The 48,029-nt window shown below is 45.8% G+C and carries 28 protein-coding genes and 1 tRNA gene; 17 read left to right on the top strand and 12 right to left on the bottom strand.

The window, feature by feature from the left end; genetic code table 11:
- Window positions 1-81 precede the first annotated feature (81 nt).
- The 4 genes from A4R26_RS28535 (at window position 82) to A4R26_RS28520 (ending at window position 5,237) form a co-directional block, all read left to right on the top strand.
- Window positions 82-1,164, top strand: coding sequence for a glycoside hydrolase family 76 protein (locus A4R26_RS28535; protein WP_081169948.1), 1,083 nt, complete (start codon window positions 82-84; stop codon window positions 1,162-1,164).
- A gap of 91 nt (window positions 1,165-1,255) precedes the next feature.
- Entirely contained in the window at window positions 1,256-2,683 is a 1,428-nt protein-coding gene (locus A4R26_RS28530; RefSeq protein ID WP_081169947.1) for a glycoside hydrolase family 125 protein, read from the top strand.
- A 285-nt stretch (window positions 2,684-2,968) separates the two neighbouring features.
- Window positions 2,969-3,964 carry a T9SS type A sorting domain-containing protein gene (locus tag A4R26_RS28525; RefSeq protein ID WP_165760447.1) on the top strand — a complete coding sequence of 332 codons (996 nt, stop codon included), beginning with the start codon at window positions 2,969-2,971 and terminating at the stop codon, window positions 3,962-3,964.
- Between the two features lie 112 nt (window positions 3,965-4,076).
- On the top strand, window positions 4,077-5,237 hold the full coding sequence (locus tag A4R26_RS28520; protein ID WP_165760446.1) for a tail fiber domain-containing protein: 1,161 nt from the start codon (window positions 4,077-4,079) through the stop codon (window positions 5,235-5,237).
- 163 nt (window positions 5,238-5,400) lie between these two features.
- Here the strand turns inward: A4R26_RS28520 and A4R26_RS28515 are convergent, their stop codons facing one another.
- Window positions 5,401-6,441, bottom strand: coding sequence for a DUF6528 family protein (locus tag A4R26_RS28515; RefSeq protein WP_081169944.1), 1,041 nt, complete (start codon window positions 6,439-6,441; stop codon window positions 5,401-5,403).
- A 266-nt stretch (window positions 6,442-6,707) separates the two neighbouring features.
- Here A4R26_RS28515 and A4R26_RS28510 point away from each other — a divergent pair, with 266 nt between their 5' ends.
- Window positions 6,708-9,335: a glycoside hydrolase family 78 protein gene (locus A4R26_RS28510; RefSeq protein WP_081169943.1), complete on the top strand. Its 2,628-nt coding sequence runs from the start codon at window positions 6,708-6,710 to the stop codon at window positions 9,333-9,335.
- A 145-nt stretch (window positions 9,336-9,480) separates the two neighbouring features.
- On the opposite strand, the gene A4R26_RS28505 is transcribed toward A4R26_RS28510, so the two are convergent.
- Both A4R26_RS28505 and A4R26_RS28500 read right to left on the bottom strand, forming a co-directional pair.
- Window positions 9,481-10,254 (bottom strand): response regulator transcription factor, encoded by a 774-nt coding sequence (locus A4R26_RS28505; protein ID WP_207625842.1) that lies wholly within the window; start codon window positions 10,252-10,254, stop codon window positions 9,481-9,483.
- Between the two features lie 5 nt (window positions 10,255-10,259).
- Entirely contained in the window at window positions 10,260-13,358 is a 3,099-nt protein-coding gene (locus A4R26_RS28500) for a ligand-binding sensor domain-containing protein (protein ID WP_165760445.1), read from the bottom strand.
- A 247-nt stretch (window positions 13,359-13,605) separates the two neighbouring features.
- On the opposite strand from A4R26_RS28500, the gene A4R26_RS28495 reads away from it, so the two are divergent.
- The 5 genes from A4R26_RS28495 (at window position 13,606) to A4R26_RS28475 (ending at window position 23,617) form a co-directional block, all read left to right on the top strand.
- Window positions 13,606-16,791 (top strand): SusC/RagA family TonB-linked outer membrane protein, encoded by a 3,186-nt coding sequence (locus A4R26_RS28495; RefSeq protein ID WP_081169940.1) that lies wholly within the window; start codon window positions 13,606-13,608, stop codon window positions 16,789-16,791.
- 24 nt (window positions 16,792-16,815) lie between these two features.
- Window positions 16,816-18,711, top strand: a complete 1,896-nt coding sequence (locus A4R26_RS28490) for a RagB/SusD family nutrient uptake outer membrane protein (RefSeq protein ID WP_081169939.1) — start codon at window positions 16,816-16,818, stop codon at window positions 18,709-18,711.
- Between the two features lie 57 nt (window positions 18,712-18,768).
- Window positions 18,769-19,461, top strand: a complete 693-nt coding sequence (locus A4R26_RS28485) for a DUF3823 domain-containing protein (protein ID WP_081169938.1) — start codon at window positions 18,769-18,771, stop codon at window positions 19,459-19,461.
- Window positions 19,462-19,605: 144 nt separating this feature from the next.
- Window positions 19,606-21,450, top strand: coding sequence for a glycoside hydrolase family 2 protein (locus tag A4R26_RS28480; RefSeq protein WP_081169949.1), 1,845 nt, complete (start codon window positions 19,606-19,608; stop codon window positions 21,448-21,450).
- 136 nt (window positions 21,451-21,586) lie between these two features.
- Window positions 21,587-23,617 (top strand): beta-L-arabinofuranosidase domain-containing protein, encoded by a 2,031-nt coding sequence (locus tag A4R26_RS28475; protein ID WP_081169937.1) that lies wholly within the window; start codon window positions 21,587-21,589, stop codon window positions 23,615-23,617.
- 123 nt (window positions 23,618-23,740) lie between these two features.
- Here A4R26_RS28475 and A4R26_RS28470 read toward each other — a convergent pair whose 3' ends face one another.
- Window positions 23,741-25,513 carry an alpha-L-fucosidase gene (locus tag A4R26_RS28470; protein ID WP_081169936.1) on the bottom strand — a complete coding sequence of 591 codons (1,773 nt, stop codon included), beginning with the start codon at window positions 25,511-25,513 and terminating at the stop codon, window positions 23,741-23,743.
- A 198-nt stretch (window positions 25,514-25,711) separates the two neighbouring features.
- Between A4R26_RS28470 and A4R26_RS28465 the strand changes: the two genes are divergently transcribed.
- Window positions 25,712-27,136, top strand: a complete 1,425-nt coding sequence (locus A4R26_RS28465) for a polysaccharide lyase 6 family protein (RefSeq protein ID WP_081169935.1) — start codon at window positions 25,712-25,714, stop codon at window positions 27,134-27,136.
- A 109-nt stretch (window positions 27,137-27,245) separates the two neighbouring features.
- Here A4R26_RS28465 and A4R26_RS28460 read toward each other — a convergent pair whose 3' ends face one another.
- The 4 genes from A4R26_RS28460 to A4R26_RS28440 all read right to left on the bottom strand — a co-directional run bounded on the left by A4R26_RS28460 (window position 27,246) and on the right by A4R26_RS28440 (window position 30,268).
- Window positions 27,246-27,632 (bottom strand): hypothetical protein, encoded by a 387-nt coding sequence (locus tag A4R26_RS28460; RefSeq protein WP_133054812.1) that lies wholly within the window; start codon window positions 27,630-27,632, stop codon window positions 27,246-27,248.
- Window positions 27,633-27,924: 292 nt separating this feature from the next.
- Entirely contained in the window at window positions 27,925-28,296 is a 372-nt protein-coding gene (locus A4R26_RS28455) for a helix-turn-helix domain-containing protein (protein ID WP_081169933.1), read from the bottom strand.
- Window positions 28,297-28,516: 220 nt separating this feature from the next.
- Window positions 28,517-28,930 (bottom strand): helix-turn-helix domain-containing protein, encoded by a 414-nt coding sequence (locus A4R26_RS28450; RefSeq protein WP_081169932.1) that lies wholly within the window; start codon window positions 28,928-28,930, stop codon window positions 28,517-28,519.
- Window positions 28,931-29,341: 411 nt separating this feature from the next.
- Entirely contained in the window at window positions 29,342-30,268 is a 927-nt protein-coding gene (locus A4R26_RS28440) for a CE1 family esterase (RefSeq protein ID WP_081169930.1), read from the bottom strand.
- A 207-nt stretch (window positions 30,269-30,475) separates the two neighbouring features.
- On the opposite strand from A4R26_RS28440, the gene A4R26_RS28435 reads away from it, so the two are divergent.
- From A4R26_RS28435 to A4R26_RS28425, 3 genes are all read left to right on the top strand, one after another.
- Window positions 30,476-32,752 carry a PA14 domain-containing protein gene (locus A4R26_RS28435; protein WP_081169929.1) on the top strand — a complete coding sequence of 759 codons (2,277 nt, stop codon included), beginning with the start codon at window positions 30,476-30,478 and terminating at the stop codon, window positions 32,750-32,752.
- A 111-nt stretch (window positions 32,753-32,863) separates the two neighbouring features.
- On the top strand, window positions 32,864-33,652 hold the full coding sequence (gene xth, locus A4R26_RS28430; RefSeq protein ID WP_081169928.1) for an exodeoxyribonuclease III: 789 nt from the start codon (window positions 32,864-32,866) through the stop codon (window positions 33,650-33,652).
- A gap of 6 nt (window positions 33,653-33,658) precedes the next feature.
- Window positions 33,659-34,564, top strand: a complete 906-nt coding sequence (locus A4R26_RS28425; protein ID WP_081169927.1) for a glycoside hydrolase family 43 protein — start codon at window positions 33,659-33,661, stop codon at window positions 34,562-34,564.
- Window positions 34,565-34,634: 70 nt separating this feature from the next.
- On the opposite strand, the gene A4R26_RS28420 is transcribed toward A4R26_RS28425, so the two are convergent.
- Window positions 34,635-34,705, bottom strand: a tRNA-Gln gene (locus tag A4R26_RS28420).
- Window positions 34,706-34,853: 148 nt separating this feature from the next.
- On the opposite strand from A4R26_RS28420, the gene A4R26_RS28415 reads away from it, so the two are divergent.
- Window positions 34,854-36,170 (top strand): aminotransferase class V-fold PLP-dependent enzyme, encoded by a 1,317-nt coding sequence (locus A4R26_RS28415; RefSeq protein ID WP_081169926.1) that lies wholly within the window; start codon window positions 34,854-34,856, stop codon window positions 36,168-36,170.
- Window positions 36,171-36,231: 61 nt separating this feature from the next.
- On the opposite strand, the gene tyrS is transcribed toward A4R26_RS28415, so the two are convergent.
- Window positions 36,232-37,509: a tyrosine--tRNA ligase gene (gene tyrS / locus A4R26_RS28410; RefSeq protein ID WP_081169925.1), complete on the bottom strand. Its 1,278-nt coding sequence runs from the start codon at window positions 37,507-37,509 to the stop codon at window positions 36,232-36,234.
- Between the two features lie 329 nt (window positions 37,510-37,838).
- Here tyrS and A4R26_RS28405 point away from each other — a divergent pair, with 329 nt between their 5' ends.
- Together A4R26_RS28405 and porU2 are read left to right on the top strand one after the other, a co-directional pair.
- Window positions 37,839-38,948: a putative type IX sorting system protein PorV2 gene (locus A4R26_RS28405; protein ID WP_081169924.1), complete on the top strand. Its 1,110-nt coding sequence runs from the start codon at window positions 37,839-37,841 to the stop codon at window positions 38,946-38,948.
- Between the two features lie 37 nt (window positions 38,949-38,985).
- Entirely contained in the window at window positions 38,986-44,100 is a 5,115-nt protein-coding gene (porU2, locus tag A4R26_RS28400; RefSeq protein ID WP_081169923.1) for a putative type IX secretion system sortase PorU2, read from the top strand.
- Between the two features lie 253 nt (window positions 44,101-44,353).
- Here the strand turns inward: porU2 and A4R26_RS28395 are convergent, their stop codons facing one another.
- The gene (locus A4R26_RS28395; protein WP_081169922.1) at window positions 44,354-46,045 is read right to left on the bottom strand and encodes an LIC_10190 family membrane protein; all 1,692 of its coding nucleotides are present in this window, start codon (window positions 46,043-46,045) and stop codon (window positions 44,354-44,356) included.
- Window positions 46,046-46,055: 10 nt separating this feature from the next.
- The gene (locus A4R26_RS28390) at window positions 46,056-47,795 is read right to left on the bottom strand and encodes a DUF8201 family protein (protein ID WP_081169921.1); all 1,740 of its coding nucleotides are present in this window, start codon (window positions 47,793-47,795) and stop codon (window positions 46,056-46,058) included.
- Window positions 47,796-48,029 lie beyond the last annotated feature (234 nt).

Genomic DNA, 48,029 nt, shown 5'->3' with positions numbered 1-48,029 from the left:
AACCACAAACCATAAACCACAAACCATAAACAGGCATCCGTTTTTGCTAAACACCGATCTTCGATCCATAAATACTTGCCCATGGATCGCTACCTCAAACTCACGCTCCTCATTATGCTGTGCAACTGCACAACGCTCAGGTCACAATACAACTGGTCGAAAGCTGCCGATAGCGCACAACTGGCGCTAACCACACAATACTGGTCGGCAGAAGAGAAATACTACACACACGATAATGAAAAGAATACCGCCTTCGACTACTGGTGGAATGCGCATGCTCTCGATGTACTGGTAGATGGTTATATCCGTACAAAAGATGCTGCGTATAAACAACGCATGGACGAACTGCTCACCGGAATGCATAAAAAGAATGGCGACAAATGGGAGAACAACTACTACGACGATATGGAGTGGCTTGCCATGGCATGTATTCGTGCATATGACGCCACCAAAGACAAAAAGTATAAAGACCTCGCCCAAACCTTATGGGAGATGATAAAAACCGGCTGGACCGATGTGCACGGCGGTGGCGTGATGTGGGCTAAAGATCACCCGAATTCGAAGAACGCCTGTTCAAACGGGCCGGCCTGCATTATTGCTGCACGGTTATACCGGCTTAATAAAAATAAAGATGATCTCAACTGGGCAAAAAAAATATATCAATGGCAAAAGGCCAATCTTATCGATTCCACCCGAGGTGTGGTATGGGATGGCGTTGGCAATAAAAAAGAAAGTGCAACCTATACCTATAATCAGGGAACATGGGTGGGCAGCGGTATAGAACTCTACACTATTACCCGCGACGCTCAATATTTATCAGATGCCGTGCGTACCGCCAGTTACGTGGTCACTGACAGAAACAGGTTCTCGCCCAATGGGATCTTAAAAGGCGAGAACAGCGGCGACGGCGGTCTGTTCAAAGGCATTTTTATCCGCTATCTTACCCAACTGCTACGCGATGGCAGGCTCAAAGCGGATATAAAATCGCTATACACCAGCTATCTTAAAACAAACGGTGAAAGCGTGGTGTCGAAAGCTATCCTGCGCCCGGTTTATCTGATCGGCACAAACTGGGTAACACCACCGGCAACGGATAAAATGGATTGTTCTATTCAGCTCAGCGGAATTATGTTACTCGAAGCGCTGGCGCAGTTAAAACTTTGAATTTTGAGTTAAGGGTTTTTCAAAAAATATACACCCGGTATTTATTATTAGCTAAACAAGTAGCTTTACAATTCAAATTAAACTTGCTAGAATGAAAAGGCGGAACTTTATACAGCAGACCACCCTGGCAGGAGCCGGCTTGTTACTTACTAACATGCGTGGCTTTTCTGCAACAAATAATACGCTTCAGTTCCCGGTAGTTCGTACCCCGGCAGATAAAAGAAATTTTACCAGTGAAGCGGTTGAAAAAGCCATCAAAGAATTCCAGGCAAATGTAAAGCAACCCGAGCTGGCCTGGTTGTTTGAGAATTGTTTTCCCAATACACTCGATACCACTGTATTTCATACAACGCAGAACGGCCGCCCCGACACTTATGTGATCACCGGTGATATCGATGCCATGTGGCTGCGCGACAGCAGTGCACAGGTATGGCCCTATCTGGCGTTTATGTCGCAGGATAAACCCCTGCAACAACTGGTTGCCGGTGTTATCAATAAACAAACGGCCTGCATTTTGAAAGATCCCTATGCCAATGCGTTCTTTAACGATCCGCAGAAAAAAAGTGAATGGGAAAAAGACCATACAGAAATGAAACCCGGTGTGCATGAGCGCAAATGGGAGATCGACTCATTGTGTTACCCCATCCGCCTTGCTTACCGCTACTGGAAACTCACCGGCGATACGTCGCCTTTCGATGCGCAATGGCAGCAGGCCATCAAAGCTACCTACACCACCTTCCGCGAACAGCAACGCAAGAACGGTCATGGCCCGTACAAATTCCAGCGTACCACGCCATTTGCAACCGATACATTGCCAATGAACGGTTATGGATATCCTGTAAAACCGGTTGGACTGATCTGCTCTGCATTCCGCCCAAGCGATGATGCAACGGTGTATTCATTCCTCATTCCTTCAAACTTCTTTGCAGTAGTGAGTTTGCGTCAGGCCGCTGAAATGCTCACAGCAATTGCAAAAGATACAGCCACCGCCGCACAACTAACCGCACTGGCCAGTGAAGTAGAGAAAGCATTGCAGCAACACGCCATTGTTGCGCATAAGACATTTGGTAAAGTATATGCGTACGAAGTGAACGGTTTCGGCAGTTATAACCTGATGGATGATGCCAATGTGCCCAGTTTACTCGCGATGCCTTACCTCGGTTCGGTAAAAGCAACTGACCCGGTTTATCAAAACACACGCAAACTGGTATTGTCGGCTGAGAACCCGTTCTTCTTTAAAGGAACAGCCGGTGAAGGTATTGGCGGGCCGCACGTAGGTTATGATATGATCTGGCCCATGGCCATCATCATGCGGGGGCTTACCAGCAGCAGCGATGCAGAGATCAAAAGCTGTATTCAACTGTTGCAAAAAACACATGCCGATACGGGTTTTATGCACGAAGCATTTCATAAAGACGATCCCAAAAAGTTCAGCCGTAAATGGTTCGCATGGGCAAATACGCTGTTCGGTGAGTTCCTTTGGAAAACGTATAAGGAGAAACCGGCGTTGATAGGTTAACCGGGTGAAATTAAATAGGCAAGTTATTTTATATGTAAAATACTGTATTTGTATTTATAACATTCCCTCCTGTTTCTTTAATGAAAACAGGAGGTTTTTTTTTGCTTTATTGAGACTGGCTATTAATTTCGTGTGCCTGATACAATTAATTCAGTGCATAACATAGTATAACATTAATGGATATGTTCATAAGTGTTATCGATTTAACTGCATCCTTTATCCGTAAAAGAAAGACTGTTTACCCTTGTAATGATAAACCGTTTCAACCCTGTTTTACCAGGCCTTATGCTGGTTATTTCGTGGCTGTGTGGAAATAATGCAGTGTACGCGCAGCTTACCGTTGGCCCAACCGGCATGTTTATTAAAGGCGCCACAACCATTTCTGTCGACAGCCTCGTATTACAACCTTCAGCAGATGTTACATTAGCCAATCTGAGTATAACGCATACAGCTACACCGGTAGGTGGCATAGGAGGCAATAGCATCCGGCGGGTATATACTTTCAGTCAGCCGTTTTCCTTTACCGGAACAGTGGGGCTGCATTATGCAGAAAGCGAACTGAATGGAAATACAGAGCCGGTACTGGCTTTCGCTTACAAGCGCGCTTCCGATGGAGTATGGATAACCACCACCGGCAGTGCAGTCGATACAGACGGCAACTATATCACCGAAACACTCGCCGCACCCCCCATTCTGATGATCACTGCCACCAGCAGCAGTGTTACATTGCCCATCGTTTTACGGTTTTACAATGCAAGGGAAGAGGCCGGTAAAGTTAGGCTTGAATGGCAAACATCCCTTGAGCAGGATGTAGACCGTTTCGAGGTTGAACGATCTGAGGATGGCCGGAACTTCTCACATCTTACTTCTGTAAAAGCCGCCAATGTTGCTACCGGCTGGCAGTATACGGCATACGATAACCATCCTGCTACAGGTTATAATTATTACCGCCTGTTGCAATACGACCTCAGCGGAGATAAAAAAGACCTCGGTATCAGAACGGTATGGTCAGGCGCCGGTAATAATATGGAGGTTACAGCCTATCCTAACCCGGCTACCCAGGCGATCAGCCTGCGTTTGCGACCTTCAGGCGAAGAACCGCTGCATGTGATGCTATTCACAGCACAGGGCGCTTTGGTTTATTCCGAAGATATTCAGCTGCAACCCGGCCAAAGCAACTATCCGCTGCAAATAAGGACCATGCCGCCGAAGGGTGAATATTTTCTCAGGATCACCTCCGGTAAAGGGTTTAACCGCGTGTTGAAAGTAAGTATACAATAAACAAACAGGAGTCTTCATTCAGGCATAGTAATGCACTTGTGCCAGACATCTTTTTTTGAACTCAATGAAACAGTACAATATGAGAATATATCTTATTTTATCCGCAATATGTATGGCTTCTTTGGTAAATGGCCAGGTGGGTATTGGAACCAATACGCCGCTTGCCCGTTTACATGTTGTAGACAGCAGTGTATTATTTTCTGCACCAAACGACGTGCCTGCCACGCCAACAGCACCGCCGGTCAATGGCGCAGGGCGCCGGATGATGTGGTATGCCGATAAAGCTGCTTTCCGTGCAGGATATGTAGGAAGTTTTGGAAGCACCTATTGGGATATGGCCAATGTAGGTAAATACTCATTTGCTGCAGGATACAATACGCGGGCAAGCGGTGAGAATTCATTTGCCATGGGCAATGGTAATACTGCCAGCGGTAATTCGTCAGTCGTATTAGGCATGAATGCTACAGCGTCTGGGGAGCGATCTTTTGCTATGAACGGTATTGCTACCGGAACAGGTGCTACTGCCCTTGGCAGCAACTCACAGGCCGGAGGAGAGGAGTCTGTGGCACTGGGAGCTTCTTCCATTGCCCTCGGTCTTTATTCCACTGTGATCGGGCCCAGTATTGCAGTCGGAGATTTTGCCACTGCCATTGGTTTACAAAACCGCGCCGGGGGACGATATTCTTTGGCTATGGGTAAGAATGCCCGTACCATTCACCAGGGCGCCTGTGTTATCGGCGATGCCAGTGCGCAATTCACCAGCGACAGTGTATACAGCACCGCGAGTAACCAGATGACCATGCGGTTTGTAAATGGTTTTCGCTTCTTTACCTCTATGAATCTTTCTGGTGGCGTAGAAGTGTACGCGGGCGGAGGCTCATGGTCTTCCTTAAGCGATAAACGCAAAAAGGAAAATTTTAAAGAGCTCAATAAAGAAGAAGTGCTAACCAAAGTAGCAGCCCTTCCTGTAACCACCTGGAATTACAAAAGCCAGCCTGCCGATCAACGGCATATTGGCCCCATGGCGCAGGATTTTTATGCCGCCTTTCAACTCGATGGCGTAGGCAACGATACTACCATCAACACGGTAGATATCGATGGCGTGAACATGGTTGCCATACAGGCCCTGGAAAAAAGAACTACGCTGTTACAGCAGGAAAACGAGCAACTGAAGAAACAACTGGAAATGATGAACCAGCGTTTCGAGGCTTTGGAGAAAATGATCAGCAATCAGGGCAACCCTAAAAATAAAAAGGCGCCAGTTACAAAGTAACTGGCGCTCTGATGGTATAAAAGCGGTTACGTTACTTGCTTATCAGGAGTTGGTAATTAGGAAATCGGGAATCAGGAAAATCATAAAAGATGAGCCCTTTGCAAAATAGCGAAGGGCTCGTCTTTTTAATTGTATTCCATTATCGAATTATCACATTTGCAAATTAAGGATGCGTGCATTCATGAAACGAATCACCCGCCGGATAACTGAATGAATTTACCAGTTTCCACCTGGCCTTATACATGCCAAAGCTGGTGTTTTTGAATACAGTGGCTCCGTTCAGGTCAGTGATCACATCTGTACGCCAGGTTTCACCACCCTTGCCGTTGGCCGCGTCGATGATGGTAGTATAACCAGCCGGCCCGCTGCTGATAGATTTTACTTTCGAGATATTGGCGCCCGCTGAATTCTTAATTAACGTAAACACACCGGTATTTACATTGACCCTATATACATGATTGCTGTTCGATAACCACAGATCGGTAGTACTACCGTGCACCGGAAACAGATCGTGCGCATTACCCTGGGGCATGGTATAGGTTTTCTTCAAGGTGAGGGTCGGACTGCCGCAACTGTTATTATAACTGAAGGCTTTCAGCTTATCCTTTCCGGCGGCCCACAACAGTTTATTGGTGCGGTCCCACACTACGTTGTGCACATCTTCGAACATTACCTTACCACCCTGTTTGCTGTCATCATTGATATAAGAATCAACGGTAAAGATCAGTAAGTAGCCGCCCGTGGTGGATGCAGTTACTACATTGCCATTCGGCAACAATTCGGCAGAATGCGTATTGCCGCCGGCATAATCGTACCAAATGGCTTTTTTGGTTGACACATTGATAATAGCAACGCCGCCACCGGACGCGGTGGCCAGAATGTATTTGCCGCTGTATACAGGTTTGGCTTCGCTAAGATTGCTGAACCAGCCCTGCGCGCCGGAGCGGATCATGGCATAGGAGGCGGTAGGTTTCCACTCCCAGGTGATCTTATTGCCATTGGCCACATCGACCATTACAATGCGGGCATTTTTCTGATCGCAAATGATCATTTCTTTGGCGGTCGCTTCTTCACTGGCGACTACTTCTGTGGTGAGCAGTTCACCGGCATCATCGCTAGCAGGCGGCCGCTGCGACATTTCCCGGCTACAACCCAATGTAATTAAGAGGGAAATGAACAGCGAAAAGGAAAAGATTCTTCTCATGGATAATCGTTTAATAAATAAAAAGGTTATAACTTAAAATAGTGCCAACCGGAACGAAATGTGAATTAAAGATTTACACAAAAACAATGTTGTTGTAGATTCATGTTATACGTATAGGTATTTATCTAATAATAGTAAAATCAACATAACGCATAAACTCGCATTCTGGAAGCTGTATTCCATTATCTAATTATCGAATTGTCAGATTATCACATTGAGGTTCCCTGCTAAATCTTTACTTTTCGATTTAAACTACGTTGCCAATAATGACTACTCATGCTTACCGGCTAACTTTTCTGATGCTGTTACCCGCCATAATTTCTGTTGCCCAACCGGTTTGTTTGCCGGTTGACCTGCAATGCGAATACCTGAAAAACCCATTGGGCATCGATGCAATGCATCCGCGTTTGGTGTGGAAACTGAAAGATGCCCGCAAAGGTGCGGCGCAAACTGCGTATCAACTCGTTGTGGGTACAGATTCACAGGCTGTGAGCAGGGGCGCCGGCAATTACTGGCAAACCGGAAAGGTAAACAGTGCATCACAACTGGTTGCTTACCACGGAAAGCCGCTGCAGCCTTTTACTAAATATTATTATTCGGTAAAAGTGTGGGACCATAGCAAACAGCCGTCGCCATCTTCAACCGTAAATAGTTTTGAAACGGGTATGATGGGCATGGGTAACTGGAAGGGCGAATGGATCAGCGACAGCCACGACGTAACCGTAAAACCGGCGCCGTATTTCAGAAAGGCGTTTACGATCAAAAAGAAGATCAAAACGGCCCGCGCTTATATTGCCGTAGCCGGTTTGTATGAATTATATTTCAATGGATCGAAGATCGGGAACCACCGCCTCGATCCCATGTATACGCGGTTCGACCGTAGAACCCTTTATCTTACACATGATGTCACTCCACAACTAAGAAGCGGAAAAAACGCCATCGGCGTATTGCTGGGCAATGGGTGGTACAATCACCAGTCGACAGCGGTATGGGATTTTCATAAGGCGCCCTGGCGAAACCGCCCGGCATTTTGTATAAACGTACGTATCACTTATGAAGATGGCAGTATTGAAACCATCAGCACCGATAAGGACTGGAAGACCTCATTGAGCCCTGTCATCTTCAACAGCATATACACTGGTGAACATTACGATGCACGGCTGGAACAGACCGGCTGGAGCACACCTGGGTTCGATGATTCTAAATGGAACGCCGTCGCAGATCGTGCAGCGCCCTCTCAGAATATTGTAGCGCAGGTACTGCAACCCATTCGTGCAGTAGAAACCATTCCCGCGAAAGCGGTACGGGTATTTAACGATACAAACTATGTGTTTGATCTTGGCCGCAATATTTCGGGTGTGAGCCGGATAACATTAAAAGCCCCTGCCGGCACTGTTATCAGGTTGAAACATGCCGAACGGTTGTTGCCGAACGGGCATGCCGATCAATCGAACATCGATGTGCATTACCGGCCTGTTGGTACCGATGACCCGTTTGCTACGGATATTTTTATTACCAGCGGCAAAGGGGAGGAAAGTTTTACACCCCGCTTCAATTACAAAGGGTTTCAGTATATCGAGGTCACCAGCAGTGCACCGGTTGCATTGAGCAAAAACAACCTGACCGGTTATTTCCTTCACAGTGATGTGCCGCCGGCAGGCACAGTAGCAACTTCAAACCCCACCATCAATAAAATTTGGCAGGCTGCCAATAATTCCTACCTGTCGAACTTATTCGGCTATCCAACCGATTGTCCGCAACGCGAAAAGAATGGCTGGACGGGCGACGCCCACATTGCCAGCGAAACGGGTTTGTACGGTTTTGACGCCATTACCATTTATGAAAAATGGCTGGCCGATCACCAGGACGAGCAACGCAGCAATGGCGTGTTGCCTTCTATCATCCCCACCGGTGGCTGGGGCTACGAATGGGGCAACGGGCCCGACTGGACAAGCACCATCGCTATCATTCCCTGGAATATTTATTTATTCTATGGCGATACCACCCTGCTTTCCCGCTGCTATAATAACATCAAACTGTACGTTGATAATATCGACCGGCAATACACAACCGGTTTAACCACCTGGGGGCTGGGCGACTGGGTGCCGGTAAAATCAAAAACGCCGGTTGAGCTCACTTCTTCGGTGTATTATTATGTCGACGCAGACATTCTCGCCAAAGCGGCGCATTTGCTTGGCCGTACGCAGGATGCTGAAAAGTATACCGCTCTTGCCACAAAGGTCAGGAATGCCATCAACGGTAAATACCTTAACCCCGATACCGGCATCTATGGCAACGGCGTACAAACCGAATTAAGCGTGCCGCTTTGCTGGGGCATAGTGCCCGATTCCTTACGGAGTAAAGTAGCTGCCAATCTTGCGAAACGTGTACAGGCCGACAACAATCATCTCGATGTAGGATTATTAGGCACCAAAGCCATTCTGAATGCATTGAGTGAAAATGGGTATGCCGATCTGGCGTATACAGTGGCTGCGCAGGAAACGCTGCCATCATGGGGGTGGTGGATCGTAAATGGAGCCACTACCTTATATGAGAACTGGCCCATCGATGCCAAGAGTGATATTTCGCTCAATCATATTATGTTTGGTGAAGTTGGCGCCTGGTTCTACAAATCATTTGGCGGCATAAAACCCGATGCCGGTGAACCCGGGTTTAAACATATTTTATTACAACCGTATTTCGTAACCGGGCTGAACCATGCTGAGGTAACCCATCGTTCACCGTATGGCACTATCGTTTCTTCGTGGAAACGGGTGGGGAAGAAGATCGTTTATACGGCGGTAATACCGGCTGGATCCACCGCCACTCTTATACTGGGTGATAAAAAAGAAGATCTGGTGGCGGGGAAGTATGTTTTTGAAATTAAAAATTAAAAATGAAGAATGAGAAATGAAAAAGTGAATGTGGTAAAACCGAAGAATATCGAATATCCAATGTAGAATGCCGAAGTGAAAACCAGATAAAGATTTGTATTTCACTTCGACATTCAATATTCAATATTCAGCATTCGACATTATATCAGTGTTCCCTGTTTTTCTGAATAGCATAGTCGGTAGGGGTTACGCCAAACTGTTTATGAAAGTTACGCGCGAAATTGCTTTGTGAGCTAAAGCCCGTCATGGCGGCGATCTCATACATTTTGAAGTCGCCCGATGCCAGCAGTTCGGCGGCTTTCTTTAAACGCGTAATATTGATAAGCTCGATGGGAGTAAGATCGGAAATGGCTTTTATTTTCCGGTAAAGGGTAACCCGGCTCATATTCATATGACGCGCCAGTTGCTCCACATCCAGTTCTACTTCTTCAATATGCTCGATTATCGTTTCATGCAGGGATGCCAGGAAACTTTCATCGGCTTTTGTATGTGCAATACTATTGATATGTACCAGCGGCGTACTGGCAAAATATTCGCGGATCATATTGCGGTTAGCGAGCAAACTGGCGATCTGTGCCAGTAAATGTTCTTTTGAGAAAGGTTTTTCTATATATGCGTCGGCGCCCAGCTCGAGGCCCTGTACCTTCGATTGAATGGTGTTCTTTGCCGTTAGTAATATTACCGGTGTATGGGAATATTCAACATTCGATTTAATCAGCGAGCACAGTTCAAACCCATCCATCCCGGGCATCATTACATCGCTGATGATCAGTGAAACGGCATGGGCGCCCAGCGCATGCAGGGCCTCCTCACCGTTATTTGTTTTAAGTACGGCATATTTATGTTGTAAGATCCGCTCCAGGAATTCGAGGATCTCTTCTTCATCATCGACAAGCAGTATAAGTGGTAAAGGGTTCATCAGGTTTATTTCTTTTTAGCTGGCGGTTGCAGAGGTAATTTAAGTATAAATGTGTTTAGCACAATGGTATCTTCTTTTACGTACAACTGGCCCTGGTGCAGCAGCGTCAGCGAACGCGCCAGGGTAAGACCGATACCGGTTCCTTTTTGCCTTATATTCTCTTTTATACGATAAAATGGTTCAAAGATCTGCTCGCGCATAGCGGCCGGTATTTGTACGCCATCGTTCGATATTTCAAAAATAAAATGCGCATCATCCTTTTGCACCGGGTACAATTGCGCCGTTATCTGGCTGTCGGCATATTTTACCGCATTGCTGAACAGATTGCTGAGGATCTTATTTAATGCGTCCTCATCAACAAGGGCAACCACCGGTGCATCGGGCAGTATCAGGTTATATTGCAGGTTCCGTTTTTTCGCCAGCGGTTGAAAGTTCGAATATACGTCCTGCAACAGGTCGGTAATATTCACTTTTGTAAAATCAAGACTGAACCCTTTGGCTTCCGTTTGGCGAAAGTCGAGGATCTGGGTGATCAGCGTCATCAGCCGGTTGGTATTTCTTTCCATCATGTTCACATCTTCTTTAATATCGGGCAGCGCAGGAATTTTTTCTATCAGGTTTTCCACCGGCCCCTTTATGAGCGTAAGCGGCGTTCTGATTTCATGCGCCACGTTGGTAAAGAATTCAAATTTGGCCTCATAGATCTCTTTTTCTTTTTTCTCCTGCGAGCGTTTGTGATAATGCTGAATGATGAGGTATACCAGCCCGATAACCACAGCCGTATAGAACAGCCGGGCCCACCAGGTGTTCCAGAACGGTGGGGTAATGCTGATCTGCAAAACTTTCTCTTTGCTCCAGCGGCCGGTGGTAGCGGCCATTATGCGAAAGGTATATTGTCCCGGCGCCAGGTTGGTGAAATACACTTTGCGGTTGGTTGAGAGGTACGTCCAGCTTTTGTCGAGCCCCTGCATCATGTATTTGTATTCCGTGATCTCCGGGCTTGTATAACTTAACGCGGCAAAGTCGATACTGAACGACGATTTGTCATAAGGCAGGGTTATGCTGTTGGTATACAAAATAGATTGCTTTAACGGCGAATTATCTTTTTCGATCATCAATTCTTTATTATGCACCTGGAACCCGGTGACATAAACTGAAGGAACGATCCTGCTGCTGTCGAAGTCTTCGGGCCTGAAAGAGATCATGCCCTTGATAGAACCGAAATACAGTTTCCCCGAAGCGTCTTTATAACCGCTGTTATAGTTGAACTGATCGTATAACAACCCGTTGGCTTTTGTGTACAACGTCATTTGTTGCGTAACGGGGTTAAGCCGCACGAGGCCTTTCGATGTGGTTATCCATAATTGCTGGTAATCGTCTTCCACTATCTTGAAAACGAAATTACTCGGCATCCCGTTTTGCGTGGTAAAGCGTTTTATATGTTTACGGCCGGCATCCAGTTTGCACAGTCCGCCCCCTTCGGTAGCGATCCAGATATTGTGATTACTGTCCTCACAAACGGCATTGATATCGTTTATGGATAAACTATTTGTATCGGCCGGGTTGTTCTGCAAACTGCCCCAGTGCCGGGTGAGCGGGTCATAATATAAAAGCCCTTTTGCATGTGTACCGGCCCAGATGATGCCGGCATGGTCTTCAAAAAGACAACTGATAAATTGTCCATCGGGTGTTTCCTTCAGCCATTCAAAACCGGCTGAAGCTTTGTAAAGATATAAACCAAGACCGCTGCCGATATAGATATCACCGCGGCGGCTTTGCATCATGGTCACAATAAAGTTGTTACGGAGTGTCCAGTCTTTCGCGTCACTGCCATAATGTTTTATCACCTTGCCGGTATGCCTGTTCATGATATCGAGCCCATGATCGAGCGTGCCGATCCATACTTCATCGCCAAGGATCATTAATCCATGTATATTATGATAGGCAATTCCTGCGGCCGTGCCGGTTGGTTTGAAATGCGTGAACGCGCCCGTACGTAAATTCAGTTTATTCAATCCGGCGTCTTCCGTACCGATCCACAGGTTGCCATCGGGGTCTTCACACATTTCGCGAACGGCATTACCGCTGATGGTGTTGGTAGTTCGGTCGGGAAAGTATTTGGTGAAGGGGGTATATTGTTTGGGATAATAATTTACGCCGCCAAAAAAGGTTCCCGCCCACATACCGCCTTCGCGGTCTTTACAAAGTGTATATACCGCGTTATCTGATAAAGAATACGGATCTGAAAATTGTTTTTTCAGGTTGGTGAAGCTGCGGGTGATGGTATTGTAAATAAAAATGCCCGATTCGGTAGCGAACCAGTATTCATGCTCTGAATATCTTAAAATATCGCGCACATAAATGGTGGTTTTGTCGGGGCTGTAGATCAGCAGGTCGGTATAGGTGTTGGTGGGAATGTCATACAGCTTGATGCCCTGGCAGGTGGTGCCTATAAAAATGCCGTTGTTACCTGCCGGATATATTTTCTTTATAAAACAGGTAGGCATGCGCGGTGAATGTTCAAACACATTCGGTCCGGTAAAGGTTTGTGTAACGGTATCGAACCGTTTCAGATGGCCGTTCATATCGCCAAACCACATGTCGCCATTGGGGCTCATACAAAGCGCGGTAGCGTTTACAGTGCTGTCGGGCGGAAATGTTGTAAGTGTGGCCGTAGTAAAATTATAGCGGCATACAGAAGTATTTGTGCGAAACCAAAGCTGGCCTTTCAGGTCCATTTGAATATCATTTACCTCGGCCAGGGGGCCAAGGAACCGCACCAGCCTTTCTTTAGCATAATCGTATAGGTATACACCGTCCTGTGTACCTACCCATAAATTATCTTTGGGATCAACAAACAGGCAAAACACAAAATCTTTTCGCAGCCGGTTCTCATCGCCGGTTTCCGAGTTAAATAATTTAAACCGGTATCCATCGAACCGGTTCAATCCTTCTTTGGTACCAAACCATAGAAAGCCTTTATTATCCTGGATGCTGCAATACACGGTGTTGTTCGATAAGCCGTTTTCCACCTGGTAATGCCTGAAATAATAAGGCTGACCAACAGCAGTATTGACAGACAGCCAAAATATAAAAAATGGCATGCAACGCAATAGTCGTAATAAGCAGTTCATTCTGGTTTTATTTGAACCGTGGCACAATTATCATACTTCGGTAATTTAAGAAAGAACAGAACACGAAAAATAAAAATGTAACAAAATGAACAAATTCTGAAACGTATGGAATAAAGGGAGTGCGCAGGATGAACTTATTTCATGTTTCATTTATCACAGGTGTGGCATGATAACGAAAACATGACACAAAGCTTCATCACCAACAATCGATTGCTTCATGAAAAAGTCAACCAAACACGAACTGCGTGGCAGGGTCAGTGCCGTAGTGGATTCCTGTCTGCTGAACAAATTCCTCTTACTTCTTCTACTGAATTGTATTTCATTCTCGTGTGCATGGGCGCAGCAGGGCGGCACCCAGGTTTCCGGACTGGTTAAGGACAGTGCCGGTGCAGCTGTAGCTAATGCAACTGTAATGGAAAAGGGCACGAAGAATGCAGTTACCACCAACATCGATGGCGCTTTCAGAATTAAAGTATCAGGTCCTTCGGCCGTACTTATTATTTCTTCGGTTGGTTATGTGAACCAGGAGTTTACGGTAGGAAATCAAACGGAACATTCCATTCTTCTGAAAAAACAACAGAACGATCTTGGCGAAGTGGTTGTAGTTGGGTATGGTACTACCAAGAAGGCGTCTGTTATTGGTTCTATTGCTTCCGTTACAGATAAAGATATCAGCATGGTGCATGGCGGGTCAACGGTTAGCTCCAGTTTGGCCGGTAAGATAACCGGTGTATCATTTCGCATGGCAGATGGCCGGCCGGGTTCCAGCGCCAACATTCAGGTGCGTAACATGGGTGAAGCGTTGTTTGTGATCGACGGTATACAACAGGATGCCGGTCAGTTCAACAACCTGGCCCCGAACGATATTGAAAGCATTACCGTGCTCAAAGATGCATCGGCCGCGGTATATGGTGTAAGGGCCGCCAATGGCGTAATTGTGGTAACCACCAAACGCGGTAAGCTGGGTACGAAGAATACGGTTAATGTAGATGCATATACCGGTTACCAGAACTGGTCGCGCTTTCCCGATGTGCTTACCAATAGTTACGATTATATGCGTTACCGTGCCGAGGGGGAGATCAACCGTTATGGCAGTACAACCATTACACAGCAGGAGCTTGACAAATACAAAGCCGGTACAGAGCCCGGTTACCAGAGTTTCGACTGGAAGAGCTTTATCGTAAAAAAGAATGCACCGCTGCATTCGGCGAATGTGAACGTAACCGGCGGTTCCGATAAGATCAATTATTATTTATCGGGCACACACCTGTTCCAGAACTCTGTGCTGGGGCGTGAGTACACCTTTAAACGTACCAATATACAATCGAATGTAAGTGCGAAGATCGCGAACCGGTTGAAAGTAGGTGTGAATATCAATGGCCGTATTGAAACACGTGATAATCCGGGTGTGCCGTATGGCGATGATTACTGGCTGGCGCGTTTTGCCATTATGCGTAATACACCCCTCGAGCGGCCGTATGCAAACGACAATCCCGCCTACCTCAACGATATCAAACACAACGAAACCAACTGGGCTTACCTGAATAAAAAGCTGGCCGGGAAGTATCATAACGACTGGCGGGTGTTGCAAACCAATTTCACTGCAGATTACCAGGTGCCGTTTGTTGAAGGGCTTACGCTCAGCGGCGTGTACTCTTATTATTTAGCCGATTACCTGCTGAATAACCACGAATATACTTATAGCACCTATACCTATAATCCTGTTGATCAAACGTACACCGCTACCGGCGGCAGTACCAATCCCTGGCGTGAACGCGAACAACGTAAGGTGGTAAATATCACCCAGCAGTTGAAGTTGAATTACAGCCGTACTTTCGGTTTGCACACCGTTGGCGCTACATTTGTGAACGAACGCATAAAGAACGAGCGTTTGCGTAACTGGATACACTCTGTGCCCAGCACCAATGCGCTTACGTTGATCTATTTCAATACGGCCGATACCTATGATGATGAAATTGTGAACGAAGCCCGTATCGGATATATCGGCCGGGCTACCTATAGTTACGATAACAAATACTTTTTTGAAGCATCTGCCCGCCGCGATGCCTCGTACCTGTTCGCCCCTGATAAACGCGTAGGTTATTTTCCCTCGGTATTTGCAGGCTGGCGTGTAACGGAAGAAAGGTTCATTCAGAATTTATTGGGCAACAGCAATATATTAACAGATTTCAAATTGCGCGGTTCGTATGGTGTATTGGGTGATGATGGCACGCAACTCGGGTTGCCCGCTTTTTCATACATCGAAGGCTACAACTACAACCAGGGTATAGCCATTCTGGGTGGTGTGCCCATTGTAGGATCAAGAGACAGGGGCGTGCCCATCACCAATATTTCATGGCTGAAAAGCCGCATCACCGATATCGGGTTCGATTTCAGTTTAATGAATGGCAAACTCACCGGTACCTTCGACTGGTTCTATCGTAAACGTACCGGTTTGCGCGGCCGCAAATCGGATGTGCTGGTGCCTTCTGAAATAGGATATACCCTGCCCGATGAAAATATCAACAGCGATGCGCAGTATGGGCAGGAAGGTTCACTTTCCTATAATGGTTCCTTTCGCAAACTGCGTTTTGTTGTTAGCGGTAATCTATCCTATTCAAGACAGAAATTCCTCGATTCCTATAACCCACTTTTCTTTAACTCATGGGATGCTTATCGTAACTCCCGCGAGCACCGCTTTACCCGTATCGACTGGGGGTATGATGTGGTAGGCCAATTCACGTCACAGGACCAGATCAACAGTTATCCTGTGAACATTGACGGACAGGGTAACCGCACCCTGTTGCCCGGTGATCTTATTTACAAAGATGTTAACGAAGATGGAAAGATCGACGGCTACGATGAACGGCCTATAGGTTTTGGTTCGGGCCGGCAGCCAAATATCAACTATGGTATCAGCATCGCGCTTATGTATGAGCATTTTGATTTCAGGGCCGACTTCTCAGGCGCTGCCGGTTATACCTGGTTTCAGGCCTGGGAAACCCGCAACCCGTTCCAGAACGATGGTAACCTGAACACCATGTTACTCGATCGCTGGCGCCGTGAGAATCCGTTCGATCCGAAGAGTAACTGGATTCCGGGTAAATACCCGGCCTTACGCTTCAACGATGGTAATCACAGCAATTACAACCGCACTTCCACTTTTTGGGCGCACAACGTAAAATACCTGCGCGCCCGTACTATCGAACTGGGCTATTCACTGCCGCGCAACCTTATCGGTAAGATCAAAATGGAAAAAGCACGGGTTTATGTGAATGCCTATAACCTGTTCTCTTTCGACAATATGAAACAGTTCGATCTCGATCCTGAAGTAAATGATGACAACGGGTTACAGTTCCCGCAAAACAAATTCCTGAACGTAGGCGTGAACCTTACTTTTTAAACGTGCCGGTAAAAAATGATTGCAATGAAAAAAACATCTCTTATAATACTGGCAGCCGTGGTGATGTATACTACCGGTTGCAAAAAAGACAGTGAGTTTCTCGATGTACAACCAACCGCTGTTTTAACAAATGAACAGGCTTTCTCTGACCCGGCACAGGTATTGTCGATCCTTGCCGACTTATACAATCGCCAGCTCGATTTCTCTGCACTCGACAATGGCTGGGAGTCGTTTGCCGATTTCAGCGAAAGTTTTCCCTCTGCAAACGGTAATGTCAACATTGTACAACGCAACGAGTGGAATTTCGATTCATGGCAAAGCTGGGATTATGGTTATGTGCGTGATCTGAATTTATTTATTGAGCGCGCCGCAGTGGCGAAAACATTATCTGATGCAGACAGAAAACGCTTCCTGGCGGAAGCCCGTTTCCTGCGCGCTAATTTTTATTTTGAACTGGCCAAACGTATGGGCGGCGTGCCGCTGATACTGGAGCCGCTTTTGTACAATTTCAGCGGTGATCCCACTTACCTGCAGCATCCGCGGGCAAAGGAATCGGAGATCTATGATTTTGTGATCAGCGAGGCCGAAGCCATCAAAAACGACCTGCCGGTAAACGCCAACGAAAAAAGCCGGGCTACCAAAGGCGCGGCATTGGCCATGGAAGCAAGGGCTGGGGTTTATGCCGGTTCCATTGCAAAGTATGGTGTCAATACGCCGCAGGTATCGTTACCCGGACAGGAAGTAGGTATTCCTGCCTCGATGGCCGATGGGTATTATACCAAAGCATTGAATGCCGCCAAAGAGATCATCAACGGCACTGCCGGAGCCTATTCATTATATAACAAGAAACCTGATCTGGGTGAAAATTTCGCCTCACTCTTTCTCGATAAAAGCGGTAACCCCGAAAGCATTTGGGTAGAAGATTTTAAGCTGAAAAGCGGTAAGGTGCACAACTTCACTGTATCGAACCAGCCACGTTATGGCGCGGAAGAGGAGGAGGGCGGCCGCATCAATCCATCACTAAATCTGGTACAGTCATTTGAAAAGCTCGACAATACTTTTGCGCCGATCCCTGTCACCGACGGATCGGGCAATCCAATATTCTATAATACCCAAACAGACATCTTCGCCGGTCGTGACGCCCGGCTGTACGGAACTGTTATATTGCCCGGTACTGCATTCAAGGGAAGAAATGTAGACATCTGGGCCGGATACCAGCTGGGCGATGGCAGCATCATCACCGGCGATGACCGCGGTGCGCAAAAGACATTGCCGGGTCAAACGAACCCAACACAGGTGGTTGGCTTCGATGGGCCGGTAAATTCCAAAGAGTTTACCGCGCAATCAGGTTTTTATCTGCGCAAATATCTTGATCCTACCCCCGGAGCCGGATCGCGCGGAACAAACAGCGAGGTCCCCTTTATTCGCTACCGCTTTGCAGAAGTATTGCTGAATGCTGCAGAAGCGGCATTTGAGTTGGGTCAGAAAGGCGATGCCGCCACCTGGATGAACCTTGTGCGGGCCCGCGCCGGGCTTACCACCCCGCTCGCCGCATCAGACATCACCTTTGATCGTATTGTTCATGAACGCCGTGTTGAACTGGCCTTCGAAGGACATATCTTATATGATATGAAACGCTGGCGCCTGGCGCATGTAGTTTGGGATGGTAATAAAATGACAGTGACCGACCTGGTTTCAAACATCGGCTCGGCCACCAAGCGCAACACACAGCCATATGCGTTATGGGGTTACAAACTGTACGATCCTTCCAGCCCCAATAATGGCAAGTGGGTGTATAAAATTGTTCTGCCTTCACTCGTTACCGGTTCAAACCGTTTCCGCCTCGGCAATTACTATTCATTCATCAACGATGATATCAGGGCGAATAATCCGAAGATCGTAAGACAGCCAAATCAATAGGCAATTGACGATAAGCAAGTTGAGATAAGTGAATCTAATGAAACTAATCAATCAATTATGAAACGCAGCATACTTTATATAACGATCATCATTCTTGCAGTATCGTGCAGGAAAGACAACTACGATGAACCATCCGTTCGGCTGAGCGGCCGGCTGGTATACAACGGCGATCCCATTGAAGTGGAATACAACCAGGTGCGGTATGAATTATATCAATACGGTTTTGGTAAAACAGGACCTATGGCATCGGTCTTTGCTCCCGACGGTTCCTATAATATGGTGTTGTTCAATGGTGAATACAAATTTATTATCCCGAACGGACAGGGCCCGTTCAAATGGAAACAAACCCCGGCCGGTGCACCGGACTCTACTACGATCGTAGTGAATGGCAACCAGGAATTCAATATAGAGGTAACGCCTTATTATATGATCCGCAATGCGCAACTGACAGGATCGGGTGGAAGCGTAACCGGTAAGTTCAGTATAGAAAAGGTGATCAATGATGCCTCTGCAAAGGACATCGAGAATGTAACCTTGTATATCAATAAAACGCAATTTGTTTCAGGAGCAGACAATATAGCCACCAAATCTATGGACGGTATCGATATTACCGATCCGGATAATGTAAATTTAACTGTTACTGTTCCAACCCTCAACCCCGCACAGAATTATGTGTTTGCGCGGATAGGGATCAAGATCGCCGGAGTAGAAGACCGGATATTTTCTTCCGTTACGAAGATCTCTCTGTAAGAAAATGAAATATGAAAAACAGGGAAACCAGTAATGAGAAAGTAAACGCGGAATGTAAAAAGGAATATGAATGCCTCCGGGCTGGTCTTTATATTTCAATTTTTAACGCTCATTCCTAATTTCTTAAGGAAAATAACACAATATATGAAGAGAACGTTTGTATTATTTGTTGCAGGTATGGTAGGTATGTGCACGTTTGGCCAATCGTGGAAACCAGCCGGCGACAAGATCATGACCAGTTTTGCGGAAAAAGTTAACCCGCAGCAACCCTTACCCGAATATCCCCGTCCGCAAATGGTGCGCAGCACCTGGCTTAATCTGAACGGAATGTGGCAGTACAGTATTTCGCCCGCTTCGGTTCAAACCATTCCGGCAACGTTTGAGGGAAATATACTGGTGCCCTTTGCAGTTGAAAGCGCTCTTAGCGGGGTTGGTAAAACCGTAGGGAAAGACAATGCACTATGGTACCAGAAAAGCGTAACCGTGCCAGCAACATTTAAGAACAAGCGTACGCTGCTGCATTTCGGTGCGGTAGACTGGCAATGCGATGTTTTTGTAAACGGTAAAAAAGTTGGGGACCACAAAGGTGGCTACGATCCGTTCTCTATAGACATTACATCTGCTCTTACCAGATCGGGCAGCCAGCAGATAGCGGTACGGGTATGGGATCCCAGTGATGAAGGTCCGCAACCCCGTGGCAAACAGGTGAAAAATCCAAACGGTATCTGGTATACGCCGGTAACCGGCATCTGGCAAACAGTATGGCTGGAAGCTGTTCCTAAAAGTTATATCAGCAGTATTAAACAAACGCCAGATATCGACAAAAGCGTTGTTCGTGTATCGGCCTGGGTAGAGAATGCACAACCAACCGACCAGGTATTGATAGCTGCATACAAAGGAGCTGAAAAAATTGCCGAACAAACGGTAGCGCCCGGCACTGAGGTTGCATTAAGTATTCCCGGTGCAGAACTATGGTCGCCCAAAAATCCTTTTCTCTATGATTTGAAAGTGTCGCTGTTACAGAAGAATAAAAAGATTGATGATGTAAGCAGCTATTTCGCCATGCGCAAAATATCTGTTGGGAGCGACAACAACGGCATTCAACGCATGTTGCTGAACAATGAATTTGTGTTCCAGTATGGTCCGCTCGACCAGGGCTGGTGGCCCGATGGTTTATATACCGCGCCCACCGATGAAGCGCTCAAATACGACATAGAGCAAACAAAAGCCATGGGCTTTAATATGATCCGCAAACACGTGAAGGTAGAGCCCGCACGCTGGTACAATTACTGCGACCGCTTAGGTATGCTGGTATGGCAGGACATGCCCAGCGGCGACCTTGGTAACCACTGGGAGCCGCGCCCCGGGGTGTTCGGACGCCAGACCGATAAGAACCGTACCGCCGAATCGGAAACCATTTACCGCAATGAGTGGCGCGCCATCATGGACGACCTGCATAATTTTCCCAGCATTGTAGTATGGGTGCCGTTCAACGAGGGATGGGGACAATTTAAAACGAAGGACATTGTGCAGGTAACGCAACAGCAGGACCCCTCACGCCTTGTGAACAGCGCCAGCGGCGGTAATTTTGAACCGGTTGGACATATCATCGATCTGCACAATTACCCCGAGCCGTTAATGCCCGATCCCGGATTGTTTGGCACTAAACAGGTGCTTGTGTTAGGCGAGTTTGGCGGATTGGGTTTACCGGTGGAAGGCCATACCTGGCAGCAAAAGAACAACTGGGGATACCAGAGCTTTAAAAACAATAACGAGCTGTTGAAACGTTACGAAGAATTTGTAAGCCATATACCCGCACTTATCAAAAGCGGATTATCTGCAGCGGTGTATACACAAACCACCGATGTGGAAGTGGAAACAAATGGCTTCATGACCTATGACCGCAAAGTGAACAAGATGCCGGTAGACAGGTTGCATAGTATTCACGGAAAGTTGTATGAGAATAATTCCGTTGTAATTAAAAAATAAGCCGAACGCAAGGGTTTGGTATGCAATAGCAATAAGAGAAAAAGCAGGAGGTAAGAAGTAAGTGGTTCACGCCAATTGTATTCTTACTTTCTGCTTTTATTATTAAATTAACTGAGCACTTGTTAAATAAACCGAAATGAAACCAATTAAACTACTAACCTTCCTTATAGCAGCAAGCTGCACCTGTGCAACCGCCCGGCAACAAAAAGCCGATGTTACGATTAACAAAACGAACTCTTATTACGTAAGCAACAGACTTCCGCTTCGTCCGTCGGCTTTTATCAAGCTGCCCGTTACCAGTTTTAAACCCAGAGGGTATTTGCTGAAATTTTTGCAACTGCAACGTGAAGGCCTTACCGGCAATCTCGGAAAGATCAGTGCCTGGCTGGCGAAAACCGATAATGCCTGGCTTACAAAGGACGGTAAAGGCAAATGGGGTTGGGAGGAAGTGCCGTATTGGTTAAAGGGTTATGCGCATATCGGTTACCTGTTGCATGACCAGTCGATGATCAATGAATCGAAATTCTGGATAGATGCGGTGCTCAACAACCAGCGGCCCGACGGGGATTTCGGCCCCGTCGTTTTGCGCAATGGCAAACGCGACCTTTGGACCAATATGCCCATGTTGTGGTGTTTGCAATCGTATTATGAATATTCCGCCGACCCGCGCGTGCTTTCCTTCATGAGTAAGTATTTCAAATGGGAGCAAGCGTTGCCCGATAGCATGTTCCTTGAAGATTACTGGGAGAACAGCCGCGGTGGCGATAATATGGTGAGTGTATACTGGCTGTACAACCGTACCGGTGAATCGTGGTTGCTTGACCTTGCCACGAAGATCGACCGCAATACCGCCAACTGGCGCCAAAAAGACAATTTACCGAACTGGCATAATGTTAACATTGTACAATGTTATCGCGAGCCCGCAACGTATTATCTGCAAAGTCATAATCCCGCCGATCTTGAAGCTACATACAATGATTTCAAACTGGTGCGTGAAATATATGGCCAGGTGCCGGGTGGATTGTTCGGGTCGGATGAGAATGCACGAAAGGGATATGATGATCCGCGCCAGGCCGTGGAAACATGCGGAATGGTGGAGCAAATGACCAGCGATCATTTCCTGTTGCAATTTACCGGTGACCCGATGTGGGCCGATAATTGTGAAGACATCGCCTTCAATACTTTTCCTGCAGCGTTCATGCCCGATTACCGCAGCCTGCGCTATCTCACCGCACCCAACATGGTGGTGAGCGATAGCAGGAACCATGCGCCGGGTATTGCGAATGAAGGGCCGTTCCTGATGATGAACCCGTTCAGCAGCCGTTGTTGTCAGCACAATCATTCTGCAGGCTGGGCTTATTATATCGACAACAGCTGGATGGCAACACCCGATAACGGGCTGGTAGCACAATTATACACAGCCGGTGATGTAACCGCCAGGGTAGGTGATGGAACCGAAGTGACCTTATCAACCGAAACGCATTATCCTTTTGATGAAGTGATCGACATGACGATAAAAACGTCAAAAGCGGTCCGCTTCCCCGTATATCTTCGTATTCCGGCATGGTGTACAAACGCATCGATAACCGTGAATGGAAAACCAATTGCGGCAAAAGCCACGCCGGGCACGTATGTACAGGTGCCGGGCAACTGGAAGAACGGCGATAAAATAAAACTTACGCTGCCCATGCAGTTGAAGATGCGCCAGTGGACGAAGAACAAGAATAGTGTAAGTATCAATTATGGTGCGCTCACTTTTTCGTTAAAGATAAAAGAAGAATACAAACAGCAGGATAGTAAGGCTACAGCCATCTGGGATTCGCGCTGGCAGGAAAATGCGGATGTAACGGCCTGGCCATCGTTTGAGATCTACCCCGCTTCTTCATGGAACTACGGTTTGCTTGTTGATGCCAACAATCTCAATAAATCATTCACTGTGAAAAAGAAACCATGGCCAAAAGGTGATGATCCGTTCACCAATGCTACTGCGCCCATTGAATTGGTTGCTACCGGTAAACAGATCCCGGCGTGGACGATCGATCAGCATGGGTTATGCGCGGTATTGCCTCAGAGTCCTGTAGCGGCGGCTGGTGCTCCGCAAAAGCTTACCCTGGTACCAATGGGCGGCGCAAGGTTACGGATCAGCGCTTTCCCGGTGGTGAAGTAGGAGAAAGTTGACTTGTTGACAGGTTAACAAGGTGCGGGTTGAAAAAAAGTGTTCAATACAAAAGTCCTGAAGTGATCAATTGTGTTTACTTCAGGACTTTGGATCTTATTCTATGGTTACAGCTTATTCCATAACAACTTTAAACCCAACTGCGATCTTCCCTTGCGTGTTTGCCGGATAAACAATCTTTAATCCATCTTTCAACTGCTCCCATCGCAATTTGCCGTCGCTGCCTAAAAGGGTAACTGACCTGACCTTTTTATTCAGTGTATTCGAACCTAATGATTGAATGGTTACCTCTTCGCCCGGTTTCGGAACAGCCAGGCAATACGCATAAACCGCTCCATTCTTGCCCAGGGTAAAACGAAAATCCTTTGTTGAGAATTTGAAATCAGCATGACGTTTACCGATTTTGCCGCCGGGTAATATCCTGATCTTCGGCGCTTTGCCGCTATCGATCACTTCACCTTCTCCGAATTTTTTCCAGGCATGGCTGCCATAAATGCCTTCGCCGTTTATTTTCATCCAGTCGCCGATGTCTTTCAGCATGGCTGCGCTGCCATTGTCCAAAGCGCCTTCGGGGGTGAGGGAAACGCAGAGGGTCAGGTTTCCGTTGCGGCTAACATGCTCGAGCAGGGCATGCACAACGGCCCCTGCATCGTAATGAAAACCGGGTTCATAGAACCAGTCGCCCACTGCCATATCGGCCATCCATAACTGATCGGTTTTTATGTCTTTCGGATAAGAACCTTCAAACGTTCTGCCTGCACCGCGGTTGGTGGGCAGAAATTTGATGATGCTTACTTTGTCGAACGGTTTATTCTTACGCCCGAGGGCTTTATTATAAAAATGCGCTACCACCCGCGCACCGGCATCGCATTTGTAACCTGAGCCGCTTTTGGCGCCGCTGAAAGGCTGCGTGCTGTTGCCATCGGTATAAATGAAATCGGGATCGTAATTGTCAATGACATCTTCTATGCGCATGGCCCACTGTGTGGCATACCATTTTGCATAGTTGAGGTGATTGCCAAAAATGCCTTTATAGCCATGCGCGATGTGATAAATTTTAAATGGCTTCCCGTTGCTGTCGACCGTATTGTATTTAAGGGGGATCGTGTACAGGCGCCTGGGGTCGAGGCCCTGCCACCATTTGCCTTTGCCATCGGCAAGGGTGAGGTTGCCATCGTATGGAACGCCCGGCTTCGGTCCGGCGGTGCTATCGCTGCCAAAAGCGGTCTGGTACCACCACCAGGAGTATTCATGATGAAAGGCAACGCCAAAACGCATGTTGTGTTTTTTAAATTCGGTTTTCCAGCGCGAAAGGAAATCGATCTCAGGGCCTATGTTAGCGGAATTCCAGGGCTGGTACTTCGAGTTCCACAAGTCGTAATTGTCGTGATGAACACCCACAACCAGTGCATATCGGAACCCTGCATCATAGTATGCCTGCACCAGTTTTGCCGGGTCCCATTGTGAAGGGTTCCATTGGTGTAAAACGTCTTTGTAGCCGAATTCACCGGGATGGCCAAACGCCTTCAAATGGTTTTTATAAGCTTCCTGACCGGGTTCATATAAGCGGCGCGCATACCAGTCGCCGCTTTTGCCGGCAGCCTGCGGGCCCCAGTGAATGAAAATGCCGAATTTGGCATCGCGCCACCAGGTTGGTTCGCCCGGATAATTTTTATCGATAGATTCCCAGGTGGGTTGAAAAGGCCCTTTGGCCATGGGAAAGTCCATTTTAACCTCCGGAAATCCCGAGGGGTCGCTGATAAATCCTACCTGTTCCGGTTCTTTAACCGGCATGGGCGGTAGCTGGTAACCGGTTGACTTTTGAGCATGAAGGCTATTGGCAAACAGAAAGAGGAACAAACACAATGATCGGAATTTCTCACTCATCTCGATGGCGCTTTAATCGTTATAATTGATGCAGGAAATTACACCGCCCGCCTCTAGGGGTTATCCTGTACTATCCTGAAAACTGCATGCGTAAGGGCTGACAAAATAGCTCAATATTAAGCAAATGCACTGCTCAACCGACAGTTGATACAATATTATCTTTGTCAGATTGTTATAAGCATAGGTAAAATATCCTTCATGAAAAGAACTGGACACGCTTTGCGCATAGTAACCTGTATGATGTTGCTGGCAATGGCCGGCGCACAACCCACATTTGCCAAAACAATCGTAGTAAAATTTATTGGTGGTTTTCAAAAAGCCGTAAATGATGCCGAGGCCGGCGATACCGTGCTGGTGACAAATGGCATGTATACAACCGGAACGGATATCCTGGTCACCAAAGCCGGAACGGCGGATAAACCGATCATCATCATGGCGCAGACTGCCGGGCAGGTTGAGTTAACCGGGCTTGGCGGTATCTCGCTTGCCAATGGCGCCAGATATGTTATCGTTTCCGGGTTTAAATTCACGCATTCCTCATCGCGGGCGCGCTCAACCGCCGGCACCAGCTTTTGCCGGTGGACGCGCAATATTTTCGAGAACGAAGGCGCAGGGGAGGACCTCACCATTGCCGGCAGCGATCACGAGATCGACCACAATACTTTTTTGAATAAGAAATCGATGGGCCGATACATCGCTATTCGCGGGGAAGGCAAACAGATTGCCGAGCGCTTATGGATCCATCACAACTACTTTTACAATTTCGAATTTCAGGGCGGAGCCAACGGCGCTGAAGCATTGCAGTTTGGGCTAAGCGGATTGAGTATGTCAAAAAGTAACAGTATCGTAGAGTACAATCTGTTCGAAGAATGCCATGGCGAGAACGAACTGATCTCGGTAAAGGCCTCGAACGTAACCTTGCGATATAATACCATTCGCAACTGTAAAGCGCAGTTCACGTTGCGGCATGGTAATTTTTGCGAAGTGTATGGCAATTATTTTCACAATACACCCGGGCTGCGCATCTTTGGCGATGATCACCATGTGTATAGTAATTACTTTGAAGTATGCTCAACGGGCATCAATATCGGGAATGGCGATGGCGAAGTAGCGGATGGCGCTGCATTGACCTGTCACGACCGGCCCGACCGCGTGTTGATCGCATTCAACACGCTCAGCAACTGTAAAAGCAATATTACCATGAGCGCCCGTGATAAAGGAATGGGTGCAACGAAGATCACCGTTGCGCATAATATCGTTAAGGGCGGCGGACCGGCAGCTGTTATTGCGGGACCTTATACCGGTGCTGTTTGGATGGGTAATTTCATTTTTAACACCGAAAGCAAAGGCGATATGCCCGATGCAACCTTTTCGACAGTTGATCCCAAACTTGGCCGTGGTGCGAGCCAGGCGATCCATTTGCTGAAGGGAAGCCCGGCCATCGATGCAGTACCTGCTCCAAAAGGTAAGAAAGCGGAAAATCCATTTTCCATGATAAAGGTCGACATGGATGGACAGCCCAGAAAATCGCCTCTCGATGCCGGCGCCGATGAGTTCAGTACAGAACCGGCGAAGGCAGGTTTGTTGAACCCCGCAGACGTAGGGGCAGATGGGAAATTATAAATGTTGAAATGGAAAGTTCGAAGTAAGAAGCAGGGGTAAGAAAAAAAATTAAGTCTGGAAGGAACCGCTTTATTAGCAGGGGACTTCCAGACTTTTATTTTTAATTCGGTCAATGATGCCCTCTTTTATGTTTTTCTCTTATTTCATTCCGTTCGAACATTTCGCACGTAATAAAGTAATGATGGATCTGCCAGATCTTTAGTTTCGTAAAGCGGGCGAATTCTTTTATGGTAATGAAAGGATATTTCGACTTGTATGATTTGCCTTTTATTTCTTTTACGATCTCGCGTGCTTCGGTGGCGCCGATCAACAGGATATCTTTTATTTCATCCAGTGTAATGTCGAGCCGGGGGCGAAAAGGTTTTCTGGGGTAAAAATGTTTTGTTGTATCGGGTAATTCCTTCGGGTATACCTTTCGGGGAAATTGTTTTATTCCCCAGAGTTTTTTGAACTCTAACAGGTTTTCGGGTTCGCGTTTTCTTCGTGATCTGGGCATAATGAATAGTTTTTGGATACTTTTCCAGTTGCACCATAAAAAACCGGACATTGACGCATTCAACTAATCAAAACCAGCTGGTTATCATTTTTGTTCACAGGGTGGAAAACTCAAATGGTATGGTAATTTACGAATTAGCCGCAGAGAAATGGTTTTTAACAGCCGGGATGCATAATTTTTGATTAATATCATATTCATTAAGACGAAATAAAAGATCGTTGAATTCTTTCGGTTTTTGATCACTTAAAAGATCGGGATTCATTTTGTAATGGTGAAATGTTGGCTTTCACCATTACATGCGCTGCCATGACATATTGCTATATGAGGTTCTACTCGTGTTCTTTCTCCATTCCGATGGCGTTTTGCCGGTGAGCTTTTTGAACTGGATGTTGAAATTGCTTTTGTCGAGCCCTACTTTTTCGGCAATAAATCCGATTGTTCCGTCAGTGTTTTCCAACAGATCCTTTGCGCGCTCCACTCTTAACCTGGTGATGTAGGAATGCACATTGTGGAACGAAACTGCTTTGAATGCAAGTTTCAGTTTGAATTTGTTCATGCCGAATTTACTCACGAGATAGTCGTAGTCGTAATGTTCGCAGTAATTTTTTTCGAGGAATTGTTTAATCTCCAACGCCGTGGCAAGGTCTTCATTCTTTAGTTGCATGATGGATAAGGTTTCCGTGAAAAATTATATTGTCTGATACTGGTGCCGGGTACGGGTGACTAAAAGGTGCCGTCATATTTGCAGCTATGATTGCTGTTACCACATGCCTGTTTGTTCATGTTGCACATGGGATATGGTTTAATGATCAAGGTATTTACATGCAGCTCCCTGGTCCGTAATAGGGTAGGTTGTGTATATATATTGGTCTTGTACCGGATTGTTAAATATTTCTGTACCGTGCGGGTAAGAGGGGTTTCATTATTAGCGGATAAGTGCCTTTTGGCGCACTGAGCTGCAGCTTTCGCCACTTACTGGGCGCCATGCCCGTATGCCTTTTATACATTTTGCTAAATGGCTCAGTGGTTGCATAACCGCATTTCCGGGCTATCTCGTATATGCGTAGTTTGGTTTTGAGTAATAGTTCAATGGCTTCTTCGGCGCGTAGTTCTATCAAAAACTCATAAGGTGTAAAAAGCTGTGTCTCTTTAAAAAGTTCACACAGCTTCGTGGGGTTCATACCTGTCTTGCGCGCCAGCCTGTTCAGTGAAAATGGCTTGTTAAATTCAGCATCCAGAATATCCTTGGCCTTTATTATTTTCTTCCGGTCGGCTGCCGTGCAGATGTACTTTTTCATAATATAGGTTAAGATATGTGAACGGTTGTAGTTATAGCAATTGGTATCTTTATGGCTGTGTTATGTATGTCGCTCCGCTATAAACGTAAAAAGTATAAATGTGACCGTTAGTTTTTCTTTTGTGCCGGCGTCAGGCGATTTCTGTGTTGTAAATGTAGAGAACAATACAAATTGCATTTCAATATTTATATTAGCTCTATGTATATTCCTGTAAACTAAGAATGTGTATTTTTGAATTTTGCCAAAACGACGAAACCCGCGCCCAACGGGCACCGGATGGACATCAGCGCTCAATTGGTGGCGGGTTTTGAAGAATAAAAATAACTGAGGATCGATGAAATTCAGGCCTGCAAACAGTTTGCCGGTAACAACAAACTGCAGGCTTGCCTTTATGGTTTTTTGAAGTTTATTTTATGGTAATTCATATCTGCTGAAAAAATCCCAGATAAGATCTGTTGCATCAAATGCCTTCGATGGTTCATCGGCGGCTGGGCGTGCCTGAAAACCACCCGGCCATGAATGTCCGCCATCTTTGGTAAGGAACAATTGGGTACTTGTGTTGTTGGTGCAATCAATGTATTCCGTTTGTGTATACAGGGGTGCGTCGGTAATTACGTTTGGCGTTGGTATACATCCATTGATGCCTGCCCATACCCGTAATGCCGAATCGACAGGGGGGAAATAATAGTTCGCCATGCCAGGTCCCCCCGGGTATGGGATCGTTGTATCAAGCGATGAATGTATGTGCAGCAAAGGAACAGCGCGCGCAGGTTCACATGGCTGCCTGGTTATCAATGTGCCGCTCACCGGAGCTATTGCCGCCAGTTGGGTCGATAGTTCGCAGCCCAGCCTGTACGTCATCATGGCGCCATTGCTCATGCCAGTGGCATAGATCTTTTTCGGATCGATCTTATACTTCTCCGTCAGTTTTTGTATCAACAGCCTGATGAATTTTACATCGTCCACGTTATGGTGCATTGCATAATCGCAACAACCGCCGGCATTCCAGGTTCGTAAACCCAGCAGGCCATCGCTTGGTACCCCTTCGGGATATACAATAACGAAACCGGCACTATTCGACTTTGCAGTGAGTTTATAATCCGTCTCCATCTGGCCTGCATTGCCGGCAAAGCCGTGCAGGGCGATCACCAGTGGGAAATTGTTTCCTTCGTTATAGTCAGGTGGCAGGTTCAGTAAATATGACCGCAGGTAACCATCTGCATGCAATGAATCATAAAAGTGAAATGTTTTAACGGGAGCCGGATCATTTTTGTGGCAGCTCCAGACACTGAACGTCAAAAACGTCAACAGGAAAAGCACTGAAATTTGTTTTTGCATATTTGTTTGTGGTTTGGAATCAAAGGTGATGGTTGTTCGCTGGTGTTATACAGGAATTCAGGGCGAAGCGGCTTAATTAGCGACCTAAGCTACTGTAACCGGGATATGAACTTTTTATGGTTACCAGAAACATGTAACAGTTTCTTAAAACGGCCGGGGAACTTTCAAACACCGGGGAAAAAACTAACTTTACAGGCATAACCCCATATGCAAACGCTCCAGTTCATAGCTTTCTATCTGTTGTTCTCATTCCTGGGCGCCGGCGAACCGCCTGTAAAAAAGGATGTTATCTCCTGTGCGCCTGCCAAAACCGCCTTTTCCGGCTCCATTGTCAGTGTGCGAAGTGGTAACTGGTCCGATGCTGCTACCTGGGGTGGCCGCGTACCCGGGCCGAATGATGCACCCGTGATCGCTGCAGGCAATACGGTTATCGCCGATAGGAACGTGAGCGTGGCGGGTATGCAGGTGGCAGGTGAGCTTATTTACTCACCATATCATTCGGTTGCTATTCAGTCAACAAAAAATATACTTGTCACCGGTGTGCTGCAAATGCGATCACCCAAAAATTCCGTCATTCATGCGCTTCGTTTTACCGGTATCGATGAACGTAAATATGAAGGCGGCGGTATGGATATGCTTGAAAGCGATATCGGGTTATGGGTGATGCAATCGGGTAAACTGCAGTTGCAGGGGCTGGCAAAAACTTCCTGGACAAACGCATTAGGCGCTATTGTCGCCGGTTCCAGCCAAATTACCGTTAAGGATGCGGCCGGCTGGCAAACAGGCGATGAACTGATCATTACGCCTACGGCCAGCGAAGCGCGCAATGCAGATGTGCGCACCATCACCGCTATTAAAGGCAATACCATCACATTAAATACACCCGTTACGGCGCATCCCATGATCAACAATATGTGGACCGCCGAGGTGGGCAATCTTACCCGTAACGTACGCATCGAGGGCACAGCCGGCGGCAAGTCGCATATTTTTATCCGCTCTTCGGTCGCACAACACGTACAAAACGTCGCTTTCAGGTATTTAGGACCGCGCAAAGACCTCGGCGGCACTTATGTAAAAGAGCAGGTGGCAGGGCGCTACGCATTGCATTTTCATCATTGCAACGATGGCAGCGATGGCACACTCGTAGAAGGCTGTGTAATGCGCGATATTGACAATCATGCGTATGTGCCCCATGTGAGCCATGGCATTACCATGACGCGAAATATCGCCTTTAATTGCATGGAGGCGCCGTTCTGGTGGGACCTGCCCGATGCTACCCACCGTACGGTGTGGACGCACAACCTGGTGGTATCACCGAAATACCTGGCGGGCGCCGTTTCATTCGATACCAAAGGGTCGCCCACTTTCGGCGCCCATGGTTTTGTGCTGAGCATGGGCGATGATAACCGCTGTGACAGTAATGTAGTGGCGGGCCAGCAGGGACTGGAAACAGTGAATGCGGCGTACGACTGGGAGGAAATGCCCATTGAATCGGCATGGATCTTTAAAGGTAATGTGGCACATAATTCCGATTGCGGCATCCGCAGCTGGCAGAACAATGGCAAGAACCACGTGCTTGAACAATCAATCGTGTACAATTGTAAGGTGGGTGTTAATCATGGCGCCTATGTGAACAACTATACTTACAACGGCGGCTATTTATACAACAGCGTGTTTGAAGATCATGCAGCCGGCGCTACCAATGGCGTACGTGTTGAAAATATGATCCTCGACGGGGCCGGTCAGGTTCCTTATCCTTTTATCATGGTGGAAAGTCCGGCAAAAGGAACACGCCCGGTATTGTTGCGCAACTGTGTCATTAAAGGCGGCAGCAAAGGCGCTATTCTTAACAATAGCAGTAATGCATTGAAAAGCCTCGATGTGGTGCAGTGTGATATTCGTGGTGAAATAAAGCTGTCACCTGACGCAGGCAGCGGGGAGGTCATTCGCGTGCAGCCGGAAAAAGGGCAACCATACATCATTACCAAACAGGGACGGGATAATATAGATCCGTTCGCGCCTACAATATGGGGGACGGGCGAAGGGTTGAAAGGCGTGTATTTCAACGGCAGTGATTTTGATGATTCTGTAGAGACGCGCATCGATCCGCTGATCAGTTTTCCTGAATGGCTGATACCTATACCCGGTCATGCTACCGGCGTACATTACCGCATCAGGGATCTCCGCTACAGCATCCGCCTCACCGGCTCGGTACAACCTCAGTTTACGGAAGACTATATTTTTTCTATCGAAGCAGGCGGTGGAGTGCGGTTATGGGTGAATGATAAACTTATCATCGACCGCTGGCGCGATGTATACACAGCCACGTATACATCGGATGCCATTCACCTGGAGGCCGGTAAAAAATATGCCATCAGGCTTGAATACTTTAACAAAGACGATCGTTCCTCGCTTTATTTCTACTGGCAAAGTCCATCGTTGCCAATGGAACTGGTGCCGCAGAGCCAGTTATATTCTGAGTAAGTCAGAAGAAAATACAATTGTACTTTCCGTGATCTGTTTGCCATTGTTCATTGGCTGTTGACCCGCTGGCATATTATTTTAGGTGTTACCCGATCATGATTTTCAAATATTATGAAAATCGCCACTTATAATGTGAATGGCATCAACGGGCGGCTGGCCGTGCTGTTACGCTGGCTGAAAGAGGCTCGTCCGGATATCGTATGCCTGCAGGAGTTGAAAACAACCAGCGACAAGTTCCCCATAAAACAAATTGAAGCGGCCGGTTACCAGGCCATCTGGCACGGACAGAAATCGTGGAACGGTGTAGCGATCCTTTCCCATTCGCTGCCTATACAGGAAGTGCGGCGAAAATTGCCCGGCGATCCGCAGGATGAGCATAGCCGCTACCTGGAGGCCATCGTGGGGCAAATGCTTATTGCCTGTATTTATATGCCTAACGGAAACCCATATCCAGGCCTTAAGTTTGACTATAAGTTGAAATGGTATAAACGGCTTGCCGCACATGCCAAAACACTTTTGAAACATGACGTGCCCGTTGCATTGGTGGGCGACTTTAATGTGATGCCCACAGAACTGGATGTTTACAAACCGGAGAAATACATAGACGATGCATTGTTCAGAAAAGAAGTACGCGCCGCGTATGCGCGCCTGTTGAAGCTGGGTTTTACCGATGCATTGCGAACACTGTATCCTGATGATATCATTTACACCTTCTGGGACTACCTGCGGTTTGCCTGGCAGCGTAATGCCGGGCTCAGGCTCGATCATTTTCTGTTGAACAGCCATCTTGCCAAACGCCTGCGAAAAGGCGGGGTTGACAAACATGTAAGAGGCTGGGAAAAGGCGAGCGATCATGCGCCGGCATGGATCGAATTAGGCAAACCATCATCAAAAAAATAAACAGATATGGCAATAAAAGAAATTAACGGATCTGGTAACCCGGTTATAAGACATAAGTATACGGCAGATCCGGCCGCTATTGAATACAACGGCACCGTATACTTGTATACGGGTCATGACGAGCCGCCGGCAGGTGTAGAGGATTATGTGATGAAAGACTGGCTTTGTTTTTCTTCTGCCGATATGGTTCGCTGGGAAGAGCATCCCGTGCCATTGCGGGCAACTGATTTTGCCTGGGCGAAGGGTGGCGCCTATGCGTCACAGGTGATAGAACGCAACGGGAAATTTTACTGGTATGTAGCCGTGTCGCACGGTTCCATACCAGGCAAAGCTATTGGGGTGGCTGTGGCCGGTAAACCGGAAGGGCCGTTTATTGATGCCATTGGAAAAGCGCTTATCACCAATGAAACCATTGGTGTGCCCGGTAAAAACAAGATCAATCTCGATCCCACCGTGCTGATAGATGATGATGGACAGGCTTATTTGTTTTGGGGCAATTCGCAATGTTATTATGTAAAGCTGAAAGAGAATATGAAGGAGCTTGATGGCGCTGTACAAAAGATCGATCTGCCTGAATTCTCCGAAGGCGCCTGGATCTATAAACGTAACGGTTGGTATTATTTGTTGTATGGGTACGATTTTCCCGAGAAGGTGGCTTACGCTATGAGCCGGAGCATCGATGGGCCCTGGGAATTCAAAGGCGTTATCAATGAAATTGCCGGCAACTGTAAAACGAATTCGCCAGCCATACTTGATTACAAAGGAAAAACCTACTTCATTTATCATAATGGCGCACTGCCCGAAGGCGGCAGCCATCGCCGGTCGGTATGTATTGATTATTTAGATTTTAATGAGGATGGAACTATTAAGAAAATTATAATGACGAGTGAAGGGATAGCGGCTGCAGGGTAAGGTGCTCACCCGAGCAGGCCCGGATCGCTGCCAAAATGAAAAAAGCCCCGCACTTCGTGCGAGGCCTTTGTTGCCCGACCTGGATTCGAACCAAGACAAACAGAACCAAAATCTGTCGTACTACCATTATACTATCGGGCAGCCTGGTTCCTTTTAGAAAGGAGTGCAAAAGTAAGGGGTTCTGTTCTTTTCCCCAAATGAAAATGCCATAAATTCATTATTTTTCATCAGATTTTTTTTCACTGGTTTTCAGTTAAAAGGCCAAACAACCTTGTTAAAATTCAGTCACATGAGCACATTTAATCGCCGTTCATTTTTACACACCCTTAAAGCCTTTTCGGCAGGGACCTTACTGTCGTCTATCACGCAGCCGGCATGGAGCCGCAACCTGCAAACCGCCCTGGAAACGGCCGGTTCCAAACCGCCCGATCAGCTGGCGTCCGATGAAGATTTCTGGTCCTACATTCAACAATCATACACCGTTTCGCCCTACATCATCAATTTAAACAATGGCGGCGTGGCGCCTTCGCCTAAACCGGTGCAGGAAGCCATGAAACGGTACTTTGATCTGTGCAACGAAACGCCCAGCCATTTTATGTGGCGGATCCTCGACCAGGGCCGTGAACCCCTTCGCCAGAACCTGGCCCGGGTGGCCGGCTGTAATGCCGAAGAAATTGCCATTCAACGAAATGCATCCGAAGCGCTTGAAACCATCATTTTCGGCCTGCCCCTGATGCGGGGCGATGAAGTGGTGCTTTCAAAACAGGATTATCCCAATGTAATGAACGCCTGGAAACAACGCGAACAGCGCGATGGCGTAAAACTGATCTGGCTGAACCTGGAACTTCCCAGCGAAGACACCGGTTACCTGGTAAATGCTTATGCAAAAGCCTTTACCGCCAAAACAAAAGTGGTGCAGCTGACCCATACCATCAACTGGAACGGCCAGATCATGCCGGTACGTGCCATTGCCGATGCAGCGCATAAAAAGGGGATAGAGGTGATCGTTGACGGGGCACATAGCTTTGCGCATTTTGAATACACCATTCCTGATCTGGGGGCCGATTATTTTGGAACCAGCCTGCACAAATGGCTTAGCGCCTGCATTGGGGTAGGGATGTTATATGTAAAAAAAGAGAAGGTCAAAAAACTATATCCATTGTTTGCGGCGCCGGAACCGGATATTGATGATATTCGTAAATTTGAACACCTCGGCACCCGCCCTTTCTTTATTGAACAGGCTGTAGGCAAGGCTATTGAATTTCATGAAATGATCGGCGCCGGACGCAAAGAACAACGGCTGATGTACCTGAAGAATTACTGGATGGAAAGAGTGAAGGACATTCCTAATATCAAATTGGGAACGTCCATGAAACCGGGTTTTGGTTGCGGCATTGGCCTGGTACACCTGAACCTGCCAAAGCTGTTGCCGGGTGACCTTGAATTATTTCTCTGGAACAATTATAAGATCCATAGCACCAACGTGCAGCATGAGAACATTCAGGGCGTTCGTATTACGCCCAACGTATATACTACCACTAAACAACTGGATGTACTGGTTGAAGGTATTCATGCATATGCAAAGAACAGAGGTGGTAAGCAATAGGCAATTAAAAGTCCGGAAGGGTTATTGGATTACCTTCCGGACTTCTGATTATATTAGTATTTTAAACTGCCATTACCAGGTAATAGTTTCTTTTTCCCTTCTGCACTAACAGATACTTTCCATGCAGTAACAATGATGAATCAACTGTTAATTGAACATCTTCAACCTTCCGGCGATTGATGCTTACACCGCCGCCCTGCACCATTTTGCGGGCTTCGCCTTTGCTGGGAAAGATCTTTGTTTCGGCGAGGAAAGTTACCACATCGACACCGGTATTAACTTTCGTTAACTCATAATCGAATTTGGTTACGCCATCCATTGTTTCCAGGTCTTCCAGCGTAAGCGATTCGGCGGGCGCGTTTTGTTTACCGAATGTTTTTTCGGTAGTAGCAAGCGCTTCCTGGTAACCTGCTTCGCCATGCACAAAAACAGTCACTTCCTTTGCCAGGGTTTTCTGCAACAGACGGGCCGCTGCATCTTTGTGATGCGCTTCGATCAACTGTTCAATGGTTTCTTTGGAGAGGAACGTAAATATTTTTATCCATTTTTCTGCATCCGCGTCTGCTGCGTTTAACCAGAACTGGTAAAACTCGTATGGTGATGTTTTTTCGGGCGACAGCCACACATTGCCCTTTTCACTTTTACCGAATTTTCCGCCATCGGCTTTGGTAAGCAACGGGCAGGTCAATGCAAAAGCTTCGCCACCCGCTTTACGGCGAATGAATTCAGTGCCTGTAGTAATGTTACCCCATTGGTCGCTGCCACCCATTTGCAGTTTGCAGTTCTTATTCTTGAATAACCAGTAGAAGTCGTACCCCTGCATTAACTGGTATGCAAATTCAGTGTAGCTGATGCCTGTTTCACCTTCAATGCGTTTTCTCACACTGTCTTTGGCCATCATATAGTTTACGGTTATATGTTTACCCGCGTCGCGCAGGAACTGGATAAAGGAAATGTTCTTAAACCAGTCGTAGTTATTGACCATCTCGGCCGCGTTGGGTTTTGAAGCATCAAAATCGAGGAATTGTTCCAGCTGTTTCCTGATGCCGTCGAGGTTCTTCTGCAACTGGTCTTCACTTAAAAAGTTACGTTCTTCACTTTTACCCGATGGGTCGCCGATCATTCCGGTAGCGCCGCCGACAAGGGCAATGGGTTTATGACCGGCCTTTTGCATGTGTACCAGTAACAAGATAGGTACGAGGCTGCCTATGTGTAAACTGTCCGACGTGGGGTCGAAACCGATATAACCGGAGGTCATTTCTTTTTTCAGCTGATCTTCGGTCCCGGGCATAATATCCTGGATCATACCCCGCCATTGTAGTTCTGTTACCAAGTTCATATTATATTGACATTAAACGAATAATAAATAGTTTTACCAATGCCCGCGCAAAGGTTTTACATTTGTGCGGCCTACATAACTTCACCCGCTGTTCGATACTGGGTTATATGTAGTAAATCAATGATTTAGGCAAATGTACGGATTACCGCAACTTTGCCTGAAAGATGCAATATTTTAATTGTAAAATCGTTTGAAAGTGCTGGCCCCGGCCTGTTTTCTGAACGGCTTCAATTTCAACTTAGTTTAGCTCGCTTTTGCCGACGGGTGCAGCCAATATCCTAAAGAAATAGTCTTTATACATCAAGTTGCTTATTTCGAAAATTGGATCAATGAAAAGGACCCGTTTTTACGTTACCCTGGTGGTGTTAATGCTACAGCAGTTTTCCTATGCCCAGTTCCGTAAATATTCTAATGAGTTTTTGAATATCGGGGCCGGTGCCCGTGGCCTGGCCATGGCCAGCGCGCAGGTGGCTTCGGTAAGTGATGGTACCGCCGGTTACTGGAACCCGGCCGGGTTGGTGAATGTTAAAGACAATCCCCAGTTGAATCTGATGCATGCCGAATACTTTGCCGGAATAGGTAAATACGATTACGGCAGCCTCGCAATTCCCTTAAAAAATAACAAACAGGTTTTAGGATTGTCGTTATTGCGGTTTGCAGTGGACGATATCCCCAATACCGTATTTCTGGTAGAAGCTGACGGCTCTATCAATTATAGTAATATCACAACATTTTCTTCGGCCGACTATGCCTTCCTGCTTTCCCTGGCCCAGCAGATAAAATCAACCGGTAAAAGTAAAATCAGCGGTGGCGTGAACGCCAAGATCATTCACCGGAAAGCCGGCGATCTGGCCACGGCCTGGGGCTTTGGATTCGATGCCGGCATTCAGATCGTGAACAATAAATGGAAAATAGGTATTATGGCCCGCGACGTTACCACCACATTCAATGCGTGGTCATTCAGTTTGCCTGAAAAGATGCGGGAAGTGTTTTACTATACCGGTAACGACATTCCCAGTAAATCAACCGAGCTAACCGCTCCTAAACTGATCCTGGGCGGTAGTTATACTTTCAAACTGAACAAGAACCTGAACCTGTTGACCGAAGCCAACTTCGATCTTACGTTCGATGGCCGCCGTAACACCGTGCTGAGCTCAAATGCGGTAAGTCTTGACCCCAAACTGGGACTGGAAGTGAGCTGGAGGAACGTATTCTTCGTAAGGGGCGGGGTGAACAACTTTCAAAAGGCGCTAGACGATGATGATATCACCAATACGAAGAAGGTGTGGATCTATCAGCCTGGTGTAGGCGCCGGCTTCCGGTTGTCGAACGTGCTCATCGACTATGCTTTTACCAATCTTGCAAATCAATCGAATCCGTTATATACCCATGTGTTTTCGTTGAAAGTGGACCTGGTTAAAAAGGGAAATAAAAAGTAAACTACCCTATTGAAAGGAATCTGAAACTTGTATAATTATGAGGAAGATTTTAACCCTGTTGCTGATAGTGGCAGGTTTTACTGCTACAGCCCAGTATAATAATGAATGGATAACGTACTCGCAGACGTATTATAAGATCAAGATTGCAAGAGACGGTGTTTACCGTATTCCTAAGTCATTGCTCGATGCGATGGGTATCGGCGGTACCCAGGTGCAGAATTTTGAGCTATGGCGTAATGGGGAGCGGGTTCCTTTCTATCCATCTGTTTCAAGCGGTTCGTTGCCTGGTAACGGTTTCCTCGAGTTCTGGGGCGAGCAGAATGATGGAAAACCCGACAGGGCTTTATACCGGTTACCCGAATACCAGCATACCACCAAAATGAGCTTGCAAACCGATACGGCCATTTACTTTTTAAGTGTGAACAATGGCACGGGAGCCGGGATACAGTATACCACTGTTACCAATAATGCAGGCAGCAGCCCATTGCCGGTTGAGCCGTATTTTATGTATACAGCCGGTAATTACTATTTGCATAATAACAGGCTTCCCAATGCCGGTTTGGCTTCCATTGTTGGGGTGCCGGTATACTCATCATCATACGATCAGGGTGAGGTATTTGCCAGTAATGAAATAGGTTCATCCGGAGTTCTTTCTACTCCCTTATCAAATCTGAATGTTTATGGCAGCGGTCCGCAAAGTACACTGAAGTTTGGTGCTGTAGGTCAGGCTCTTAATACCCGTACTATTAAAGTGCGGGTAAATGGTAACGAGGTGAAGGATACAGTGATGAGCTATTACAACGATCTGGTTAGCAATGTGCCTGTTGCTACCAATACTTTAAATACAGGTTCCATAACATTTCAGTTTCAAAACAACTCTTCTGCTCCTACAGACAGGATGGTTGTATCGTTCTTTGAACTTACTTATCCGCGTACCTGGGATTTTAACAACCAGGCGAACTTTAAATTTGCCTTGCCGGCGAGAAGCAGTGGCTATTTAATTCATATCACGAATTTTAATTACAACGGCGTTCAGCCTATACTGTATGATACAAAGAACGGGGAACGATATGTGGGCGATATTTCAACCGGCGGTACCGTGAAATTTGCACTACCTGGTTTGAATACCAGCCGCGATCTGGTGCTGGTAAGCCAGGACGGGGCTAATATCAATAATGTGAGTGCGTATACTACGCGCAATTTCCGGGATTATTCATTGGCGACCAATCAGGGTGATTATATAATCATCAGTAACCCAATTCTTTATACGGGAAGTAATGGAAACAATCCTGTTGAAGATTATAAGACTTACCGGGAATCTGCCGCAGGCGCCGCTCCCGGACAAGCTCCGTATAAAGTATTGATCGCAGATATAAACGAGCTTACTGATCAATTCGCTTTTGGCATAAAAATGCATCCTTTATCGGTTCGTAATTTTATAAGGTTTGCAAGGCTGAAGTTCAAGGAGGTAAAGCATGTTTTCCTTATTGGGCGGGGCATGAACTACGCCGACTTTCAAAAAACCCAAAAGTATCCCTCGCTTTACCCAAATGGCAATCCAATGGCCGATCAGTTGAATCTGGTGCCTACTTTTGGTAATCCTGGGTCAGACAATTTATTAAGTGCCCAAGACCTGGCTATACCAGTGGCTACCACGCCAATCGGCCGCTTATCAGTGGTTAGTGGGAAGGAAATTGAAGACTACCTTGAAAAAATAAAAGAATATGAACTTGCTCAGAAGAACGCGCCTAACACCATTGATGGTCGTGCATGGATGAAAAACGTGGTGCATGTAACCGGTTCCAGCGACCAGTACCTTGGAGTTGTTTTATGTAATTATATGGATACATACCGGCGTATTATTCAGGACACAAGCTATGGCGCGAATGTAACCACTTTTTGTAAAACAAGTACTAACTCTACGGAGATCATATCCGCCGACAGGTTATCGCAGAAATTTGCTGAAGGTATCAGCATCCTTACTTATTTTGGTCACTCATCGGCAACTACGTTGGAATTTAATATTGATAATCCGCAGAACTATAATAATTCCGGAAAGTATCCTGTTTTTCTTGTGAATGGCTGTAAGGCTGGGGATTTCTTTACGTATTACCCTGAGCGGTTGTCTGCAAATGAAACACTTTCAGAGAAATTTACGCTGGCCAAACAACGGGGATCTATAGGCTTTGTTGCCAGTACACACTTTGGTATCGTAAATTACCTGAACTTATATTTATCAGAATTATATTCTATCGTTGCAACTAAGGATTATGGTTTAACATTAGGTGAAACATTGAGGGATGCTTTAATGCAAATGATTCAGGCTACAGGTACCTATGATTTTTACTCCCGCATACATGCTGAACAGATGACCTTGCATGGCGACCCGGCTTTGATGATCAATGCGCAGCCAAAGCCCGATTATGCAATAGAAGATCACCTGATAAATTTAACCCCCACATTTATTTCGCTGGCTGAAAACAAGTTTAACCTAAAAGTAAAGGTGGTTAATTTGGGCAAAGCTTACAACGATTCTATTCGCTTTGAAATAAAGCGCCAGTTCCCTGATGGCAGCACCGGGATTTTATTCGATCAAAAGATTCCCGGCAGCCGTTTTGCTGATTCAGTTGAGTTGTCGGTTCCCATTATTGCCAGCAGGGATAAAGGATTGCACAGGATCACCGCTACCATTGATGCTGATAATCAGGTTGGTGAAATAACAGAAACAAATAATTCGATAGCAAAAGAATTCTACATTTTTGAAGAAGAAGCCAGGCCTGTTTATCCATACAATTACGCTATCATAAATAATTCTTCTCAAAAATTATATGCCTCTACAGCCAATGCATTGAGTGCGCAGAATACATATGTAATGGAAATTGATACGACGGTGCGGTTTAATTCCACTTTTAAAGTGAGCAAGTCTGTTTCGTCAGTTGGTGGTGTGCTTGAATTTGATCCGGCCATCAGTTATCAGGATAGTGTTGTATATTACTGGAGGGTTGCACAGGTGCCAACAGGTAACAGCCTATATCATTGGAACAATGCTTCGTTCAGATACGTAAAAGCCCCTGTAGATGGATTTGGCCAATCACATTTTTATCAGCATTTGGAATCTGCCACCGACGATATTTCATTAGCCGATAGTCTTAAATGGGCGTTTGGAAAAACCAAACATTTTGCGTACATGATGAACGGCGTTTATCCTACAACTACCAATCAGGGCACAGCATATGGCGCCGTTCTTGATGATACCCTTTCCATGGGGCCGGGATGTGCTTTTAATGAGCTTATAATAAATGTGATAAATCCTGTTACATTTAAACCATGGGTTAATAAAAATGGAGGAGCTCCGGGTTTATATGGTTCTCACACTTGTGGTAACGACCCAACGCGTAAATACAATTTCATGTTCTACTATTATGATGTGGCAACCAGAAAGCAGGCAATGGATTTTCTGGATCTTATACCAAATGGTTATTATGTAATGGTCAGAAACAATGGCAGCGCCGAGCGCCCGAATACTTCCGATCCTTTAAATGTTTATGTTAATGCTTGGAAGGCTGATACCGCGTTGTATGGTTCGGGTAAATCGTTGTATCACCAATTGTTTTACGCTGGCTTTTATGAAATGGATTCATTTTATGTGCCGAGGTCTTTTAATTTTATTTATAAGAAAGGGGATACCACATTCCCTATGCGTTACATTAACTCAAAAGGGCCGAATGATCATATTACCCTTTCCGCTGAATGCTTCACTCCTGATACGGTAGGTGTCATCACTTCGCCGAAATTCGGACCGGCCCGTAAATGGTACGAAGTTAAATGGAGTGGGGCGTCGGTAGAAACTCCTTCTAATGACGATCCGGTTGTGGATGTGGTGGGAGTGGATAAAAATAATAATGAAACGGTTCTTTACCGGCTGAACAAAGGGACGCAGGTACAGGATGTATCCATGGTAGACCCAGTGAAATATCCGTATATTTTTCTACGAATGCGTAACATTGACTCTGTAACGTTAACGCCTTACCAGCTTAAAGATTGGAGGATTCATTATGAACCGCAACCAGAAGGAGCGATAGCGCCTAATATTTATATGGTGATGAAGGATACATTTGATCTTGGCGACTCGGTTCGGTTTGGCATAGCCTTTAAGAATGTAAGCAAACAGTCGTTTGACAGTGTATTGGTAAGAGCTACAGTTGTGGACCAAAGCAATGTTACCCATGTTGTGTATCTCGGAAGGCATAAGCCAATTATTACCGGCGACACTGTAACTGTAAACATTGATATTGGATCCACTAGTTACTCTGGTTCGAATACGCTGTTCGTTAATTTCAACCCTAATAATGATCAGCCTGAGTATGAGCTTTTTAATAATTTTATCTATAAAGGCTTTTATGTACGGCCCGATAGAGTGAGGCCTTTGCTGGATGTTACTTTTGATGGAGTGCACATTTTGAACAGGGATCTCGTATCTGCCAAACCCCACATTCAAATCAAACTTAAAGATGAGTCGAAATACATGTTGCTTACAGATACGGCTCTTGGCAGTGTAGAGGTTCGCTTTCCCGATAATAAAATACGTACTTATCATTACGATAACGATACGTTGAGATTTACACCTGCCACCAGCGGGGATAATACCGCAACTATTGACTTTACACCGCAATTCACCAAGCAGATCAATCCCGAAGGAGACGAATATGAGTTGATTGTAAAAGGAAAAGATAAAAGTGGGAATAAGGCCAGTGACATTGAATATCGTGTTAGCTTCAAGGTTATTACCAAGCCTATGATCTCCAACGTACTGAATTATCCCAATCCATTCAGTACTTCTACTGCCTTTGTATTTACTATTACTGGTAGTGAGATACCACAGAATGTCAGGATTCAGATATTAACGGTAACGGGCAAAATTGTAAGAGAGATCACAATGAATGAACTGGGCCCATTGCATATCGGAAGAAACATTACAGAGTACAAGTGGGATGGAACCGATCAGTATGGGCAGAAACTTGGAAATGGAGTTTACCTGTATCGGGTCATAACTTCCATGGATGGCAGGGCAATGGACAAGTATAAGGCCGCAGGTGATAATACTGATAAGTATTTCAATAATGGTTATGGAAAAATGTACCTGATGCGATAATTTTTCAGGATATTAATACAATTAAGGCTGCCGGAACCGGCAGCCTTAATTTTTTTTACCTGCCTATAAATTCTTCCATAATAGGATATGCCTACTTCATAATTCCTGATCCCTTAAATTCCTGGCTACCCTGAGGGTTTTTCGAAGTAAAGAAATTGTAAGTCCGTGAAACTAAAGCCCGGCATTAATTCCTTTTATACTGAAAGAAATTTTATATATATGAGGGGGAGGGTATGGAAAATTTGGGGTAATATTATTTCCCTTTAAATCCGTCAGTTATACTGTTTCCCCGCAGCAAGATATGTTCGCAGCGGCCCTGAAAACACGGTGCGGGAGCAAAGCTGCAGTTATCGCTTACCGAGAATCTATTTCCCTTACAATTAGTTGTAGTATAAACTGTTTTTTTTACGCCGGCAGGTCGGATGATCTGCGATGGCTTAAAATAATAAATTATCCTGTAACCGATATAAAATGCCACTAGTAAGCTTACCAGCATGGTAAGAATATTACTCAATTTTCGATCTTCAAATGAACTTTTTAAAAAAGATACGTTTTTTAAACCAGCGCCCAAACTGTAACACAATGGTATAAGAAATCCGGTGCCAAACCTTGTTGCAGGTGCAGACATCATCCATATCAGACTTCCAGTGAGAGCAATGCCTAGTATGCATCTGTTTGTATAGTCCGATTGTCTAATGTTGATTTTTAATTTTATGAGGAAAACCAGTGACAGTATCAGAATAGTGCATAGCAATAACCGGTCGGGTAAAACAAGCTCGTTCCACCACAGGGGTATCCATTTTGATGCAGACAACTGCAATGCTTTTTCTGCCTCATCATAACCAGCTACTGGAAATCTTGCATAAGCTGTTATATAGCGTTGAAAGCCGTATACCTGTGTTTCATCCAGTTTCCAGTCGAAATTAAATAGATTAAATACCGTGGAAGGGAACAGCGGATAGCCCGTTGTAATGATATTTCGCACCAGATATGGTAAGCTAATTAGAACCGAACTTCCGATGATTAACAACGCAGGTTTTATCTTTTTTTGAGTAAAAAGTTTGCAAACGATCAGCATAGGCAGTAAGGCAATGGCAATGGCCGATAATTTTATGGTAATCGCGGTACAGCAAAATAAAACAGCAAGATATGTGTATACACGATTGTTGTTTGCCCTGGTTTGTAAAAACGAATAGAACGCAGCCCAGATGTATAAAGTTGTGATGAAGTCAGGGCTGGCAGATACCGCTGTTAGCCGAATTTGTGTCCATGAGATGCTTGTGAAAATTAATAAAAGTATCCAGTTGGTGAGTTGGTAGTTTGTTTTTCCTTTTGCCTCGGACTGAATGTTGTCAGGAGATGTTAATTTAAGGCATATAAAAAGGAAGAACCAACACAACACACATCCATTGAGAAATAGGTAATTGTTATGATGTATAAAGTTAAATCTGAAAATTGCCTGTACCGAGAACCACATACTCGTCATGGCTGTTTCATAACGTAAGTGAACCAGTCCTGGAATGGCCTTATATTTTTCCATTACATTAATAGCCTGTGCATGGTATGATAAGGTGTCAGGGTGAATTATTTCGTAAGTGCCCATGACAAGTATTAACAGCGAACAAAGGGTAAACAAAAGCAATGGCAAGCGGTTGATGCTTCTGATCAAAGTGAGTTGTTGAATTATTTGTTTTCTGTTAGTTGGAACTAGGAGATAGGATATTGCAAACACAATGATGGAGAGATGTGCAGCTAACGAAAGCGGCATGAATACTGACTCGGCCAATGAAATTACACCAATGCCTGCCAGGCCGGTTAAGCATATTATTGGAGGGGCCGGTTCATTGCCTGGTGATATAAGTTTATTAAACGGGCTCAGCATTATATTTCCCCAGATCAGGCAAATAGCAGAAATGTATATCCACGAAAACAGTGTAAGAAGCATTTGCTAGTTTTTAGTATCTCTCTCCGGTTGTGATAACAGGTATGTTTTTTTGAAGGTAAAACCCGTCGCTGATAACTTTACCTCTCGCCCTGAGTGCAGGTTGAACAAAATACAGGCAGGGTAGGTCGGTGTCATAACACCTGGCTGTTTGGTTATTAAGTATTTTATGAGGTATTTTCAAAGTAATGTTATCAATCTTTACCACATCAAATGGAGGCTTCGGTAATGGATATGGCAAAACGCCGTTTCGATAAGCAGGATTAATAACGATTTTGTGAGTTATATAAATTAAACAACCGGCAGTTAAAATGGATGCCGAGGTTTTAAGAACGGCTTTTGACAGGAAGCTTACTGTAACCGGTTTGATCAAAACAAAAAATAAAGCGATGCCTCCCAGGAGAGGTCCATAGGCAAATCGCGGATCCGGGGCCACAAAGAACCATGAAATTAGTTGGAATGTCAGGACGAGAACCATCCACTGAGCGTGTATATTAAAATTCTTCCTGATTACTTTCCATTTTAGTATGGAAAACGAATAACCTGCCAGTGAGAGGGTTACAACCGGTTTGTCATACAGAAAGAGGTATTTGTACCAAAGTCGTATCCAGGAGGGAAAGGAGTAGGATCTGGTTATTTCGATTGATTGATGCATGTTGTTTACCCGGTTAAAATATTTAATATAAGAAGCCAACGCTTCTGTAACTTTTTTACTTGCTTTCCAATTAACAGCAAACAGGTCAATCTGGGAAACTGGAAAAAAAACATAACCGGATAATATTACATTACGGATGAGAAATGGTGCAGTTGTTATTAATCCAATTGAAACATATCCGGCTATATACCGCCATTTTTTTTCTTTTATACATTGCCACAGTATGGGAACTGATAAAAGCAACAAAGGATAGTTAATAATGCGGATCGTAAATAAAAAGAAAGGCCACAATATCCATTCTTCAAAGCTGGTAAACCGGGAGTAGTATATTGATTCTATCAACAGAATAACAACGCAACAGGTGGTAATGAAGTCGTAATTGGCTGTGGTTGCATTACCTCTTATCATTGGCCAGGTGAACAATGTCAGCATCAGAAGCGTCAGAATGCCTGTGTATTGGATATTTGAAAGAACAGATATTTTACCGGTGAATAGCGGGTTTATCTTTTCAATAAAATAAAAACAAAGCCAACATGACAGCAGTCCGTTTAATACTTCGTAAGTGTTGACCCCGGTCATTGCAGGAGAAACAAGGCCGATTGCAATAAACCATGAACTGTTAAAGCCATAACGGATATGAAGGTTGGCAAGTCCGGGAACTGTGCCATATTCCTGTATCCATTTTATATTCTGTATGTGGTAACTTTCTGTATCATCCATAATAACAGGGCCGGCATTCAGGGTAAGGATCATAAAAAAAAGAATGCCGGCGATGCCCAGCGATATGGCAGACAATTTTCGTAAGCTGGCAATAACAGGAGCCAACCGGTGCTGTATCCTTTTTTTCAAAGCCAGGCAGCATAGCGAGAGGCTGGCTAATACCGCAAGCGTTGAGAATATATTCAATGGGCAAAAAAGAACAAGCCATTGTCCTGTGGCGGTAATAAAGATTAAACCTGTAATAGCATAAAAAACCAGGGGTTTTTCTGCGGGGGTGTTATTAACTATACCCAAGAATGACAACAAAGCATATGCTAGTATGCCCGCAAATAAACAGGCCAGCGAAATGATGCAGTACATCAATGCCAGATATAGCATAAAGTGGGAGTTTATATATTTAAAAGGACCGCTGCAGGCTGTTAAAAGACGCGGCCCGTTCAGGAGGCGCCTATTTTTGCCACAATTATAGCTATTATAGGGAATATAAACAAAGGAGTATAATATCTATGGATTGCTTTGTAAAAAGCGTTATTTTGGGAGGTTTAATAGTTATTGCTGTATATTATATGAAGTACCGAATTGAATTATTGTTAAAAAGACTGTTCTATTTAA

It is taken from the genome of Niastella populi, assembly GCF_002078015.1.
GTDB classification, from domain to species: domain Bacteria; phylum Bacteroidota; class Bacteroidia; order Chitinophagales; family Chitinophagaceae; genus Niastella; species Niastella populi.
Note: the sequence above shows the minus strand (reverse complement) of the source record. Positions and strands in the feature narration are given on the sequence as shown.

Bases quoted from the DNA above. Each gene is read 5' to 3' on its own strand.
- A4R26_RS28535 (WP_081169948.1), top strand. From the start codon at position 82: ATGGATCGCTACCTCAAACTCACGCTCCTCATTATGCTGTGCAACTGC.
- A4R26_RS28530 (WP_081169947.1), top strand. From the start codon at position 1,256: ATGAAAAGGCGGAACTTTATACAGCAGACCACCCTGGCAGGAGCCGGC.
- A4R26_RS28525 (WP_165760447.1), top strand. From the start codon at position 2,969: ATGCTGGTTATTTCGTGGCTGTGTGGAAATAATGCAGTGTACGCGCAG.
- A4R26_RS28520 (WP_165760446.1), top strand. From the start codon at position 4,077: ATGGCTTCTTTGGTAAATGGCCAGGTGGGTATTGGAACCAATACGCCG.
- A4R26_RS28515 (WP_081169944.1), bottom strand. From the start codon at position 6,441: ATGAGAAGAATCTTTTCCTTTTCGCTGTTCATTTCCCTCTTAATTACA.
- A4R26_RS28510 (WP_081169943.1), top strand. From the start codon at position 6,708: ATGACTACTCATGCTTACCGGCTAACTTTTCTGATGCTGTTACCCGCC.
- A4R26_RS28505 (WP_207625842.1), bottom strand. From the start codon at position 10,254: ATGAACCCTTTACCACTTATACTGCTTGTCGATGATGAAGAAGAGATC.
- A4R26_RS28500 (WP_165760445.1), bottom strand. From the start codon at position 13,358: ATGCCATTTTTTATATTTTGGCTGTCTGTCAATACTGCTGTTGGTCAG.
- A4R26_RS28495 (WP_081169940.1), top strand. From the start codon at position 13,606: ATGAAAAAGTCAACCAAACACGAACTGCGTGGCAGGGTCAGTGCCGTA.
- A4R26_RS28490 (WP_081169939.1), top strand. From the start codon at position 16,816: ATGAAAAAAACATCTCTTATAATACTGGCAGCCGTGGTGATGTATACT.
- A4R26_RS28485 (WP_081169938.1), top strand. From the start codon at position 18,769: ATGAAACGCAGCATACTTTATATAACGATCATCATTCTTGCAGTATCG.
- A4R26_RS28480 (WP_081169949.1), top strand. From the start codon at position 19,606: ATGAAGAGAACGTTTGTATTATTTGTTGCAGGTATGGTAGGTATGTGC.
- A4R26_RS28475 (WP_081169937.1), top strand. From the start codon at position 21,587: ATGAAACCAATTAAACTACTAACCTTCCTTATAGCAGCAAGCTGCACC.
- A4R26_RS28470 (WP_081169936.1), bottom strand. From the start codon at position 25,513: ATGAGTGAGAAATTCCGATCATTGTGTTTGTTCCTCTTTCTGTTTGCC.
- A4R26_RS28465 (WP_081169935.1), top strand. From the start codon at position 25,712: ATGAAAAGAACTGGACACGCTTTGCGCATAGTAACCTGTATGATGTTG.
- A4R26_RS28460 (WP_133054812.1), bottom strand. From the start codon at position 27,632: ATGCCCAGATCACGAAGAAAACGCGAACCCGAAAACCTGTTAGAGTTC.
- A4R26_RS28455 (WP_081169933.1), bottom strand. From the start codon at position 28,296: ATGCAACTAAAGAATGAAGACCTTGCCACGGCGTTGGAGATTAAACAA.
- A4R26_RS28450 (WP_081169932.1), bottom strand. From the start codon at position 28,930: ATGAAAAAGTACATCTGCACGGCAGCCGACCGGAAGAAAATAATAAAG.
- A4R26_RS28440 (WP_081169930.1), bottom strand. From the start codon at position 30,268: ATGCAAAAACAAATTTCAGTGCTTTTCCTGTTGACGTTTTTGACGTTC.
- A4R26_RS28435 (WP_081169929.1), top strand. From the start codon at position 30,476: ATGCAAACGCTCCAGTTCATAGCTTTCTATCTGTTGTTCTCATTCCTG.
- xth (WP_081169928.1), top strand. From the start codon at position 32,864: ATGAAAATCGCCACTTATAATGTGAATGGCATCAACGGGCGGCTGGCC.
- A4R26_RS28425 (WP_081169927.1), top strand. From the start codon at position 33,659: ATGGCAATAAAAGAAATTAACGGATCTGGTAACCCGGTTATAAGACAT.
- A4R26_RS28415 (WP_081169926.1), top strand. From the start codon at position 34,854: ATGAGCACATTTAATCGCCGTTCATTTTTACACACCCTTAAAGCCTTT.
- tyrS (WP_081169925.1), bottom strand. From the start codon at position 37,509: ATGAACTTGGTAACAGAACTACAATGGCGGGGTATGATCCAGGATATT.
- A4R26_RS28405 (WP_081169924.1), top strand. From the start codon at position 37,839: ATGAAAAGGACCCGTTTTTACGTTACCCTGGTGGTGTTAATGCTACAG.
- porU2 (WP_081169923.1), top strand. From the start codon at position 38,986: ATGAGGAAGATTTTAACCCTGTTGCTGATAGTGGCAGGTTTTACTGCT.
- A4R26_RS28395 (WP_081169922.1), bottom strand. From the start codon at position 46,045: ATGCTTCTTACACTGTTTTCGTGGATATACATTTCTGCTATTTGCCTG.
- A4R26_RS28390 (WP_081169921.1), bottom strand. From the start codon at position 47,795: ATGCTATATCTGGCATTGATGTACTGCATCATTTCGCTGGCCTGTTTA.